The 56,276-nt window shown below is 57.3% G+C and carries 59 protein-coding genes and 1 pseudogene (2 of these 60 cut by a window edge); 39 read left to right on the top strand and 21 right to left on the bottom strand.

Annotated elements, in window-relative coordinates:
- Positions 1–914, top strand: partial view of a pyridoxamine 5'-phosphate oxidase family protein gene (locus W02_RS00265; RefSeq protein ID WP_173043659.1) — the 3' portion only. Its footprint begins 94 nt before the window's first position; the window shows 914 of its 1,008 coding nt (coding positions 95–1,008); its start codon lies off the left edge, out of view; its stop codon occupies positions 912–914.
- Between the two features lie 115 nt (positions 915–1,029).
- On the opposite strand, the gene W02_RS00270 is transcribed toward W02_RS00265, so the two are convergent.
- Both W02_RS00270 and hrpB read right to left on the bottom strand, forming a co-directional pair.
- Entirely contained in the window at positions 1,030–1,677 is a 648-nt protein-coding gene (locus W02_RS00270; protein WP_173043661.1) for a hypothetical protein, read from the bottom strand.
- A 52-nt stretch (positions 1,678–1,729) separates the two neighbouring features.
- Positions 1,730–4,243, bottom strand: a complete 2,514-nt coding sequence (hrpB, locus tag W02_RS00275) for an ATP-dependent helicase HrpB (protein WP_173043663.1) — start codon at positions 4,241–4,243, stop codon at positions 1,730–1,732.
- A gap of 61 nt (positions 4,244–4,304) precedes the next feature.
- Here hrpB and W02_RS00280 point away from each other — a divergent pair, with 61 nt between their 5' ends.
- The 4 genes from W02_RS00280 to W02_RS00295 all read left to right on the top strand — a co-directional run bounded on the left by W02_RS00280 (position 4,305) and on the right by W02_RS00295 (position 7,914).
- Positions 4,305–4,502, top strand: coding sequence for a hypothetical protein (locus W02_RS00280; RefSeq protein WP_173043665.1), 198 nt, complete (start codon positions 4,305–4,307; stop codon positions 4,500–4,502).
- Between the two features lie 108 nt (positions 4,503–4,610).
- Positions 4,611–5,291, top strand: coding sequence for an inorganic pyrophosphatase (locus W02_RS00285; RefSeq protein WP_197742094.1), 681 nt, complete (start codon positions 4,611–4,613; stop codon positions 5,289–5,291).
- 24 nt (positions 5,292–5,315) lie between these two features.
- The gene (locus W02_RS00290; RefSeq protein ID WP_173043667.1) at positions 5,316–7,055 is read left to right on the top strand and encodes a DEAD/DEAH box helicase; all 1,740 of its coding nucleotides are present in this window, start codon (positions 5,316–5,318) and stop codon (positions 7,053–7,055) included.
- Between the two features lie 484 nt (positions 7,056–7,539).
- Positions 7,540–7,914 (top strand): PleD family two-component system response regulator, encoded by a 375-nt coding sequence (locus W02_RS00295; RefSeq protein ID WP_173043669.1) that lies wholly within the window; start codon positions 7,540–7,542, stop codon positions 7,912–7,914.
- A 55-nt stretch (positions 7,915–7,969) separates the two neighbouring features.
- Here W02_RS00295 and W02_RS00300 read toward each other — a convergent pair whose 3' ends face one another.
- Positions 7,970–9,253, bottom strand: a complete 1,284-nt coding sequence (locus W02_RS00300; protein ID WP_173043672.1) for a hypothetical protein — start codon at positions 9,251–9,253, stop codon at positions 7,970–7,972.
- A gap of 180 nt (positions 9,254–9,433) precedes the next feature.
- Between W02_RS00300 and W02_RS00305 the strand changes: the two genes are divergently transcribed.
- Both W02_RS00305 and W02_RS00310 read left to right on the top strand, forming a co-directional pair.
- Complete coding sequence (locus tag W02_RS00305) at positions 9,434–10,666, top strand: TCR/Tet family MFS transporter (protein ID WP_232068607.1); 1,233 nt, start codon at positions 9,434–9,436, stop codon at positions 10,664–10,666.
- A gap of 59 nt (positions 10,667–10,725) precedes the next feature.
- Positions 10,726–12,192: an MFS transporter gene (locus W02_RS00310; RefSeq protein WP_173043674.1), complete on the top strand. Its 1,467-nt coding sequence runs from the start codon at positions 10,726–10,728 to the stop codon at positions 12,190–12,192.
- 64 nt (positions 12,193–12,256) lie between these two features.
- On the opposite strand, the gene W02_RS00315 is transcribed toward W02_RS00310, so the two are convergent.
- On the bottom strand, positions 12,257–13,216 hold the full coding sequence (locus tag W02_RS00315; RefSeq protein ID WP_173043676.1) for a tetratricopeptide repeat protein: 960 nt from the start codon (positions 13,214–13,216) through the stop codon (positions 12,257–12,259).
- Between the two features lie 205 nt (positions 13,217–13,421).
- Entirely contained in the window at positions 13,422–14,315 is an 894-nt protein-coding gene (locus W02_RS00320) for a phosphorylase (RefSeq protein WP_173043678.1), read from the bottom strand.
- Between the two features lie 155 nt (positions 14,316–14,470).
- On the opposite strand from W02_RS00320, the gene W02_RS00325 reads away from it, so the two are divergent.
- Positions 14,471–15,112 (top strand): DUF2238 domain-containing protein, encoded by a 642-nt coding sequence (locus W02_RS00325; RefSeq protein ID WP_173043680.1) that lies wholly within the window; start codon positions 14,471–14,473, stop codon positions 15,110–15,112.
- 34 nt (positions 15,113–15,146) lie between these two features.
- Positions 15,147–15,749, top strand: coding sequence for a DUF2238 domain-containing protein (locus tag W02_RS00330; RefSeq protein ID WP_232068608.1), 603 nt, complete (start codon positions 15,147–15,149; stop codon positions 15,747–15,749).
- Positions 15,750–15,751: 2 nt separating this feature from the next.
- Here W02_RS00330 and W02_RS00335 read toward each other — a convergent pair whose 3' ends face one another.
- Together W02_RS00335 and W02_RS00340 are read right to left on the bottom strand one after the other, a co-directional pair.
- Positions 15,752–15,925, bottom strand: coding sequence for a hypothetical protein (locus W02_RS00335; protein ID WP_173043683.1), 174 nt, complete (start codon positions 15,923–15,925; stop codon positions 15,752–15,754).
- A 43-nt stretch (positions 15,926–15,968) separates the two neighbouring features.
- Positions 15,969–16,826, bottom strand: coding sequence for a transglycosylase SLT domain-containing protein (locus W02_RS00340; protein ID WP_173043686.1), 858 nt, complete (start codon positions 16,824–16,826; stop codon positions 15,969–15,971).
- Between the two features lie 155 nt (positions 16,827–16,981).
- Between W02_RS00340 and W02_RS00345 the strand changes: the two genes are divergently transcribed.
- The 5 genes from W02_RS00345 to W02_RS00365 all read left to right on the top strand — a co-directional run bounded on the left by W02_RS00345 (position 16,982) and on the right by W02_RS00365 (position 22,440).
- Positions 16,982–18,826, top strand: a complete 1,845-nt coding sequence (locus W02_RS00345) for a glycoside hydrolase family 15 protein (protein WP_173043688.1) — start codon at positions 16,982–16,984, stop codon at positions 18,824–18,826.
- Between the two features lie 61 nt (positions 18,827–18,887).
- Positions 18,888–19,313 (top strand): OsmC family protein, encoded by a 426-nt coding sequence (locus tag W02_RS00350; protein WP_173043690.1) that lies wholly within the window; start codon positions 18,888–18,890, stop codon positions 19,311–19,313.
- 6 nt (positions 19,314–19,319) lie between these two features.
- Entirely contained in the window at positions 19,320–20,018 is a 699-nt protein-coding gene (locus tag W02_RS00355; protein WP_173043692.1) for an HAD family hydrolase, read from the top strand.
- 22 nt (positions 20,019–20,040) lie between these two features.
- The gene (locus W02_RS00360; RefSeq protein WP_232068609.1) at positions 20,041–20,505 is read left to right on the top strand and encodes a DUF302 domain-containing protein; all 465 of its coding nucleotides are present in this window, start codon (positions 20,041–20,043) and stop codon (positions 20,503–20,505) included.
- A gap of 24 nt (positions 20,506–20,529) precedes the next feature.
- Positions 20,530–22,440, top strand: coding sequence for an alpha amylase C-terminal domain-containing protein (locus W02_RS00365; protein WP_173043694.1), 1,911 nt, complete (start codon positions 20,530–20,532; stop codon positions 22,438–22,440).
- Between the two features lie 119 nt (positions 22,441–22,559).
- Here W02_RS00365 and W02_RS00370 read toward each other — a convergent pair whose 3' ends face one another.
- Together W02_RS00370 and W02_RS21705 are read right to left on the bottom strand one after the other, a co-directional pair.
- Positions 22,560–22,802: a hypothetical protein gene (locus tag W02_RS00370; protein ID WP_173043696.1), complete on the bottom strand. Its 243-nt coding sequence runs from the start codon at positions 22,800–22,802 to the stop codon at positions 22,560–22,562.
- A gap of 93 nt (positions 22,803–22,895) precedes the next feature.
- On the bottom strand, positions 22,896–23,024 hold the full coding sequence (locus tag W02_RS21705; protein ID WP_255458547.1) for a hypothetical protein: 129 nt from the start codon (positions 23,022–23,024) through the stop codon (positions 22,896–22,898).
- Positions 23,025–23,339: 315 nt separating this feature from the next.
- Between W02_RS21705 and W02_RS00375 the strand changes: the two genes are divergently transcribed.
- Positions 23,340–24,158 (top strand): tetratricopeptide repeat protein, encoded by an 819-nt coding sequence (locus W02_RS00375; protein WP_173043698.1) that lies wholly within the window; start codon positions 23,340–23,342, stop codon positions 24,156–24,158.
- A 72-nt stretch (positions 24,159–24,230) separates the two neighbouring features.
- Here W02_RS00375 and W02_RS00380 read toward each other — a convergent pair whose 3' ends face one another.
- From W02_RS00380 to W02_RS00390, 3 genes and pseudogenes are all read right to left on the bottom strand, one after another.
- Positions 24,231–25,307: an META domain-containing protein gene (locus W02_RS00380; RefSeq protein WP_173043700.1), complete on the bottom strand. Its 1,077-nt coding sequence runs from the start codon at positions 25,305–25,307 to the stop codon at positions 24,231–24,233.
- 121 nt (positions 25,308–25,428) lie between these two features.
- Positions 25,429–25,827, bottom strand: coding sequence for a YciI family protein (locus W02_RS00385; RefSeq protein ID WP_173043702.1), 399 nt, complete (start codon positions 25,825–25,827; stop codon positions 25,429–25,431).
- A 101-nt stretch (positions 25,828–25,928) separates the two neighbouring features.
- Positions 25,929–26,349 (bottom strand): annotated as a pseudogene (locus W02_RS00390) (YciI family protein).
- 301 nt (positions 26,350–26,650) lie between these two features.
- Between W02_RS00390 and W02_RS00395 the strand changes: the two are divergent.
- From W02_RS00395 to W02_RS00430, 8 genes are all read left to right on the top strand, one after another.
- Complete coding sequence (locus W02_RS00395; protein WP_173043704.1) at positions 26,651–27,325, top strand: YqgE/AlgH family protein; 675 nt, start codon at positions 26,651–26,653, stop codon at positions 27,323–27,325.
- A 586-nt stretch (positions 27,326–27,911) separates the two neighbouring features.
- On the top strand, positions 27,912–28,553 hold the full coding sequence (locus W02_RS00400) for a TetR/AcrR family transcriptional regulator (RefSeq protein WP_173043706.1): 642 nt from the start codon (positions 27,912–27,914) through the stop codon (positions 28,551–28,553).
- Between the two features lie 29 nt (positions 28,554–28,582).
- Positions 28,583–29,542, top strand: coding sequence for an HlyD family secretion protein (locus tag W02_RS00405; RefSeq protein ID WP_173043708.1), 960 nt, complete (start codon positions 28,583–28,585; stop codon positions 29,540–29,542).
- 3 nt (positions 29,543–29,545) lie between these two features.
- Positions 29,546–30,487 (top strand): ABC transporter ATP-binding protein, encoded by a 942-nt coding sequence (locus W02_RS00410; protein ID WP_173043710.1) that lies wholly within the window; start codon positions 29,546–29,548, stop codon positions 30,485–30,487.
- Positions 30,484–31,662, top strand: a complete 1,179-nt coding sequence (locus tag W02_RS00415) for an ABC transporter permease (protein WP_173043712.1) — start codon at positions 30,484–30,486, stop codon at positions 31,660–31,662. The genes W02_RS00410 and W02_RS00415 overlap by 4 nt, the downstream gene beginning before the upstream one ends.
- 270 nt (positions 31,663–31,932) lie before the next feature.
- On the top strand, positions 31,933–32,286 hold the full coding sequence (locus W02_RS00420) for a hypothetical protein (protein WP_173043714.1): 354 nt from the start codon (positions 31,933–31,935) through the stop codon (positions 32,284–32,286).
- 198 nt (positions 32,287–32,484) lie between these two features.
- Positions 32,485–32,751 (top strand): hypothetical protein, encoded by a 267-nt coding sequence (locus W02_RS00425; RefSeq protein ID WP_173043716.1) that lies wholly within the window; start codon positions 32,485–32,487, stop codon positions 32,749–32,751.
- Positions 32,752–32,909: 158 nt separating this feature from the next.
- A complete protein-coding gene (locus W02_RS00430; RefSeq protein ID WP_173043718.1) occupies positions 32,910–33,395 on the top strand; it encodes a universal stress protein in 486 nt (161 codons plus the stop codon).
- A gap of 279 nt (positions 33,396–33,674) precedes the next feature.
- On the opposite strand, the gene W02_RS00435 is transcribed toward W02_RS00430, so the two are convergent.
- Positions 33,675–34,538: a DUF6279 family lipoprotein gene (locus tag W02_RS00435; protein WP_173043720.1), complete on the bottom strand. Its 864-nt coding sequence runs from the start codon at positions 34,536–34,538 to the stop codon at positions 33,675–33,677.
- 811 nt (positions 34,539–35,349) lie between these two features.
- On the opposite strand from W02_RS00435, the gene W02_RS00440 reads away from it, so the two are divergent.
- The 7 genes from W02_RS00440 to W02_RS00465 all read left to right on the top strand — a co-directional run bounded on the left by W02_RS00440 (position 35,350) and on the right by W02_RS00465 (position 44,127).
- Positions 35,350–35,961 (top strand): outer membrane protein, encoded by a 612-nt coding sequence (locus W02_RS00440; protein WP_173043722.1) that lies wholly within the window; start codon positions 35,350–35,352, stop codon positions 35,959–35,961.
- A gap of 10 nt (positions 35,962–35,971) precedes the next feature.
- Entirely contained in the window at positions 35,972–36,808 is an 837-nt protein-coding gene (locus tag W02_RS00445) for a Slp family lipoprotein (protein ID WP_173043724.1), read from the top strand.
- Between the two features lie 101 nt (positions 36,809–36,909).
- A complete protein-coding gene (locus W02_RS00450) occupies positions 36,910–37,371 on the top strand; it encodes an isoprenylcysteine carboxylmethyltransferase family protein (RefSeq protein WP_173043726.1) in 462 nt (153 codons plus the stop codon).
- Positions 37,372–37,453: 82 nt separating this feature from the next.
- Positions 37,454–38,767 (top strand): NupC/NupG family nucleoside CNT transporter, encoded by a 1,314-nt coding sequence (locus W02_RS00455; RefSeq protein ID WP_173043728.1) that lies wholly within the window; start codon positions 37,454–37,456, stop codon positions 38,765–38,767.
- A gap of 423 nt (positions 38,768–39,190) precedes the next feature.
- Complete coding sequence (locus W02_RS21710; protein ID WP_255458548.1) at positions 39,191–39,313, top strand: hypothetical protein; 123 nt, start codon at positions 39,191–39,193, stop codon at positions 39,311–39,313.
- A gap of 219 nt (positions 39,314–39,532) precedes the next feature.
- A complete protein-coding gene (locus W02_RS00460) occupies positions 39,533–39,871 on the top strand; it encodes a hypothetical protein (RefSeq protein WP_173043730.1) in 339 nt (112 codons plus the stop codon).
- A 95-nt stretch (positions 39,872–39,966) separates the two neighbouring features.
- Entirely contained in the window at positions 39,967–44,127 is a 4,161-nt protein-coding gene (locus W02_RS00465) for an AsmA-like C-terminal region-containing protein (protein ID WP_173043732.1), read from the top strand.
- A gap of 54 nt (positions 44,128–44,181) precedes the next feature.
- Here W02_RS00465 and W02_RS00470 read toward each other — a convergent pair whose 3' ends face one another.
- The 3 genes from W02_RS00470 to W02_RS00480 all read right to left on the bottom strand — a co-directional run bounded on the left by W02_RS00470 (position 44,182) and on the right by W02_RS00480 (position 47,186).
- Positions 44,182–45,264, bottom strand: coding sequence for a M48 family metalloprotease (locus W02_RS00470; protein WP_232068750.1), 1,083 nt, complete (start codon positions 45,262–45,264; stop codon positions 44,182–44,184).
- The gene (locus tag W02_RS00475) at positions 45,239–46,318 is read right to left on the bottom strand and encodes a M48 family metalloprotease (protein WP_173043736.1); all 1,080 of its coding nucleotides are present in this window, start codon (positions 46,316–46,318) and stop codon (positions 45,239–45,241) included. Before W02_RS00475 ends, W02_RS00470 begins: the two co-directional genes overlap by 26 nt.
- 262 nt (positions 46,319–46,580) lie before the next feature.
- Entirely contained in the window at positions 46,581–47,186 is a 606-nt protein-coding gene (locus W02_RS00480) for a hypothetical protein (protein ID WP_173043738.1), read from the bottom strand.
- Between the two features lie 142 nt (positions 47,187–47,328).
- On the opposite strand from W02_RS00480, the gene W02_RS00485 reads away from it, so the two are divergent.
- The 3 genes from W02_RS00485 (at position 47,329) to W02_RS00495 (ending at position 49,477) form a co-directional block, all read left to right on the top strand.
- On the top strand, positions 47,329–47,808 hold the full coding sequence (locus W02_RS00485; RefSeq protein ID WP_173043740.1) for an SgcJ/EcaC family oxidoreductase: 480 nt from the start codon (positions 47,329–47,331) through the stop codon (positions 47,806–47,808).
- Positions 47,809–47,918: 110 nt separating this feature from the next.
- A complete protein-coding gene (locus tag W02_RS00490) occupies positions 47,919–48,290 on the top strand; it encodes a rhodanese-like domain-containing protein (protein WP_173043742.1) in 372 nt (123 codons plus the stop codon).
- A gap of 164 nt (positions 48,291–48,454) precedes the next feature.
- Complete coding sequence (locus tag W02_RS00495) at positions 48,455–49,477, top strand: cyclopropane-fatty-acyl-phospholipid synthase family protein (protein WP_173043744.1); 1,023 nt, start codon at positions 48,455–48,457, stop codon at positions 49,475–49,477.
- A gap of 160 nt (positions 49,478–49,637) precedes the next feature.
- On the opposite strand, the gene W02_RS00500 is transcribed toward W02_RS00495, so the two are convergent.
- Positions 49,638–50,270, bottom strand: a complete 633-nt coding sequence (locus tag W02_RS00500; protein WP_173043746.1) for a DUF4136 domain-containing protein — start codon at positions 50,268–50,270, stop codon at positions 49,638–49,640.
- 23 nt (positions 50,271–50,293) lie between these two features.
- Complete coding sequence (locus tag W02_RS00505) at positions 50,294–50,836, bottom strand: DUF4136 domain-containing protein (RefSeq protein WP_173043748.1); 543 nt, start codon at positions 50,834–50,836, stop codon at positions 50,294–50,296.
- A gap of 140 nt (positions 50,837–50,976) precedes the next feature.
- Here W02_RS00505 and W02_RS00510 point away from each other — a divergent pair, with 140 nt between their 5' ends.
- Entirely contained in the window at positions 50,977–51,321 is a 345-nt protein-coding gene (locus W02_RS00510; RefSeq protein ID WP_173043750.1) for a secondary thiamine-phosphate synthase enzyme YjbQ, read from the top strand.
- Between the two features lie 53 nt (positions 51,322–51,374).
- Here W02_RS00510 and W02_RS00515 read toward each other — a convergent pair whose 3' ends face one another.
- Together W02_RS00515 and W02_RS00520 are read right to left on the bottom strand one after the other, a co-directional pair.
- A complete protein-coding gene (locus tag W02_RS00515) occupies positions 51,375–51,878 on the bottom strand; it encodes a peptidylprolyl isomerase (RefSeq protein WP_173043752.1) in 504 nt (167 codons plus the stop codon).
- 43 nt (positions 51,879–51,921) lie between these two features.
- Positions 51,922–52,242: a hypothetical protein gene (locus W02_RS00520; RefSeq protein WP_173043754.1), complete on the bottom strand. Its 321-nt coding sequence runs from the start codon at positions 52,240–52,242 to the stop codon at positions 51,922–51,924.
- 213 nt (positions 52,243–52,455) lie between these two features.
- Between W02_RS00520 and W02_RS00525 the strand changes: the two genes are divergently transcribed.
- The 5 genes from W02_RS00525 to W02_RS00545 all read left to right on the top strand — a co-directional run bounded on the left by W02_RS00525 (position 52,456) and on the right by W02_RS00545 (position 55,859).
- Positions 52,456–52,965 (top strand): hypothetical protein, encoded by a 510-nt coding sequence (locus W02_RS00525; RefSeq protein ID WP_173043756.1) that lies wholly within the window; start codon positions 52,456–52,458, stop codon positions 52,963–52,965.
- Between the two features lie 294 nt (positions 52,966–53,259).
- The gene (gene trxA / locus W02_RS00530; RefSeq protein WP_173043758.1) at positions 53,260–53,601 is read left to right on the top strand and encodes a thioredoxin; all 342 of its coding nucleotides are present in this window, start codon (positions 53,260–53,262) and stop codon (positions 53,599–53,601) included.
- A gap of 213 nt (positions 53,602–53,814) precedes the next feature.
- Positions 53,815–54,315 carry an NUDIX domain-containing protein gene (locus W02_RS00535; protein WP_173043760.1) on the top strand — a complete coding sequence of 167 codons (501 nt, stop codon included), beginning with the start codon at positions 53,815–53,817 and terminating at the stop codon, positions 54,313–54,315.
- 38 nt (positions 54,316–54,353) lie between these two features.
- Complete coding sequence (locus tag W02_RS00540) at positions 54,354–54,797, top strand: GNAT family N-acetyltransferase (RefSeq protein ID WP_232068610.1); 444 nt, start codon at positions 54,354–54,356, stop codon at positions 54,795–54,797.
- A 747-nt stretch (positions 54,798–55,544) separates the two neighbouring features.
- Positions 55,545–55,859 (top strand): YidH family protein, encoded by a 315-nt coding sequence (locus W02_RS00545; protein ID WP_173043764.1) that lies wholly within the window; start codon positions 55,545–55,547, stop codon positions 55,857–55,859.
- Positions 55,860–55,911: 52 nt separating this feature from the next.
- Here W02_RS00545 and W02_RS00550 read toward each other — a convergent pair whose 3' ends face one another.
- Positions 55,912–56,276 carry the 3' portion of a GNA1162 family protein gene (locus W02_RS00550; RefSeq protein ID WP_173043766.1) on the bottom strand. Its footprint extends 304 nt past the window's final position, so 365 of the gene's 669 nt are visible here — the last part of the coding sequence; its start codon lies off the right edge, out of view; its stop codon occupies positions 55,912–55,914.

A 56,276-nucleotide genomic window follows, 5' to 3' on the forward strand; every position in this document is an offset into this window, starting at 1 on the left:
ATGGGGCGCGACATTGGATTGCTTCGTCGCCGATGTTGTTTGCTGCATTCGGCAACGGCAGAGATATCGCGATGACGATCGGCGGCGGAGAGGCCGGATTCGCCCGGGCAGTCGATGCCTCTCGCTTGACAGTCTCCGCATCTGCGCTCGACGATCCGAATCTTGCGGTAGAAGGCTGCGGAGCGGGGATGCTGTTCGTCTCGCCGAGCATCGGCGAGACGTTGCGAGTCGGCGGTCGTGTCGTCTCGGCCGGTGAAGGTCGAATCGACATCGTCGTCGACGAGTGCTATCTGCATTGCGCCAAGGCGATGATACGCTCGAATTTCTGGCAAGCGGTTTCCGATGTGGACGCGCCGGGCGAAGCCCTGTCCTTTCTGGCCGCAAGCCGTTTCCTTGCGCTGGCCACGGCCGATAGAGAGGGGCACGCCGACCTCAGTCCAAAAGGCGACCCCTCGGGATCATTGATACGCGTGCACCAAGGCAAAGCTTGGTATGCCGACCGCCCGGGAAATCGCCGGGCCGACAGCTTCCGCAATATTCTGGTCCAGCCCCGTGTCGCGGCAGCCGCACTTATTCCAGGCTCGACAGGCGTCGTGCTGCTATCCGGTACGGCTCGGATCAGCGCCGATCAGGCCATGCGTGATGGATTTGCAGTCGCAGGCAAAACGCCGCCGCTCGTCACCTGTATCGAACAGGTAACGCTGACCGTACGCAAGAGCGCGGCCATGGCCCGGGCGCGTCTGTGGCCCGCCGCGCCCCGTGCCCAGGGAATCGATCCGGCGGCGATGTTTGTCGCCCACATCAAGCTCAGCAAAACACGCGGTCTCCAGGCGGGATTGGTTCGCGCGGCGCTGGCGGTGCCCGGCATGATGGAAAAAGGTTTGCAGCACGACTATCGGAACAATCTCTATTGATGAATGGCCAGCGGCCACTCGAAGAGACGATCCACGCCCGCGGGCAAGAGGTCAACCTTCACACGAATCTGATGCCGGATTCTGTCTTGGATGGCGATTCTAAGATGATCACGCGCTACGTCAGCGAACGTTCGGCGCGGCTCTGATATTCTAAAAATAACCGGCTGTGACGGTCTCCCCTCAACTCCAGTCTCAACGCACCTTCCGGAGTATCCCACTGCGCATGATAATGCAGGTGGCCGATCATGACCGCCACACCCCAATAGTCCGGAAGAGGCTGATACAGATCGTTATCCCAGACAACACGGTCGTCGAGAGGTGAGCCGAATGCGGCAGACAACGCCGTCTTCAGTGCCTGATAGTATCCGATGAATTCGTTCAAGCCGTTCAGTGGACGTTGCAGGACGACGTATTCGCCTCTGATCAACGAATCGTGGCGGAATTCGTAGCCCTCGATGACGCCATGATCGGCAAGGTTGCGCACGTAGATCAATTTGTCTCGTATGTCCTCCCGGCCCGCTCCCTTCACATCCGTCTGGAGCGCGGATCGATCGTTTCCCCAATTGCGCTGCAGTCGGTTGACGAACGTCATGGCTTGGGTCGCCACCTCGGCCTGCAGGGTTGCTTCGTCAATTTCATCGAAAGGAATCGTGTAGACCTGAGGAGGAATGGGATAGGGATCGTCGGCGCCGACGGCGCCGGCCGCCAAAGGAAAACATACAACGAGCAGTATCAACAGAAGACGACGACAGCGACGAGCCATGTCTACACGGTAAGGGAAATGCCGGAGGAGGTCTATCCCGCAAAGGTGGGAGTTAGGAGCGCCGCTTGGTTTTGGCCGTCGGTTGAGCGACCAGCGGATCTTCAGGCCAGTGATGTTTTGGATACCGGCCTCGCAATTCCTTTCTGACCTCTTGATAGGTGTGGCGCCAGAAACTCGCAAGATCCTTCGTGACTTGGACCGGCCTCTTGGCCGGTGATAACAGGTGCAGAACGACTGGGATTTCTCCGCCCGCAATGCGGGGTGTTTCCCTGCATCCGAACATCTCCTGTAATCGAACCGGCAGGACCGGGAGGTCCGTGGTTTCGTAGTCGAGACGAATGCTCGATCCGCTTGGAACCGTGATATGGGTGGGAGCCAACTGGTCCAGGCGCCGCCGCTGTTCCCAATCCATCAGTCCGTGCAGGGCCGGAGAGAGATCGAGTCGTTTGACGCGGTCGAGCGTCGTGATTCCGTCCAGATAAGGGGCCAGCCATTCGTACAGAGTTTGCAACAGAGCTTCATCGGATAAATCAGGCCAGTCCGCCCCCGCTCCCTTGACTCGCCGCAAAAATTGGACGCGAGCCCGCCACTGCTTGAGTTCTGTTGTCCAATCGAGTGCAGCGATCCCCTCACGGCGGACAGCGTCCAAGAGAGCCGTCGTGATCAGCGATGAATCAGGCTGGGACAATGCCTGCTCGGACAGCACCAGCATACCCAGCCTGCGTTGTTTCGATGCCCGCACGGCTCCGGCCCGTTCATCGTACATGACCTCTTCGCGTTCGACGATCTCGCTGCCGTAGAGCGATTCTATGTCAGGGAGGGAAATCGGAGCGGCCAAATCGATTCGGGCCCAGTCGGTTCCGGCGTCGAGAGCGGCGATGACCAGGTATGGTTCCGTCGAGAGCGGATCGGGATGGGCGAACATCGCGCCGCGTCCGTTGGCTAGGACGTAGCGCCGATCGTCTCCTGCTTGTTTTCGGGCAATGCGGTCTGGATAAGCAAGCGCGAGAAGCAGGCCGAGCTGATCAGTATCATCGACCGGGTCCATACCTTGGCCGCGAAGGTTTCGGGCCATGTACCGCTGCCAGAGCTCGGCGGTGCGGATGATCCGCTGGAGAGTTCCACGATCAGCCCGGGATTCTACTTCATGCCGTCCATGCAGCAGGTCCAATCTCGCACGAAGGTCCGCTGTGCGGTGCTGGGGAAACGATCGAAGCATGTCTCGTTCGCCGAGCAGTGCCGCCACTTCACAAGCCAATCGGGGAAGCTGCATTGGAATCGATCGGAGCATCATGTGAGACAAGCGTGGATGGACGGGCAACTCGGCCATGTGCGCACCGTGTGTGGTGATGTGCCCTGCGGGATCGAGCGCTCCCAATTTGGTCAGAAGGTCCCGCGCGTGCGCGACCGACGCCGCGGGAGGAGGGGTGAGCCAGGCAAGCTGATACACGTCTTCGGCTCCCCAGAGCGCGAGGTCAAGCAGCAGAGGCGTGAGATCTGCGTCAAGTATTTCAGGAGGGCGCCGGCGAGACAGGGTCGCCTGTTCCTTTTCGGTCCACAGCCGATAACAAATGCCGGGCTCGAGACGCCCGGCTCTTCCGGCACGCTGGTCTGCAGAATCCTGCGTCACAGGGATCGTCGCGAGTCTACTCAGCCCCGACCGCGGGTCGTAGCGTGGGACGCGCAACCGCCCGGCGTCGATGACCACACGGATGCCATCGATGGTCAAGCTGGTCTCGGCGATCGATGTTGCGAGGACGACTTTTCGTGTTCCCGGTTTTGACGGCGCGATGGCAAGATCCTGAGCTTCGACGGGCAAGTCACCATGAAGCGGCGCGATGTGCACGGTCGGTGATATGGCGGATTCGCGCAGTCTCCGTTCCACCTGTCGTATTTCCGCCATGCCGGGCAGAAACACCAGCAGACTCCCCTGATCCTCTGCAAGCGAACGCCTGATGGTTTGCGTGACCAGCAGATCGGTGGGAACCGATGAGGGACCATCGAGGTATCGGATATCGACGTGAAACAAACGGCCTTCGCAGTGAATGGCGGAGGCATGACCGAGGAGTTGGCCGATCGGTCCGCAATCCAAAGTGGCCGACATCACCAGCAGGCGGAGGTCGGGCCGAAACAGGCGTTGCGTTTCCATGCAGAGCGCCAGGCCCGTGTCCGCCTGCAGGCTTCGTTCGTGGAATTCATCGAACAAGACCGCCCCGTATCCCTCCAGAGAGGGATCGTGCTGAAGCATTCGTGTGAGAATGCCCTCGGTGACCACCTCGATACGGGTTTGCGATCCGACGTTCGTGTCGAACCGCATCCGATAGCCGACTGAAGCGCCCACGGGCTCCTTCAGCATGGCCGCCATGCGCTGTGCAGCGGCGCGTGCGGCGAGACGACGGGGTTCCAGGACCAGAACTTTTCCATTCCTCCATGGCGAGTCGAGTAGCGCGAGGGGGACGCGGGTGGTTTTACCCGCTCCAGGCGGTGCGGTCAGAACGGCATTGGCGCCGGCTTGCAATGCGGCTTCAAGCGACGGCAGGACATCTTCTATTGGCAGTCCGGACATGATAGGTTCTCGACCGGTTCCCGGAGGACTGTAGCAGACATCATAGCGATAAAGGAAAGGCATGACCGAATTTCAATGGACCAAATCAAAGCCGACGGTGTCAGGCTGGTATTGGTTCCGTGGCGAAGCGCATGAAGCCGACCCGTTCATCGTGCAGGTGGACGACGCAGGTCAGTTCCAATGGCCGGACGGCGGTTACCAGGAAGTGACACTGGCGAAGGGAGAGTGGGCGGGACCGATTGCCGAACCAAGGGAATGACAGGGCTTGGGCTGCGCATTTGTCCGGATGAGAGATACAGAGGTTCATAGATGGCAGCCGGCGCAGGCGAAATAGAGTGGAGAGATGATCGCGAAGGAGGCATAGCGAATGGGACGAACGGGTGGAGATCCGATCCAGCGGTTGATGAGTTTGATGTTCAAGGCGCACCCCTGGCATGGGGTGTCGATTGGTGAGAACGCACCGGACGTGGTGACCGCGTACATCGAGATCGTTCCGACCGATACGGTGAAGTACGAAGTGGATAAAGACAGCGGCTTCCTCAAGGTGGATCGGCCGCAACGCTTTTCCAATTTCTGTCCGGTGTATTACGGTTTGGTGCCGCAGACCTATTGCGGCACCGGCGTCGCGGCGCTGTTTTCGAAGCGGGCCAAACGCAAGGGGATGGTCGGGGATGGAGATCCGCTCGACATCTGCGTGTTGACGGAAAAGACGATTCCACACAGCGATATTCTCCTCACGGCGATTCCCATCGGAGGATTCAGCATGGCGGACGGCGGCGAGGCCGATGACAAGATCATCGCGGTCATGAAGGACGATGCCGCGTACGGGGATTTCCAGGATATCAGCGACTGCCCAATTTCCGTGATCGATCGTCTCCAGCATTACTTCCTGACCTACAAGCAAGCGCCCGGGGCGGTTCAGCATAAGGTGGAAATCACCAGTGTCTACGGACGGGATGAAGCGCTCAAAGTGATCCGCACCAGCCATCACGATTACCGGGAAAAATTTCCGGAACTCGAGTCGCTTTGGCCCAAAATGAAGTCTTAAACGAAAAGGGATGATGAGACGCCCATGAAATCCGACGCGACCCATCCGCCTGCTTCCCACACCGCCACGGGGTTTTCCCCCGGCTTCGCCGCCCTGGGCCTGGAGGCCTCGTTGCTGACGACGCTGGAGTCGCTGGGGTACGAAGAACCCACGCCGATTCAGCGTGAGGCGATTCCGCCGCTCCTGGCCGGCCGCAACCTTCTCGGTCAAGCGGCAACCGGAACCGGTAAGACCGCCGCCTTTGCCCTTCCACTGCTGCAGCGGATCGCGCATGCGGGAGCAAAGCATCGCCCTTCGGCGCTTGTGCTCGTCCCGACGCGTGAATTGGCGATCCAGGTGTCGGAGGCCGTTCGACGATACGGGAAAGAACTGCGCACCTCAGTGCTGGCGGTCTACGGCGGTCAGGCCATTGGACCGCAATTTCATGCCCTCAAGCGCGGTGTGGACGTGATTGTGGCGACCCCGGGTCGCGCGCTCGATCACATTCGCCGTGACACGTTGAAACTGGGTCACGTGCAGGTTGTGGTGCTGGATGAAGCCGACGAGATGCTCGATATGGGGTTCGCCGACGATTTGGATGCCATTCTCGAACAGACCCCGCCCGCCAAGCAGACGGCGCTTTTTTCCGCCACCATGCCGCCACGGATCAAATCGATCGCTCAACGGCATCTCAAGAATTCCGTCGAAATTACGATAGCCAAAGAACCGGTCAAGGCCGGGGCGGCTCCGCGCGTTCTGCAGACCGCCTATGTCGTGACCAGAGCGTATCGAGGGGCGACGCTTGCCCGCGTGATCGATATGGCCGCGCCAAAATCGGCGCTGGTGTTCTGCCGGACCAGGCTGGAAGTCGATGAAGTGACGGCCATGCTCACCGGCCGTGGGCACCGAGCTGAGGCTATCCATGGTGGAATGAGCCAGGCGCAGCGCGATCGGGTCATGCAGGCTTTCCGCACCGGACAGACCGAGTTGCTGGTGGCCACCGATGTCGCCGCGCGCGGCTTGGACATCCCGCATGTGTCGCATGTCGTCAATTACGATCTTCCATCATCCGCAGAAGTCTACGTGCATCGCATCGGCCGGACGGGTCGCGCGGGGCGGGAGGGCGCCGCGATTACCATCTTGGATCCGCGTGAGCAGCGGCTCTTGCGCAGCATCGAGCAGCACACCAAAGCCAAAGTGACCGTCTCGCCGGTCCCTTCGGTGACCGACCTGCGGGCGAAACGTCTGCAGCGGACCGAGACGGCCGTGCGTGAGTCGTTGGAGGCCGGAGACCTGGATTCTTTCGAGCCAGTCATAGAGAGATTGTCTGCGTCCAGTGATCCGGTGAAAGTGGCAGCGGCTGCGGTCAAACTCATTTTCAGGGCACAGGGCGGAGCGCGCGCCGAAGAAGACATCCCTGCCATGCCGATCAGACCGCCGGATGCCCATCATTCATCCGGTCGTTACGTTCGGCATCCTGCCGATCGATCGCACGCCGCACGGTACGATGATCGGACTTCGAGAGGGAGATCCTCCGAGCGGCAGACCGGAACGGCACGCATCTATATTGGAGCGGGGCGGGACGCCGGCATTAGACCAGGCGATTTGGTCGGCGCAATTGCGAATGAGGCCAAGGTCAATTCCCAAATGATCGGGGCGATCGAAATCGAGGAACGGTTTTCTATTGTGGACGTACCTGAAACCGCTGCGCGGGGCATTATCGAAGTCCTGGCTCGTGCTCGAATCAAGGGCCGTAAAGTCACCGTGCGGCTCTTTCGAGAGTAGGTATTGTTTACCGCGGTATGTCAGGCGCCGCTTGACGATTCTTGCGTTTTTTAGCATGTATTCCTAGAATGGCCGCATGCGGTCAGATCCTTGTAAAGGAACACTGACGTGCTGCGGTACATGGATCATTGTCCTGTGTGCGGCCGCTTTCTGTCTCGACCTGACTGCCTTCAACACGCCACAACACGCAGCGGTGCTTCTTCATCAACCGGCGTGGATTGACGGTGAGGAATCTGATCCCAACAAGAATTCGGACGGTCTGGTCGTCCCGGACGGTCTGCTGGTCGGGCAGACTCTTTCCACTCATCACTCGACTCCGGCTGCCTATTCGGGCAGTGCTTCCGTGCCTTTCTTCAATCTATCAGTCTCGGATTTCTCGTCCCGTCCTCCACCTCTTTCGTAAGCGGAATCCCGCAGGTATCTTGGAGAGGCACCCCCACCGGGGAGCCTGATGTCCTGTGCAACCGTGAAAGAGGAGTGACTCGTGCAATCTAAAATTCTAGTTGTGGATGATGCGCTCGACAGCTGGCAGTTACTCAGCACGATTTTGCGGAACCATCACTTTCAACCGGTGTGGGCCGCCGATGGCATTCAAGCCATGAGCGAAGCAAGAAAACATCAGCCTCAGGCGATCCTGTTGGATTTGGGATTGCCGGGAGGAGATGGGTTCGTCGTGCTGGAACGATTGAAGGGGAACCGCTTCTTATCGGCCATTCCGGTGATCATTGTGACCGTGCAGGACCCCCGGATCGCCGAGCAAAAAGCGCTCGAGCACGGCGCGGCGGCCTTTCTCAGAAAACCGGTGAAAGCTGAAGAGTTGATCGCCGCAGTCCACCAGGCGATCGACGGTAAGAAGTGACGGAAGGCACGTCCGGTAATATCAACTTCCGTGAGAGTAACCGGTGGGGGTTCCGCTATCGGCGTCCGCCTCCGCCTGAACGTCCGCCTCCGCCTGAACGTCCGCCTCTCGTCGTGTGACTACCCGATGGCGCGAGCCCTGAACGAGACCTTCCCATCTGACCCGGGCGAAGAAAGTTACCCTGCGCCGGCATGTGCGGAATAGCAGGTTGAACGCTGCGTGGTGCAGCCAAAGGCCTACCTGGAAGCGGCGGCCGGGTAAAAGAAGACCATCGGTTCGGCGCCTGAGTGTTCGGCCAGTTTTGCTTGAACCCTGGTGATTCCTGAACTCCTCCGGCAAAGGGCGGTGCAACGATGCGCGGAGGCAGAAGGAGCGACCCTCGAGATTGTCCCGCGAGCGGTGAGGAGATTTGCGGAGGGGACGAATGGAGAGCGGCGATTTCCCGCAGGCGATGAAGGCGGGGACTGACTGGATGGAATCTCCCGGCTTGGAGCAGAAGGCCTCGGACCGATCGGACTCCATACCATGGATAGGTATAGACGCCAGGACCCGCATAGGCCCAATTGGTCCAGGCTTGGGCGATGAACGCATTGCCTTGTAATTGGTTGATCGTGTCCTGGCGCTGCTGATTGAGCAGTTCGGCTTCCTCGGGCGATTGAACGGCGGCAAGAGCCAGATTGGCGGCGTCGAGCTGCCGGTGCAAGGTGTCCGTTTCCGCCTGGAGCGCCGTCAATTCCGTCCTCGCATCTTCATTCGCTCGGAGCGCGGCAATCGCCCGGCTCACTTCGTCGGCATCGATCTCCGCGGTGAGGTCCGCACGGATGACGATCGTATCGCCTTCTACGATCGTCCTGATTTCCTGATCCAGCACAGTGACCACTCCTGCCGTAAAGCTTCGGATATCATCTCTCGTCACGTCCATGTTTTTGACTTCGGTGATGCGTTCCAGATACGTGGCTACTTGTTCCAATGCCTGTCGTTTGGCAGCTTCTACCGCCAGCGTGATCCCGTCCGCCCGCGTGTCGTAGTCACCCATCCGGAATTCCCCTTCGGCTTGGACAATCCTTACGTCACCAGGCAATGGAGGATGCGCAGTCGGAGAAAGAGGAGAAGGAGGTGGAGAGACCGACGCCGGAGATCCGAAATCGAGCTCGACGAGTTGGCTGCGGTAGCGCTCCGGAACCGAATGCAATTCAGTCGTGTAGGTTCTTGTCCCGCTGTCGTCCGTGTAGACGTAGATTGTGTTGGCTGCGAGAGAGGTACGGGTCGCGACGTCAGACAGAAAGATCGCCAAGATGAACCCGATGGATAATGGAACTTGTCCTCGAGGATTCATCATGGCCCTCCGCGCTCAGGCCTTTTGTCGTCGGTAAGGACATCCTACCACAGGCTCCGCCGGTTATCCCATGGCTGCCACGTCAGAAGCGGAGTGCGGCGGGCAGCGAATGGAGCCAGTTTCAAGCCACCTTACGGTGTTTTTCTGATGCGGGTCCTCGAAGCTGCCTGTTAGGATGCGAGCGTGAATAATCCACTACCTACCCCGACGCCGCGCCGGGCCGCAGTCTTCTTCATTTTTGTCACGATCATGCTGGACATGCTGTCGTTCGGCATCATCATCCCGGTATTACCCACGCTGGTCGAAGAATTCACATCGGGTGATACGAGACAGGCTGCCGAGATCTACGGGCTCATGGGTACGGCGTGGGCGATCATGCAGTTCATCTGCTCGCCGATCCAGGGTGCACTCTCTGATCGGTTCGGCCGGCGGCCGATCATTCTGTTGTCCAATGTCGGACTCGGGATCGATTACATGGTCATGGCTCTGGCACCGAATCTCGCCTGGCTGTTCGCGGGAAGGGTGATATCCGGCATCGCATCGTCCAGTTTCAGCACCGCCGGCGCGTACATAGCGGATGTCACGTCGGTCAACGACCGTGCCGCGGCATTCGGAAAAATTGGGGTGGCGTTCGGATTGGGTTTTGTTCTCGGACCGGCTATCGGCGGGCTGCTTGGCGCATCGGATCCTCGCCTACCGTTTTGGGGTGCAGGGATCACGAGCCTTCTCAATGCCTGCTACGGATACTTCGTGTTGCCGGAATCCCTGGCTCCCGAGAAGCGAATGCCGTTCTCGTGGAAGCGGGCGAACCCGGTCGGCTCGCTTATTCTCTTGCGATCTCATCACGAGCTGTTTGGGTTGGCCACGGCGAACTTTCTGACGAGTCTTGCCCATGTCGTCCTGCCCAGCGTCACGGTGCTGTATCTCGGGTACCGGTACGGGTGGGGCGCGACGACGGTCGGTCTCACGATGGCCGCTGTCGGCGTGGGGGCGATGATCGTTCAGGGCGCGCTCGTCAAGCCGATCACCGCAAGGTTGGGAGAGCGCCGGGCCCTCGCCGTAGGCCTCCTTTGTGGCGCGGTAGGATTTTGCATCTACGGTTTTGCGCCGAACGGCTTCGTCTATTGTTTCGGAATCCCGGTAATGGCGTTCTGGGGACTGACCGGTCCGTCCGCGCAATCACTCATGACCCGGCACGTGAGTCATCAAGAGCAGGGACAGTTGCAAGGCGCCATCGGCAGTCTCATGGGCATCGCCGGGCTTATCGGCCCGACGATATTCACTCAAACGTTCGCTCGCTTCATCGCTCCGGAATCCGAGTGGCAGCTGCCAGGCGCGCCGTTTCTTCTCGCATCGATGCTGCTGTTGGCGGCCATGGCGATCGCCTGGCGTGCGACAAGACCTCGTGCGATGTGAACCGCCAATCCTCCAGAGAATTCTCCCCGTAAGTTCGCCCGTGGGTGTTACGATGTCCAATGTCAACCGCCTTGCCGGCTCCTATTCTCACGAACATTCCTCAACGGATGGACCGCCTGCCCTGGTCCCGATGGCATCGGCTGGTCGTGATCGCGCTCGGCATCACCTGGATTCTGGATGGCCTCGAAGTGTCGATCGTCGCGGCGCTCGGGCCGATCCTCACGCACGCCGACACCCTGCACCTGAGCGAATCCGAAGTCGGCCTGACGGCCTCTGCCTATTTGGCCGGCTCCGTAGCAGGTGCCGTTGTGTTTTCCTACCTTACCGACAAGGAGGGGAGGAAGAAGTGGTTCATGATCACACTGGCCCTGTACCTGACGGCCACAGTGCTCACGGCGTTCTCATGGGATCTCTGGAGTTTCATGCTGTTCAGATTTCTGACCGGCGCAGGAATCGGAGGCGAATACGCGGCCATCAATTCTGCCATCGACGAATTGATTCCGGCACGTTGGCGGGGACAGACCAACCTGGTCATCAATGGCAGTTGGTGGATCGGCAGCGCCTGGGGAGCGATGCTCACGGTGCTGCTGCTGAATCCGGAGATCATTTCGGTGCAGTTGGGCTGGCGACTCTGCTTTGGTCTGGGAGCGATCTTGGGAGTGGCGATCGTCCTCGTCCGGCGGTTTATTCCAGAGAGCCCGCGCTGGCTCATGACGCATGGGCGGGTGAAGGAAGCGGAGGAGGTCGTCGGTTCGATCGAACGGCAAATTGCGCGTGAAGAAGCGTTGCGCTCATTGCCGGATGCAGAGGGGACGATTACCGTCCACGAACGTCCGCCGGTTACGATCGCGACCGTGGCCCGTGAGCTATTGAAGCAGTATCCATTGCGCACCGTGCTGGGAGTTGCGCTCTTGACCACGCAGTCGTTCATGTATAACGCGATTTCCTTCACCTATCCCTTTGTGCTGACCAAATTTTACGAGGTGCCGATTAGCCACATCGGATACTATGTCTTGCCGTTCGCACTCGGGAATTTTCTGGGCCCGTTGCTGCTCGGCCGTTTCTTCGACAGCGTCGGGAGGAAAATCATGATCAGTTCCACTTATGCCATCGCCGGGTGTCTGCTTGCGTTAACGGGGTATCTGTTCTTGCAGGGAGCCTTTACGTCCATCAGCCAGACGATGGCGTGGTCTGCAATTTTCTTCTTCGCGTCCGCAGGCGCGAGCGCGGCCTATCTGACTGTGAGTGAAATCTTTCCAATGGAGATCCGCGCGATGGCTATCGCCGTGTTTTTCGTCGTCGCGCAGGGAGCAGGCATTCTGGCTCCGTGGCTGTATGGCAAGATGATCGAGACGTCGGCTGAAAGCATCTTTTACGGCTATCTCTTAGGCGCGGGCCTGATGATCGTCGGCGCTATTGTGGAAGTCTTTCTTGGGATCAACGCGGAAGGAAAGTCCTTGGAGTCCATTGCAGCGCCCCTCTCGACTCGATCGGAGAGGGAACAAAAGGTCGCGTCCGCGTCATAAGTGCAAATCACCAAGCCGGTCCTTCCGGTTGGATGAACTCGAGCAGTGATTCGGACAACCGCAACTATCGTCCGGCTCCGTGCACATGCATCTGGCGCTGGCGATAGATGGCGATTGCACGAAGTTCCGACTCCTCGGCTTCCGTCTCTCGTCCAGCATCCCGGTAGAGCGCGGCAAGCATCGACTGGGCTGCCGCTTCCATAGCCGGGTCACGAAGATTCTGGGCGAGGAAGACGGCCTGATGGGCGGTGCGGATTGCGTCCTCCAGTCGGCCACCTTCACCGTACAGATGCGCAAGCCTCAATGTCAGCACGCCCTCGAGGGGCATGCTTCGCTCTGCCTGAGCGAGGTGCAGCCCCGCCTCGTACATCGATCGTGCCTCGTCCGGCCGCTCCACCAATGCATAGGCATTACCCAATGCCGCCACCGCCGCGAGTTCTCTGGTTCGATCGCCACTGGTCCGCGCGCGCTGTACGGTTTTTTCAAGAAGGGTGAGACCTTCATCTGAAGATCCATTGCCGGTCTGCAACAATCCGAGGTCTATTGAGGCGTCAATGGCGCCGCCGAAGTCCTTGGTTCGGTCGAAGAGGGCCATGGCCTGGGTCAACGAAGTGCGGGCGGCATCGGACTTTCCCAGTCTCGCGGCGACGCGTCCGGTCAGAAGCAGCGCCTGGGCATGCGCACGTCGGTCGGAAGCCGCAGCGAGGACGGGCAGCGCGACTTGCAGTTCGGTGTAGGCATCTTGTGGCCGACCCTGACGTTCGTAGACGTGTGCGATTTTGACCCGCGCGTTCGCTGCGCCGCGGAACTGCTTTTTCCCCAGATAAGTCTTGAGTGCCAGTTGATAATACGTGAGGGTTTCTCGGAAATGATGCTGGTGTTCGTGGACCTCGCCGATCCGGAGCAGTTCGTCGCCGGTCAGGGTATTGGCCGAAGACACCGGCTGCGCAGCCGGGAATGCCGGCGAGGCCGGAGTTGCGTATGTGAAGGATGCCAACGCTAACAACAGGACCGTGGTTTTCATGTTGCCAGAATGATCTTGTCAGAAGGGCGAATCAAGACCGGAGCGTCGGATCAAGACTCAGCGCGGACCTGACGGTGCAACGGGCACGGGGGGCTGATTCGGCGGGTTTCGGGGAAGGCAGCTTGGCAGAGCCGCGCTGAGGAGAACCGTGATCAGTAGCGAACCGACCATCCAGAGTTTCTGCTGGAATCTCATGAGCGTCCCGTCAGGACATGTGCGGAAGTGCCGCAAACTGAAGCGCGGTCATCGGACCGTGCTTCCGCAGCAACTCCAGTTGATCCGTGTCGCGTACGAACATTTCACCGGCGAAACTGAGTGCATTGATCGGAATGCCCTCGAAATAGTCCTGAGATCGTGGCACCAGCAAAAGCCAGCGTCTGGTCATGAGCAGATTGTACGGCGCCACAGTGTCGGAATTCCCCGGCCGCATCGGGAAACCGACCGCCCGCAGCAACGCCCGGTAGCAGGCGAGCAACGTCGCGCCGGCCTTTTTCTCCGGGTCCAGCCAATCGCTTTCGACCGGTGCATAGGCGTGGAGAAACGGCAGCGTGGGGACCAGACCTATTTCTCCCGGAATTCGCAGCGAATGAAAGAGCGTTTCGATCGGCAGCCGCGGCCCGGTTGAAGCCGGAAGTGGAATAAGCTGGAGATGCTTGTGCCGGCCCGCCGTGCCTGCCGCCGATCCGGCATCGTAAAAAATCAGACCATCGATTTCTGCTAATGCAATCAGCAGCGCCTCACAGTCCCTGTGCGTAAGCGGTGACTCATGCGCCTCAAAGGAGCGCGTGGCAATCACGACTTGATGTGCAACCAGGCTGACCTTATTGAGAAAGGCGACATGCGTCGGTGACAGTTCTGCCACGAAGAGATCAGGGTCCGGCATTGTCATCGGGTGTGAAGATTGGCGGGTCGTGTGGTCGGACTTCGCTCCGACATGATCCGTCATGACCCGCACGACGAACGAGACGCCTGCCTGCTCGATCACTTCCGTTTTCGTTGGAATAGATTGCAGCGCTCCCTTGCGGGAAGCATCGGCCGAGCGCGCAACGAGCGAAGGCCAAAGCCGGCCGGATTCGAGCAAGCGGTCGTGACCGTCCATCCCTATAGATTAGCGGGATTGCCGTGAACAAGGAAAGAGGAAAATTCACCTGCCGAACGGTCTGATACGGTTGCAAGGAGTGACACCGGCCGGTAAAGTGTATTTCGCTGTTCGATGAAGCGGTTCAGCTTTCTCTCGCGTATTCGGAGGCTTGTATGGCGTTGCGCGGAAATGTGCTGTTGGCCGGTCTGATGGTTTGGTACGTGGCCCTTTCATTTTGGGTGGCGTATGAGCCGGTGGATCGCCAATTCTGGGTCATGGCGAGCATCCTGCCGGCCGTTCTGGTGCTGATTTTGGCCGTCACGCATCGGCGGATCCGATTCTCGACGGCTTCGTACGTGTTGATCACGTTGTTTCTGACGTTGCACGCAGTCGGCGTCCATTATACCTATGCCCAAGTCCCGGCGGGTGTATGGCTCGAGCAGGTTCTTCCTGGACGGAACCATTACGATCGCCTCGTCCATTTCTGCTTCGGATTTCTTTTGACCTATCCCATCGAGGAATTGTTCCGTCTGACGGGTTCACTGCGTGGCTGGCTTCTCTATTATCTGCCTGTGATGACGATTCTTGGATTGAGCGGCCTGTGGGAAATCATCGAAGCCTGGGTTGCAAGCTCCGTGCATCCAGAATTGGGTATGACGTATCTCGGCTCTCAGGGAGATATCTGGGACGCGCAGAAGGATATGGCATCGGCGTTGTACGGATCGCTTGCCTGTATGGCTCTTCTGCTGCTCATCCGCTTTGGGTGGGGACCGCTCAGGCGGCAGACCCAAGCGCTTGCCGATTCGCCGCAGTGAACCTCGTGATGGGCGCGCGTTGAAGAAGCCCCGGGTGCTTCTCGCACTTGCGGTCTGGTACGCCGTCGCCTGGACGGCGTTGGCGATCGAGCCGGTCGACCGCCGTGACTGGCTGCTAGAAAATATTCTGGCTCTCACCGCCATTGCGGCGCTGGCCGTCACCTACCGGTGGTTTCAATTTTCCACGCCGTCATATGTACTGATCACGGTGTTTCTCACGCTTCACGCAGTCGGAGCGCACTATACGTATGCTGAGGTGCCGTTCGGGTTCTGGTTGAAGGACACGTTCGGTTTGAGCCGAAACCCGTTCGACAGGCTCGTACATTTTTCCTATGGGCTATTCCTCGTCTATCCGTTCAGGGAAGTGCTTGTGCGGCTCGCCGGGATCGGAGGCTTCTGGGCATTCTATCTGCCGGTCAGCGGGATGTTAGCGCAGGGCGGGCTCTTTGAAGTTATTGAGGCGATCGTGGCGAAGATCGTGAGTCCCGAACTGGGCACGGCGTATCTGGGTATGCAGGGGGATGAATGGGATGCGCAAATGGATATGTTGTCTGCGCTGCTCGGCGCCATGGTGACTATGAGCGTTCTGTCTGTAGCGGGTGGGCGGAGCAAGACGGCGGGCAAACGAGATCGGTAAATCTACCCGAATAGTTGAGGAATCGGAGGCCGCACAGGCGGTGTCGGAGGCATCGGCTGGGGGTCCGGCAACGGAGGCTGCGGGGGCGGAAACGGATCCGGTGCCGGGGGTATGGGACCGGGATCCGGATCGGGGTTCGGACGCGGTACGGCCAGAATCGCATCGGATGTGTTCATAGTTTTACCCTACCATGCGATGCTCCCTTATGCATCCGCCTTGTCAAGACGCCGCGGCCAGTTTCGCGAATTGGCGTTTCATGTCGTTGACACGTTGCAAATACTTCGCGACGTCATGACTCCCGCACTGCTGGTTCGGTCCAAGCCTGAATCCGCGAGCCGCATAGCTGTTTCCGATTGACGGTCCGCAGAGATGGATTACGGTTGCCAGATCGTGCTTGTGAGGCGGGGTGGCAGGGGCCAAACGCCGATGGCGCAAGGCTCCGGCCACTCCACGGTCCAGCAATGCCGACGTCAGTTCGATGGCATGGCTCGGCAATACGCGTGTATACAGGCTGTTGAACCAGCACGACTGCATATCGTGCCACGGGCCGTCTTCGACGACGACGTGGTTATGGACACAGTAGCGCTTGCCCTCTTGAAAGGCCGCATCGGTAATCTGATACATCCCGACCGCACTTGACGCCGGTTGATAGACCGTGAAGGGATTCCAGGCCGGGCGCCACCGCCAGTACGTCCGAGCGACCGGGTTGCCGTCGCCTTCGACCTGTGCCAGCGCGGCAAGCAGTTCCGGTGGGATTGTTTTGGTCGAATGCTTGCGGAACAGTGATCCGTATTCCCGCCACGTCTGCGACGGGCTCTTGTCCAATGCGCGATCCAACGGAAACAACATTTCCGTCGGTTTGTTTATCGCATGGTAGGTCCAGTTGACTGTCAACCAGACGAAGAGAATGATCAGACCTGCAGAGAGCCATCGAATGGAGACCGGGGCCGAGGCCAGCGATGTTCTAAGAGCCTGGAGCCAGAGTCGGACAAAACGCCAGATGGATCTCCCCGTGATGCGGCGTCCGCGCTGCTGTCGTCTGGATCGTTCAGCTCGACTCAGCAATCTGGGGGCCATGACCATACACTATAGCGCAAACGCTTCGTGTCCGATCCGTTGAAGCATTCCGTAGTGAAATTTCTGTTGAACTTTGTCACGGCGCTCGTTCAGGATGGGCGGAATGTATTGCATCCCGCACCATTTTCTTATCAAGAACTAAACAGGCTCAACCTATGACATACCTTCCCATCGAGGATCACGGTATCATCGGCAACATGCGCACGGCCGCACTGGTCGGCATCAATGGGTCGATCGATTGGCTGTGCGTGCCATTCTTCGATTCACCGAGCGTCTTCGGCGCAATCTTGGACGATCGTCAAGGGGGCAGTTTCGATATCACGCCCAGCGACGACAATGTCCAGACAAAACAGTTTTATTGGCCGGAGACCAATGTGCTGGTGACACGCTTCTTATCGCCGGACGGTGTCGGCGAATTGGAAGACTTCATGCCCGCGGGATTGCCGTCCGATTCACCGAGGCAGGATCAACTGTTTCGGCGCGTCAGGGCGAGACGGGGAAAGCTGGCCTTCACGATACATTGCCGCCCGGCATTCGATTACGCCAGAATTCCTCACCGGACGATGATCACGAAGCATGGTGCGGTATTCGAGACGAAGGCATTGAGTTTGTCGTTGGCGAGCACGGTTCCCTTGGTCGCCGTGGATGAAGGAGGTGTGACGGCCTCGTTCGTGCTCCGGGAGGGTGAAGAAGCCGTCTTCGTCTTGTGCCCCTTGCCGCAGGGAGAGGAATGCCGGGCCGTTCCCTCGAAGGGCGAGACACAGGACGTGTTCGAACAGACCGTCGAATTTTGGCATCGTTGGCTTGCGAAATGCACCTATGTCGGCCGTTGGCGTGAAATGGTGTACCGGTCGGCTCTCACGCTGAAGCTGATGACGTTCGGACCGAGCGGTGCCATCGTCGCCTCGCCCACCTGCAGTCTCCCCGAGGCGATCGGGGGAACGAGAAACTGGGATTACCGCTATACATGGATCCGCGACGCCGCCTTCACCCTCTACGGGTTTCTGCGGATCGGGTTCACCGAAGAGGCGCATGCATTCATGCAGTGGATGGATGCGAGAGCCGGTGAAGTCGAAACCGACGGCACGCTGCAGATCGTATACGGCGTCGATGGGCGGCACGATCTGACGGAACACACGCTCGATCACCTCGAGGGGTATCGTGGTTCCCGTCCGGTGCGGATCGGGAACGGAGCCTACAATCAACTGCAATTGGATATTTTCGGCGAGTTGCTCGATTCATTGTATTTGTACAACAAGCATGTGATGCCCATCGGCATCGACGCCTGGGTCAGAATCCGCAAGCGTCTCAACTGGCTGTGTGAGAACTGGCAGCTTCCCGACGAAGGCATCTGGGAGGTGCGCGGCGGCCGCCGGCAGTTTGTCTTTTCAAAACTCATGTGTTGGGTGGCCATGGATCGCGGTGTCCGGTTGGCCGATAAGCGATCGTTCCCGTCCGATCGAGAACGCTGGCAGCGGGTGCGGGACCAGATCTACGAAGAAATCATGGCCAAGGGGTACAGCCAGAAGCGGCAAGCCTTCGTGCAGCACTATGATACCGATACATTGGACGCCTCCAATCTGATCATGCCGCTGGTGTTTTTCATGGCCCCCAACGATCCGCGCATGCTGAATACGCTCGACGCCATCAATCGTTCGCCGCAGGCGGGTGGGCTGGTGTCCGATGGACTGGTGTACCGATACGATACGGCGACCGGCGAGGACGGGTTGTGCGGCGGGGAAGGCACGTTCACGATGTGCTCGTTCTGGCTCGTCGAGGCGCTGACTCGGGCCGGCCACGTCGATCACGGAAAATTGGCCGAGGCCCGATTGCTCTTCGAACGGATGTTGGGACATTCCAACCATCTCGGCCTCTATTCGGAAGAAATCGGTCCGCGCGGCGAAGCGCTCGGCAATTTTCCGCAAGCGTTTACCCATTTGGCACTGATCAGCGCCGCTTTCAACCTCGACCGGACGCTCGGTCGAAAAGAGCACGGGTGAACTTGCACAAGCCGCTCTCAGGTCTCATGCTCATGATATTCGTCAACCACAAGGAGGTCACATGCAACGCAAAGGTTCGGCCGTCTGGCAGGGCGATCTGAAATCAGGCAAGGGCACCGTCTCGACGGATAGCGGGGTACTGTCGCAGACGCAATATTCCTTCTCGACCAGGTTTGAAAGCGGAAAGGGCACGAATCCCGAGGAATTGATCGCCGCGGCCCATGCCGGCTGTTTCACGATGGCGCTGTCGGCGCAGTTGGGCAATGCGGGTCTGACGCCGGAAAAACTCGAAACGACGGCCACCGTGACGTTCGATAAACTGGAAGCGGGCTGGACGGTGACCGGTATTCTGTTGGATGTCAAAGGTAAGGTGCCGAAGGCCGACCAGGCCGCGTGGGAGAAGGCGACGCAGGCGGCCAAGACGGGCTGCCCGATTTCCCGCCTGCTCAATACCACGATCAACATGCAAGCGAAGCTCGAAAGCTGAGGCGGCATGGCTCGGGCCAGAGCCTCCGCCTCCATCGCCTTTCTGTTTGATCTCGACGGCACATTGATCGACAGTGTCTATCAGCACGTCTTGGCCTGGCGTGAGGCGACGCAGGCGACGGGGATCGAGCTGCCTGTCTGGCGTATTCATCGCCAGATCGGCATGAGCGGCGGCCTCATGCTCAATGCCTTGTTGCGGGAGACCGGCCGTCCGGTGTCACGCCGAGATGCGGAGCGCATTCAGCGAGTCCATGCGGAGACCTATGCGTCGCAGGCGGCGTCCCTTCGCGTTCTTCCCGGCGCACAGGAACTGCTGGACACGCTGGCAATGCACCGTATCCCCCACGCCATCGCGACGAGCGGACGCACCATCAGCGCCGTCCACACGCTGAAGCTGCTCAAGCTTCACAAGACGGTTCCGGTCATTACGCGGGATGACGTGCGGTATGCGAAGCCGGACCCTGATCTTTTCGTCGCGGCCGGCAAGCGGCTCAACATGCCGATGAGCCGTTGCGTGATCGTCGGAGACAGCGTGTGGGATCTGCTGGCGGCGCGCCGCGCGTTTGCAATTTCCGTCGGGCTGCTCTCGGGAGGCTACGGGCGTGAAGAGCTGGAGCGGGCCGGCGCGTATCGCGTCTATGAGGATCCAGCGGGTCTGCTTGCGCATTTGGATGAGGTCGGCGTCAGACTTCACGAACGCGTCTAAACATTGATGGAGAACTCACAACATGCGCGATGCCACCGCGTTGTCGACCTGGTTGCTGTCCTGTGTCTTCGCCGCCGGCTTTGCCGGTCCCGCGATGGTGCAAGCTGCTGACAATCTGATCACGACGGCCAGCCGCTATTCCGTTCCCGAGACGATCGACCGGATCGAAAAGGCTGTGACGGCCAAAGGGATGACGGTCTTTGCCCGCATCGACCACGGTCTGGAAGCCACGCAAGTTGGACTCGACATGAAACCGACCGTGTTGCTCATTTTCGGCAATCCGAAAAGCGGCACTGCGCTGATGGTGGCGAGGCCTACTGCGGCAATTGATTTGCCGATGAAGGCGCTCGTATGGGAGGATCGGAACGGAAAAGTATGGCTCACCTATAACTCGCCTGCATTGCTTCGTGAGCGTCACGGCGTGGCGGAGAATCTGACATCCACGCTCGATCCGGTGGGCAAACTGCTGGAACAATCCTTGGAATAGACCAGAAGATCGGACGATCACCTCATGCCCGCGTCCCTTGAGCGCATTTCCTCCGAGACACCGATGGGCGCCCATTTGCTTGCCAACGGTGCCACGTTTCGAGTCTGGGCGCCGCATGCGCGCGCCGTCTATGTGGTTGGAGATTTCAACAACGGCGTGAGAAGCGATGCCGGTCTGCTGAACCGCGACGAGCATGGACATTGGCGGGGTTTTATTCCCGGTGTACGGGACCGGCAAGCGTATATGTATTACATCGTCGGTCAAGGCAGCGAAGGACTGAAGCGCGATCCCTTCGCTCGAGAGCTCGAAACCCCGTTTCCGGCGCGGTGCATAGTCCGGGCTACCAATTTCCCCTGGCATGACGCAGGCTATGTGCCGCGCCCTTTTCACGAGTGGGTCATCTATCAGCTCCACGTCGGGACGTTCTTTACTCCGAACCTGCCGCAAAGGGGAGGAACCTTCCTGGATGTTGCTCGCAAAATTCCCTATCTCGCCGGCTTGGGCATCACGGCGTTGCAGCTCCTTCCGATTCAGGAATTCCAGACCGCATTCAGCCTTGGATACAACGGGACGGATTATTTTTCGCCCGAGATGGATTTTGGCGTGTTGGATGCCGATCTTCCGGCATATCTCTCCGCGATAAACGGATTGCTTGACGCGAACGGCCGGCGCCGCTATGAGGCAGGGGATCTTCGAGGTGAGATGAACCAGCTCAAGGCGCTTGTGGATCTCGCCCATGTATACGGTTTGGCGGTCATGCTTGACGTGGTGTACAACCATGCGGGAGGTGGGTTCGACGAGGGAAGTCTGTACTTCCTCGATCGCCAGGATCCGTCTGGGGGACGGCAAAACTCTCTCTATTTTATGGACAGGGGGCATGCAGGGGGGCTTGTATTCGATTACGCCAAGCCCGAGGTTCGGGATTTCTTGATACAGAATGCGAAATTCTTTCTTGACGAATATCGGGTAGACGGATTTCGTTATGATCAGGTGAGCGTCATCGATCACGACGGCGCTCCGCATGGTTGGCGGTTTTGCCAGGATCTGACATCTACACTGCACGCCCATCGTCCTGCCGCGTTGCATCATGCCGAGTATTGGAACGTAAACCCGTACGTGGTGAGATCTCCGCCGGAAGGCGGCGGCTTTGACACGACTTTGACCGACGGTCTGCGTCTCGCGATCCGGGACGTCATCGGCAACGCCAGTGCGCCCGACGAACGTGCCCTGAACATGACGAGTCTTGGCGCGAGTCTCTGGCCCTCCGGATTCGATCAGCAGTGGCGCTTCGTGCAGGGACCGGAGAATCACGACCTCGTCTATGACGGGCGAGAGATGCGCATCGCCCGGATTGGAGATCCGGGAAATCCGCGTTCATGGTACGCGCGCAGCCGCGCACGGGTTGCGACCGGGCTGAGTCTGACGGCGCCCGGTGTCCCCATGCTGTTCATGGGACAGGAGTTTCTGGAGGATAAGCAATGGTCGGATGATTTCGAGTCGCATCGTAACTTGCTGTTGTACTGGGGCGGGCTCGATGCCGGAGATAAGCAGATGCTCGATCATGTCCGGTTCGTCCGTGAACTATTGGCGCTGCGGCGATCGCTTCCCGGCCTGACCGGTAATGGGTTTCGGATCGTGCATGCACACGACAACAATCGCGTCCTCGTATTTCATCGGTGGGTGGATGGACGTGGGGATGATGTCATGGTGACCGTGCATTTGGGGCCGTTTCACCGATACGGGTATCGAATCGGGTTTCCCGGGTCCGGTGCGTGGCGAGAGGTGTTCAACAGCGACGTGTACGAGAACTGGGTCAATTCGGATGTGGCCGGCAATGGCGGACAGGTCGTGGCCGGTCAAGATCCGTTGCACGGATTCGTGGCTTCAGCGGCCGTTGTCCTGCCGGCCAATAGCCTTCTCATATTCGCGCGATAGGGCAGGACTTCAGGGTCAAAGCCGGTTACGAGAAGGAATGCTATGTCTGTTCCTCTGGATGTCATCGTCCACGGGTTCGGCGTAAAAACGTGCCGGGAGGGGACGAGACCGGAGGCGATCTATTTGGTTCGTTCGTGATGCGGCTTCGAGGATTTTTTGTGCTCCGGTAGACGGATGATATATTTGCCTTCGCCCTCAAAAGTCACCAGCACATCTCCTCGCCTGCTCAGCCGATCGATTTCGAAAAACACCTGGTTCCAGCTGAGTTCAGGAAGGTTCTGTGCCAGGGTGTCGAGGTCGCACTTGTGAGCGTGTCTTACGGCACCGAGGATGCGGTCGGTCACTGGTGCGTACGCAGTCATGATTGGACCTCCTTTCGATATCCGGACGTGTTTTCGCGCAAACCGTACACGTATTCCTCTGATCCGATGGACGGATGAGACCGATCTCTGTTCCTACGGCACGACGGTGAGCAGCAGCGCGTCGCTCCCTCGAATGAGAGTGGGAATCAGCACGAAGATGAGAGCGAGCAACACGATCAGCGTCGTGACGTGGACGAGATGCCGGGGATTCACCGATTCCATGGGTTCTCTCGAGTGCGTGCCGCCACCCGGGCGATTGATATTTCTTGGGACGTTAGTCTGGCGTAGAAGTGATGGAGAGTGCGGAGAACTCCGCGCAACAGGACGGACAAGCGTGCGGAGATATCCGCAACCACTGTCACTGAACGTCAGAGCATTATGCTAAGCCGATGGAGAATGGTCGTCAACCCTCAACTTCCTGGCCTCAGATGCCTGTTAGCGGGAATCCGAAACCCCGGATGATCATAGAACCTTCCATGTGTGCATGAATACGAACGCGGGACCATTCATCTCTGACGCTCAAGACCGGCAGACTCAATGATCCGTCGGATACGAAACAGATTCCTGGCAGCGGTATGTCTCGTGCTGCTGACGGCCTGCGAAGGCAGAGAGTCTGTTCCACAGTGTGGTCCGGGAAGTGCGGAGAATCAGCAAGGTGTCCAATCGTTCAGCGCACTGATCCTCAGGAAGCGCGATCACACTTCCGCCTACCTCGCGCGAGCGAAATGTCTGTATTTCATCGGGTCGTACGAACCGGCTCTTCAAGACCTGAACGAAGTCATCCGGCGTAGGCCCAGACAAGCCGAAGCATATCTGTATAGGGCCAAAATCGAAAAGATGCTCAAGCGGACCTTGCAGGCTCTTGAGGACTACAGTACGTCGATCCGGCTAGAGCCGACGGCCGAAGCCTACTACGACCGTGGTGTCTTATACCTCAAAGAATTCACGAACAAGGACGGCGAAGCGCTGGAGGACTTCAACGGCGCCGTCGGTCTCGATCCAAAGCACATTCCGGCGTACAAAGCGCGGGCTGAGATCCTCAGAAAATACGGCCAGTATCTCAGTGCTCTGCAGGATGCTGAAACGATATTACGCCTCGATCCTTCCTCTCCCCGTGCGTATTGTGGCGTCGGCATCGCGCACTACGCTCTCGGTCAAGAGTCTGAGGGCAAAAAGTTTTTGAATATGTGTTTCGAGAAGGATCCTAGCCCACGGATACGGGACCATTACGAAAACGAAGCCCGCAAGGCTCAACATGCCAGGCAGCCGCGGAGAGGGGGAGGAGGCATTATGTCCGAAGATCAGGAGGTGCCGACACAAGATTTGCAGACAGGACCTCAAGGACATACCGAATAAGGGTGCCCCTCTGACGAGCGGATGATCGTCTGATAGAAGGACGCAGGTCCTCGCTCGAGGCATTGGGTTATTTCAGCGTAGCGCACGCGCCTCAAACCTCGCGAGTTGTTTGCCCTCGGCATCGAACAGTTCCAAATGTTCCCCGATCACGGTCCACGCTGCAGTCCGTCCGAGCGCCTCGATGAAGTGCTCTTCCTGCTCCATTCCAGCCCGGCAGGCCATTTTAGTCCCCGCAACCTGGCTGAACGAAACCAAGCGCCTGTCGAGGCGATACTCACCCATGAGCCTGTTGCACCCCCCTGATCCGGCTAGGCGGTGCTGTTCCTGGTGGAGAACCATGGCCGGTTCCCTTTGCTGCTCGGGCACGATCACCGGCATGCCTGCGAGCCTGGTGAGTTTCCAGTAGGTATTCTCGAGAGTGGATGTCGCCAGCCGTGCACCACAGGTCTCTCCCGGCCACAGGCCAAGAAATCGGTCGACAATCAGCATTGGATGGGGTGTGGCTCCATCCGCCCCGGACTTCGTTACGACGCGGCCCTCTACGGTGGCGAGAAGTTCATCGTTCGGTTGTTTCCTGAATTTGACGTAGGTCTGTTCCAGAGACGCATTGTCCGCCTGTTGCATGACCGGCCAGCGCCGTCCCGTCAGGCATTCGGAGAATGATCCGGCATCTGCCACATATCGGTACATACCGCGCAGCGCCAGGTGTGACTCGGGAGACTCAACGTCGTTTGCTCGCGTGAGCGTATAGTTGAGACCTGTCGCGATGTCATGCCCGTCGATACCGAGCTTGCGAAGGTTGTTTGGATCAATGATGCGGAACTGATCCGGTGAAACGGATTCATCGTACAAAACGAGCCGTTGGCCATCCGGTGAAACAATCCAGCTGCCGATACTGTCGAAGCGGCTGTTTCGCTCCAGGTAGGTCAGGCTCAGGAAGAACGCATGGTCGGGATGTAAGGTCAGTTGGTAACGAATGCCTGGACAGTCTGCACAGGGAAAGTCTCCCGAAAAGGTCGCGGGAAGTCGTCCCAAGACGGGCGTACGTTCTTGAGGGTTCGATGCAGGGACTGCAGTCGTTCGCGGACCTGTACAACCGAGGACCGACAACAATATGAACGTCATGATCCACACACGATGTCCTACCATTGCAGTCTTTCTCCGTTTGAAATCCTGATGACAGATGTCCACTATTCGCGTGAATGTGAGCACGAGTCTACTCTATGTTGGGGGCCGTTGATCACAAGCTACGGCCCCGTCAACGACCGTCTCACGATCTTGTCTGCGAGCCCGCCAGCTTGGGGGAGTCGGCGACCCGTTTCTCCAAGTCCAGAACGGGACGGATGACGATGCTGCCTATCCGGGCCGATGGAAATTTCGAGGCAACACGGATGGCTTCGTTGAAATCTCTGGTCTCAATGAGAAAAAACCCGCCGAACTGTTCCTTCGTCTCGGCAAAGGGACCGTCCGTCGTCAGCGTCTTCCCGTTGCGGACTCGCACAGCCGTTGCGGCTTCGGTTGGGTCAAGTGCCTCAGAGGAGATAAGCGTGCCTTCTGTGCGAAGCGATTCACAGTACATCATCGTCTCTTTGATGATCGCGTCCTCCTCATGCTTAGGCAGTTCCTCAAACGTCTTCTGGTCGTGACAACACATGAGAAAGTATTTCATCGCTTGTGCCTCCTAAACGTTGTAAACAAGTTGTTCGCTCACATAATGGTCATACTTGTCGGCTATACTTTGTTCGTGCGTGTACGGAGCCACCTTTCCGGCTAGCGTGCACGATTTGCCCGTCCCTGCAATTCCTCAAATTTGGACGCGACCTTCTGGACGTCCTCCGGAAAATCGCTCAATTCCTGCACCTGCCGGATTTCAATGATCTCATTGTCAGAGGCGGGGCAGTGCGACGCCCATTGGATCGCTTCGTCCTTCGATTTCACTTGAATCATCCAATAGCCTCCGAGAATCTCTTTCGTTTCGACATAGGGGCCGTCGGTCACGCTCGACTTCCCGTCTTTGAAAGAAACTCGCGCGCCCATCGACAGCGGGTGTAGACCGTCGAGCGAAAGCAACGCCGGCCTTCTGAAGATCTACATTATATTTCATCATCGCAGCCACACGATCGGCCGGGGGCACGGCTCCCGGTTCAGCCTTTTCATATCCCTTGGGGATCATCAACATCATGAAACGCATCTATCAGTCTCCTTTCAATGACCATACGGAAAACATTACAAAATCCGACGCTTCATCAACTTCCACCCTGTAGTCGTAGGAACCCGGCGGATTCGACATGGGAGCATGTAGCGCTAAGCACCTATCTATCTTCAGTAAAGTCAAGCCGTCCGGTCAGCCGCTCATGAGGTGCGCCTCCGATCTCAGGCATTGTAGACGTGGTTCAGTGGGCTGATGATCGGCCGCATAAGGAGTTGACAGCGGCAGAAGCGAGTCGTAGCCTGTCGCCAAGCCGTCACTTCACTTCCACCGGCTGAAGTGTATGATGTTCGTACCGTCGATGCTCGCGGCTAGATCTTCTGACACGAGAGACCTTTTCAATCCTAAAACGGTCCTCATCGGTATTCTGCTCTGCGGGTTCTCTTACATTGTGACCGGGGACCCTGTACAGGCGGAAGGGGAGTTTTCACCGTCTGCGATCAAAAAGGGTGTGCTGCTGGTCGCGAGTCCTTCGCTGAAAGATCCCAATTTCCACGAGGCCGTGGTGCTGATCGTGGAGCATGGCCCTGGAGGGACACTCGGACTTATCGTGAATCGCTCTCTCAAGGTGTTCTTATCCGAGGCGTTGCCGGATATGACCATTCTGAGAGGAACCAGCTATCGGCTGTTTGCGGGGGGGCCCGTCAACATGGCGAGCCTGCTCCTACTGTTTCGATTGAAGGAGCCCTCAGCCGAGGCGCGACTGGTGTTCGATGGCGTCTATGTCGGCACGGCGAATGTCCTGGAACGTTTCGTAAAACAGCCACTGCCGGACGACGCCTTCCGGGCGTTTGCCGGATATGCGGGCTGGGCTCCGCAGCAGTTGAAGGCGGAGATGCTCCAAGGATCCTGGGCGATTCTTCCCCCTGACGCTCGCGCGGTCTTCGATCACGACCCGGCTACACTCTGGCAGGACTGCATCAGGAAGCTTCAGACCCCACGGACTATTTCCAACTGATCGAGCGATACAGTCGAAGCAACGACGCTCTTTTCAGTCCATAGACCAGCGATGTCTGCTTGTGTTGTGCCCGGGGGTAGGCCCATGATGTTTCCACGCGATACACGAAGCCGCTTCATTCGTCGCTCTTGATATCTGTCCATAGGCCCATGTGAGAACCCGCAACCAGTCTGTCAAATCCGGGAAAAACCGGAATTCGGAGAAACCGCTCGGAAATATGCCAGCTTGCGATGAGAGTCAATCGTCATTGACTCCCAAGTAATTTGGCAAAAGGCGGTATAAACAGGAACTTTATCGAATCGATTTGTCAGAACTGCACTGGGGGGTCATTCATACATCGATAAGGTGATAAATCGCCGCTTAGCAGGCCATGATTCCCCTAGTGCAGCACGTCACTAATGCAGACCTTTTCGGGTCAATCCAAGTGCAGCCAGTCATTTGGGTGACCCGTGAAAATCGATAGTCAAAAGGTGTTTGGCGCACTACTTGTCTGAGATTGGCACCATGCGTCACCCCCGGGTGTCACATCCGGCACAATCGCCATGGCTTGACCGGAAACTAATAGTACTTGTATAGTTTCCATAGTATGCAGCGCGCATCCCGAAAATCCGCCCATCAGACAGTCGATGTTGCCGGTAGCAAGCCGTTTATCCAGCGCATCGTCACTGCGGCGCGGCAGCACTTCCTGTCGAACGGTTTCCGAAGCGTAACAATGGACGACCTCGCTCATGAACTCGGCATGAGCAAGAAGACACTGTACGCGTCATTTCCAAGCAAGACTGCCCTGCTTGACGCGGTACTTGCAGACAAGTTCCGTGCCGTCGAAGCGGACCTCGAAGAGATTACCTCCACATGTGCTTCAGATGTGCTTGGTGCCCTCCACCGCCTTCTTGCCTGCATGCAACGGCACACCGAGGAACTTCGCCCGCCCTTCGTCCGTGATATGCGGAAAGAGGGGCCCGTGCGGTTCAAGGAGATCGAACGGCGCCGTCGTGATCTGATCGAACGGCATTTTGGCAAATTGCTCGGCGAAGGACGAAAGGCGGGCATTATCCGGAAAGATCTTTCCGTCCCCCTGATCATGGAAATTCTATTGGGGGCGGTTCAAGCGATCATGAACCCGGTCAAAATTGAAGAACTCGGTCTCACACCGAAAACGGGATTTTCGACCATCATCACGGTGATTCTCGAAGGTATCGTGACCGAACCCGTCAGGGCGAAACTCTAATGGGATTGAAGGCTGGAGAGAGCCTCGATATGTCTGCCCTTCTCAGTCGGGGCATCGCGATAGCGCTGTGCCTGGTGCTCGGCTGTGCTGCAGAGGATCCGAATCGTGTACAAGGCTATGTGGAGGGAGAATTCATGTATATCGCTTCGCCGTTCGCCGGGGCGCTGGAATCTCTTCACGTACAGCGAGGCGCACAGGTGAAGGCGGGCGATCCGCTCTTTCGTCTCGACAGCGCCGCAGAAAAGGCCGCAAGAGACGAAGCAGAGCGGCGTCTTGTGCAAGCTCATGCCAATCTGGCGGACGTGAAAAAGGGTATGCGCCCATCCGAAATCGAGTCCCTGGCGGCGCAACTCCAGCAGGCGCGTTCCGCGCTGAAACTATCTGACCGAGAGTTTGCGCGGCACAAAGAACTCATGCGTATTCCTGGTGCAACAGCGGAGTTGGATTTCGACCGCGCGCGTTCCGCGCGGGACCAGAATCGTCAGCGGGTGGCTCAATTGGAGGCTGACCTGAAGACGGCTCAACTCGGTTCCCGTATCGACCAAGTGTCTGCCGCCGAAGCCGAAGTCCGGGCACGTGAATCCGCGTTGGCGAAGGCCGAGTGGGATTATTCACAAAAGCACCAGAGTGCGCCCAAGGCGGCGCTCGTGTTCGATACGCTGTATCGCGAAGGCGAATGGGTCGCCGCGGGGAGGCCGGTGGTTGCGCTATTGCCTCCTCAGAACATCAAAGTTCGGGCGTTCGTGCCGGAGACTCGTGTAGGGACGATTCATCCCGGCGACCCGGTTCGGGTAAGCGTGGACGGCGTGCGAGAACCATTCATCGGTACGGTCAGCTATATTTCGCCGAAGGCGGAGTACACTCCTCCGGTCATTTATAGCCAGGAGAGCCGGAGCAAGCTGGTCTTCATGATCGAAGCGGTGTTCGAACCGCAAGTCGCATCGAATTTGAACCCGGGTCAGCCCGTCGACGTCCGCTTGGGATCATGATCTATGCCCAATACTTCAAGCCGGCCGGATCTCGCCATCGACGTACGCGGGATGACCAAGCGGTTCGGAGAACGCACCGTGGTCGACCATATCGACTTGCGAGTAGGAACCGGAGAAATTTACGGCTTTCTCGGCCCCAACGGCAGTGGAAAGACAACGTTCATCCGGATGCTCTGTGGGCTGTTGCGAGCCGATGCGGGCAGCGGGACATGTCTTGGCTACGATGTGATCACCGAAAGCGAAGCGATCAAAAGCGAAGTGGGGTACATGACTCAACGCTTCAGCTTTTACGAGGATCTGAGCATTGCGGAAAACCTGGACTTCGTGGCGCGCATGTTCTCGGTGAAGAATCGGCGCGAAGCGGTCCAACGCAGCCTCGAACGGCTTGGACTCGTCGAACGACAGCACCAACTCGCCGGAGAACTGTCGGGAGGATGGAAGCAACGGCTCGCATTGGCCGCCTGCCTGATCCATCAGCCGAAACTGCTGCTGTTGGATGAACCGACCGCGGGAGTCGATCCCAAAGCACGCCGCGAGTTTTGGGAGCAAATCCACGATCTGGCCGCCGAAGGCCTCACGTTTCTCATCACGACCCATTACATGGATGAGGCCGAACGCTGCCACCGGCTCGCCTATATTGCCGCGGGTCAGCTACTGACCGCCGGGACCGTCTCCGAAGTCATTGCGCATGCCGGTCTGACTACATGGTCGGTCACGGGCAATGAGCTGCACCGCCTTACGGTGCAGCTTCGTGACCGTCCCGGTGTCAGTCAGGCGGTGGCGTTTGGAAGCATGCTGCATGTCAGCGGTGACGATGACGCGGCGCTGGAAGCCGCCATTGCGCCATTCCGGACGGATGAATACGAGTGGCGACGGATCAGCTCCGGGCTCGAAGACGTGTTCATTCATCTCATGGAATCGGCGCCGGAACGGGTATCCCGATGACCGGAGAGCAAATCAAAACGTCCGTGCATCCCGTGAAGAAGGCGATCAGGTTTTCTTCCGCTCGGTTATGGGCGATGGTCGTCAAAGAGTTCGTCCAGATGCGACGGGATCGTCTCACGTTCGGGATGATGATTGGGATACCGCTGCTTCAGCTCGTTCTCTTCGGGTATGCGATCAATTCCGATCCGAAGCATTTGCCGACCGCAGTGTTGCTGGCCGATAACGGTCCGCAGGGGCGCACGGTCCTCCATGCGATTCGAAACAGCGACTATTTCGAGTTCGTCAGACAAGTGACGACCGAATTGGAAGCTCGTGATGCGCTCGCCCGTGGAGAAGTCCAGTTCGTCGTCAATATTCCGGAACGGTTCACGCACGATTTGCTCCGCGGAGCCAGGCCGGTTCTGCTCGTGGAGGCTGATGCCACGGATCCGGCTGCCACCAGCAACGCCATCGGCTCGATGCGTCAGCTCGTGAATCAGGCGCTTCAACGCGACCTTGCAGGTCCGTTGGCCTTTCTGTCCGGCTCAGACGGGCCGATCGATCTCCGTGTGCATGCCCAGTACAATCCCGAGGCGATTACCTATTACAATATCGTGCCCGGTCTGATGGGCGTCGTGCTTACGATGACCATGGTCATGATTACCGGATTGGCCATCACCCGTGAACGGGAGCGCGGCACGATGGAAAACCTGTTGTCCATGCCGACGCGCTCCCTTGAGGTGATGATTGGAAAGATCATTCCCTACATCCTGGTCGGATATGTTCAGGTCGGATTGATTCTGACGGCCGCCTATTTTCTATTTCACGTCCCCATGCTCGGCAACCTCGGGTTACTTCTCGTTGTCGCGCTGATCTTCATTGCCGCCAATCTGGCGATGGGCATCACGTTTTCGACCGTGGCGGAAAACCAGTTGCAAGCCATGCAGATGTCCTTCTTTTTCTTCCTGCCGTCATTGTTGCTGTCCGGGTTCATGTTTCCATTTCGCGGCATGCCGCAATGGGCGCAGGCACTGGGTGAAGTCCTCCCATTGACGCATTTCCTCCGAATTGTGCGCGGGATCCTTCTCAAGGGAAACGGATTTCAGGACGTGGTCTTGCAGTTGTGGCAGATCGCGTTATTCGCCGCCGTGGCGTTGGTTATAGGGGTCATGCGGTACCGGCGGACGCTGGATTGAAGGACAAGGCCCGTCTCGCCTCGAGTGCCGCAAGCCTACCTCCCGAACCGATCCTTCCGACCTCACCGGGCGAAACCTTCCGGAATTCCCCGGCAGCCATGTCTTGTGCCGTGGTACGTTGGGTCAGTTCCGGCTGTCCTTTCCCGTTCAGCCTAAAGGGTGTCTCGGTCATTCAGACAAGGAGCCTAAGAGCGGGGTTTTGTCGTCGGAACGTTAACGGCTTCGTTTTTAGAGAGGAACGCTACATTGCGCGCGATACGGAGGTTGCCTATGCGTGCATTCTTGGTCGCTCCGCTTGTGTTTCTTCTTCCCGGTTGTATCTGGATCAGCACGGAATTTCCGCCGATCAATCCAGAGGTGAAGAAATTGCGCGAGGTATCCGACTGTGTGCCGATTATTTTCGGCTTCGGATTCGGAACGGCCTCTTATGAAGAGGCCATGAAAAAACCCTCTGCGGCCATCGGTCATCAGCCGGGAACCAATAGCCTAAAGCTGACGAAGGTTCGTGGCTACGGCACGGGAGACTATCAGTTTCTGATGTTTGGCGCGAAGTGCGTTGAGGTGACAGGGGAGTCGGATGGGAGCGGAGCGGATCCGATACCGCTTATGCCACCTCGGTTCTAAAAACGGACTCCAGAACGAACCTCACGTTCGGCAAAAAAGTAAGCTGGCCCACTGCCCGGATTCGCATCCGGTTGCCGTTCGGTGTTTGCTGTGTTAAGGCATGCATAATCAGGCTAAGGTGATCAATAGTGCCGCATGTATGGTGATCACCAAGTCAGAGCTGTCTGCCGTTGGCGGCCGTAACGGGAGATCATAACCATGACGCCATTACACCCGAGTCTCTCAGCGTTCGTGCTGGCCGGCCTGATTCTCGCGGCCTGCGATCGGCAGGGGCCTCCGCCGAAGCCGATCGGATCGGCCACGAACAAGCACGTGGAGGAAGCGCCTGCTGCACCGTCGCGGCGGGATGTCGAAACGCTGATTGAGAAGATGAACACTCCGATGGATGATGCTCGGCAAGCGGAAAACATGCTCAAAGAGTCAGCGGATCGAACCAAGCGTCAAGCGGAGCATGCCAATCCATAGCGGCTTTCCCAATGACGCTGATCTTGTCGGCCCGGGCATGCCCTTCGTCTGATCGACGCCCCGGATTCCATCCGTCGTGCCACCCCTTGGAATTATACGGTTCATGGCGCTAGCATACGGGCTGCAGGCGTTCGATATGCATTGCTAAGGAGGTCACTGTGCGAATTCTTCTGGCCGTCGACGAATCCGAGAATTCCCATCGTGCGGTGAGTTACGTCGGGTCCCTTCTTCATCGAACCCCGGATGTCACCGTGACCATTTTTCACGTGCTCAAACCGATGCCTCGTGAGCTGCTCGAACATGGAGGATCGGAAAATCCTGCTGAAGAATTACAACTCGGCCGGCAGTTGCGTCAGGACCAGCAAGCCTGGATTCAGAAAGAAGGGGAGTCAGAGTCCCAGGTCCTGAACAGGGCATGCGAAACGTTGACGCAAGGCGGTTTCGATCGAAGCCGGGTGACGTTGAAGACGGGGCATGAAGATGATATCGCCAGAAACATCCTCGAAGAGGCACGAAACGGAAAGCATGAGACTATCGTGGTGGGGCGGCATGGAACGTCACGGATGAAACGCCTGTTCGGTGGCGGCGTGACCGATCAATTACTGCGGGATGCGAAGGGATTTGCCATCTGGGTCATAGAGTGAGAAGGCAGGTTTATTTATCGGCATCGCTGACCGTGCTCATATATGGGAGAGCTGGTGACCGGCCCGGACTTATGGGCTTCAGCCTACGGAGGGATTTTCGCTGCAATCAGACTCTCGGGTGCAAAACGGAACAGTCTTTTCGTGCAACTCCTTGGCGTAATAAGCGATCAGATCACATTCGTCTTCGGACAGCTCGCCGGTCTGTAATACCAGACCAAGCAGTCGTTCAGAGTACCGCACAAAATCCTGTACTTCGGCTCGTACCGACATATATTCCTTTCAGGCCCGGCTCAGTGCATGAATCGTCAGAGCAAGGTCGTTGAGTTTGGCGATCGCGTGGTGCCGCTGCTCAGACGTGGCCACGCGATCGATGGCAAGGATCAGGCCGGCGGTCTGCTGGCGCAGTTGTTCAATTTGCAGGAGAAATGTCGGGTCGGCGTACTTCTCCTGATCGACCAACCATTCTGATAGACGTTCCTGTATGCGAGGATCGCTTCTCTGTTCAACGATCGCAACCAGCTGGCTGTTGCGACTCGATTGATGCGCATACCAAGCCGGCAGGGTGTCAGGCAAATCCATCGACAGGCGGATGATAATCTGTTCCTGTTCTCTTGTGAGGGAGCCCAGCCAGTCTTTTGCGATGGAGACTAGTTTTTCAGCACGCTTGACTTGCCGTGCCTGTGCACCATCGCGGAGAAGCGCTTCTTCACGAGACAGTCGTTGGTGCAGCGATCTCCGCAGACGGGGAATCTGTTGATCGTTGACCAGTCGGATGAATTCACCGCCGTCGCCTGCGAAACGGGTAAAGAGGTCTGTTTTGAGTTGGTCGAATTGAGCAAATCCCCATGCGATGTCGTCTCGCGTCAGTCCACGCCGGATGCGATCCTCCACTTGAAGCAAGAGGGATTCGTAACGAGGCAGGGCTTCGTGCCGATGGCGGTCCAAAATAGATTCGAGTCGTGAAGAGACAAATTTCTTTTGCGATTTTGACAGATCGAAATATCCGTCCAGCTGCTGAGTGAGAAGCCAGCCCGCATGGTTATACAGCAGCGAGGTCGCACAACCGGTGAGGCCGAGGAAGACAAGCGCGATGAGAATGAAATTCCAGACCTTGATAGACCGACGCATCATCATGGTGATCATGGCTAATTCAGAAGAACAGGCGAGCAACTGCCCACGTTAAATACCCTACCATACGGCTAGGCGAGGGAATAGGTGCACGAATGCTTTTTTGAGTTTCAGATTCCTCAGGTCCGCATGGCAGTCAGGGCTTCGACAAAAGCGACACAGTTCACAGGCGCATGCAGACGTTTTGTTCCCTCGAAATAGTCACGAGGCACCCCCATGAATGGCGTTTGGCTGCGTTTGTTGCGGCGTAGAGATTGCAGAGTTCTGATCTGAAGGATAGCGGCCTATCAGTGAAGCGTTGTTCTAGCAGGATGTTGAAAAAGTCGCTCATGTTACCCGCCCGCCCGGACGTGGCAAGACACGCCTTCACCAGGCTGCGTTCTCGCGGGGCACTTTCGCCTCACCATCTCAGCGGCGTTCACAGTCGTGCCGTGCCTTATTCGGCACGGCGTGAACCTCAGAGGCTCAGCGTACGGCCCGGGTAAGAGCGGCTTGAGCCGCTCGGGGCGGGCGGGTGAGACCTGGGAAAACGACTGTCCCCACAGTCGGTGGGCGGGCGGGTGAGAATGGATACGCTTCGCCTCAAGACACTGGGCGCTCACCGGCTCGCGCCCGTCCGCAACCGTGACGCTCATTATTCTTCGCGTCGCAGACCTCGCTGCGGCTTTGCCCGCGGAACGGCGCGTCGCGGGATAACGATTGCAAAGCAATCGATAGGTGGGAGGGTGGAAATGGAATCGCCGGGGCTGGATGGGTGAGAACAATGGCCTTTTTGAACATCCTGTGAGGAGCAAATCGGTAAAGAGCGCTGCGGAGACGGATACCGATGCCAGTTCTGCTTTTGATCACCGTTCTGATTGCGGGTTGGCCCTCGCTGGTGTCTGCCGAGTGGTATGTCGCAGGTCAATTTGGAGGCAATTTTGCCGACCAAGTGCAGGCCGTGCGCGGGACCGGGGCATTGCAGGGGTTGAGTGCTCCCGATTTCGACCTCAAGAACAGTTACGCCTATGGAGGAAAGATCGGCTATTACGCCGGTCACTTTATTCTCGGCGGTGAATTGGATGTGCTCTACAGCAACCCTCACATCAAGAACCTCGATAATATTCCGGGTGTGCATCTGGGCGTGACGAACATTGGGCTGAACGTGCTGCTTCGGTATCCCGGAGCGACGTATCAACCGTACATCGGCGCAGGACCGGCTGTGATTGTCAGCCGGTTGAGTCAGTCCGCCACTACCCAGTCGGATTCGGACACGACGGTAGGAGTGAACCTGTTAGCCGGAGTCCGCGCGTTCGTGACGTCGAATGTGGCGGTGTTCACTGAATATAAATATACGATGGCCACGCTCCGTCTTACAGATGCGTTTGGTCATGACAGCGGATTTCACGGCGACTACCGTGTTCAGCAATGGGTCGTCGGGTTGTCGTACCATTTCTGAAAAAGGGCACATGCGAACGCATGTCTTCCAGTCGGTTTCGATTCTGATCACCGCGGCCATGCTCACGGCCTGCGCGCAGTCGGCTCATCAACTCGAGCGAAAGGGCATCGGGAGCGAAGGACTGATGGAAGGGTCACCCGCTTCAGAGAGCAGGGTCGATGCGGATGCTTCAGAGCAAGCATCGCTGTTCGCCCAATTGAGGGCGGCGCCCACCGAGTTCCTTGGACGAACCGTGACGATCTCAGGGATTGTCTTGAACGCAAAACGGCTGGAAGGGTTTACGGAACTGGAAATTCTACAACTGCCAGCCGATGCGGGAGTGCCTTCGGCAGGGGATCGTCGCCGGTCTCTGGGACGGTTTCTCGCCAGACAATCATCATTCCTCGACCCCGCCACTCTTGGTGGCGATCCTCTCGTGACTGTCACAGGTGTCGTGGAAGGGGAACTTCAACGTCCGCTGAATGAAGGTGCCGACAACTATCTCTATCCGATTGTAACGGTAAGAGAACTCAAAGTGTGGCCGAGGGGTCTGTCGAGATCATCGGCTCCGTTCTCGGCCCAGAGATATCCGCGTCCGTACCAAGATCTGTATGCGGAGCCTGAGCCTTCATCCTTTGGGTGGCTCGGCTCATTCTTGCAGGGATTGGTTCAGTCCTTGTCGTTCGGCGGGTATGGCGGAGGCTATGGCGGGTACGGAGGTTATAACGGCTATGGCGGATATCGCGGCTACCGGGACTATTACTATCATGGAGGGCCGTATGGGTTCTCACCACTGCCAGCACCGCCCGCATCTCCGCCGCCTTCACCCCCAGCCGATGCTCCTCCACAATTCCAGAAACCTCACTGATCGCGTTCAGAAACCTCACCCGGTTTGAACGGGGAAAGTGCCTCATGTTTATGTAGACCTGCGGTTGATGAAGCAACAAGCTTGGCGTAGGCTTGCCTCCCATGTCGGGCTTGGCATTAAAGGTTCCACCTGTTCTGCTCGTCTTTGTCGTGGCCGGTCTCATGTGGTTTGCGAAGACCATCTGGCCTGAACTCAATTTTAAGTTTCCTGGCCGTACACTGCTGTCGGTCGGCGTCACCCTCATCGGCGCGGCTGTGATCGTGTCGGCGTACGTGTCATTTCAGAGAGTGGGAACCACCGTCAATCCAATGAAGCCTGAATCATCATCCGCTTTGGTACGTTCTGGTATCTACGCATGGAGCCGCAATCCGATGTATGTAGGCTTTCTTCTGATTCTCATTGCCTGGGCCCTACTGTTGTCCAATGCGACGGCATTCGTGTTTTTGCCCGGATTTCTTCTTTACATGAATCGTTTTCAAATAGAGCCTGAAGAAAGAGCACTCTTTTCAACATTCGGGCAGCACTTCACCGCTTACGCCGCACGTGTTCGCCGTTGGATATAGTGCGACGTGTCTCCCCGCTTGACGCCAGCCTGTTCCCGGCGTAGCCTCCCGCCGTCGTTCCAGCTATGACGGAGGCGCATCGATGGAAGACTGGCCGTACCGACTGTTGGCATTTGTTGGGTTTTTTGTGATTGCGTTCGTTTCCTGGCTGACGGGCCGGCGTGGCCGATTGAATTGGAGGACCATTGCCGGAAGCGTGGCACTTGCTTGGGGGCTTGGGCTTGTCACGTTCTGGTTCCCAGGATCACGCTGGATTCTCAGCGTGGTCAACGACGTCGTTGTGGCGATGTTGGCCGCTTCTCAAAAGGGGTCGCTGTTTCTGCTCGGACCTCTTGCTCTGGGGCCCGGTCAGACGCTGCTCGATGGAACGGCCTCCATAGGATTCATCCTCGCTGCGCAGGCACTGCCTGCGGTGGTGTTCTTTGCGTCTGTCATGTCGGGACTTTATTATCTCGGAGTCATGCAGGCTGTTGTGAGAGTGTTTGCCAGATTATTTTATCGGACGATGGGGTTATCCGGAGCGGAAGCGCTCTCCGGAGCGGCCAACATCTTTGTCGGCATCGAGGCCGGTTTGATCGTCCAGCCTTTTCTTGCCGCCATGACCGGCTCTGAACTCGTGTTCGTATTGACCTGCATGATGGCGACGGTGGCCAGCACCGTTATGGGTATTTATGTCGGGGCGCTGCACCATGTCGTGCCGCAGATTGCCGGCCATTTAATCTCTGCATCGGTCATTGCCATTCCCTGCGCCGTACTGGCCAGCAAACTCGCCTTCCCGGAAACCGAACACCCGGCAACACTCGGCGGCATTCCGATCGAGGCTGGGGCCACCAGGGCGGACCGATCGGAAATGAGTGCTGCCGATGCTCCGTCCAACCTCATAGTGTCATTGATCGAGGGTGCAGGGCAGGGGGTAAGAATGGCGGTGGGGATTGCGACACTGCTAATCGTGTTCCTCGGATTGGAAGCCCTGCTGGATCTCGCTCTCGGTCAACTGCCTTTTTGGGGAGGAACGCCGCTCTCGGTCGCGCGAGTCTTTGCCTGGCTGACCTGGCCCTTCACGATTCTTTTGGGCCTTCGTCCGGACGAATGGAGTGCCGGGGCGGACCTGTTGGGTTCTCGCTTCGTGGAGACGGAAGTGTCGGCCTATTTCAGGCTTGCCGCCCTCCAGTCGGCTTCCCCGCCGGCATTTTCCACACGGTCGCTGACGACCATGACCTATGCACTGTGCGGGTTCGTGCATTTTGCAAGCATGGGGATTTTTGTGGGCGGCATTGCCGCTCTGGTGCCAGGCCGGGCTAAGGATTTATCGATCTTGGGCTTTCGCGCTCTGTGGACGGCGTTCCTCACCACTTTAATGACTGGATGCATAGCCGGAGTCTTAGCGGCTTTCTAGCATCTTCTCCAGTTATCCCCATCAAAGAGTATGGGGGTCCAGTTGAGTGCAAAAGGCAATTTGCAGAAGAACTCACGGAGCGAATAGAAATTTGCTTCAAACCCGATACTCTTCCGGTCTAAATACCTCCTTAATGACTTTTGGCAGTTTCCAGTTGGCGCAATACAACCCAGTCCGTATCAGGCCCTGGCTTACACAGGAGCTACAGTTCCGCCATGCGGCGGGCCTCAGAGAAAAAACTGTGCGGGGTGGAATTCCTTTCCTAGCGACCACGCCACATTTCTCTTTGCCATTGTGATCGGGTTGCTGTTTGTGTCGCGGCCTTTGGGCATCCTGCCCTTGCGCACGCTCTCATGATCGGTTCGTTTCCACGGGTTGCATTATCTGTCGGATATTCTTGGCGGCGCGGTATTGGGAGGAGGAGTGGCCTATCTCCTGTGTTCGAACGAGAAGGCGTTGAAATACGTCGGAAGGCTGACGAGTAAATGGGAATGCGCCATGCCGGGAGTGTTTTATGCCGCCATGTTCATTCTGACGACCAGATGACATACCTCTTTTATGATGCTCATGAAGGCGCCAAATTCATCTACGAACTGATCCATGGAGTCGGGTCGAAACTCCTACAGTAGAACCTGGCGCAACAATCTGCCGGTCAGTTGCCTATGTGGTCGAGCGGGTTGCACTCGCGCTCAGTCGCATGAGAGTCACCACTAATCATTCCCCCGGTCCTTGACCTGTTCCGTTCCTGAGCGTAGATTTTCCGCCATGAAGAGAGATCAGTGGCTGTATGGACTTGCCCTCGTGTCCGGCATCCTGGTCTGGATCGTGGTGGCTTCGATCTCCGGTAAAGGCGAAGCCTGGGATTCGGAGACGTATTTCACGGTAGGTATTCCTGTTCTTTGTCTGGTGGCTGGGGCGCTAGCCTATGTCGAACCGGAACGGGCCTGGCGTTGGGGGCTCATTCCTCAGATCGGACAGGGCGTGTCCATGCTGGCGAGCCAGGAGATCGGCAATCTGTTTCCGCTTGGACTCGTAGCATTGGGGATATTCGCCATTCCGGCCGTCGTGACGGCCAAACTCGCCGCTGTGCTTTCACAGCGATAGACGGACGCCCGCGCGAGCGCGCTTTCCTTCTTTCTTCGTTGTTCCCGCCTTGGTAAGCTGCCAACTCCGGATTAACCGCAACGGCAACTGACTCCATGACCGTACCATTCCGACCGCGATTTTCGGTGTTCGAAATGCTGGGGATCGTCTGTCTCCTCGTGCTCGCGCTTCTACTGACTGTCGTGGCGTATCTGCAGACCCCTCATGCATTTCGTCATGTTCTGGTTCCGCTTGTGCAGCGCATCACGGGAGCGGCGATCGATGCGCGGAGCGGGGCCTTATATCTCCGGGGTCAACTGGAGATGGGCGGGTTTGCCTTTGTGGACGCTGATTCGGGCTTGGCATTGACAGCGGAGCGTGTCCATCTTCGCCTATCGCCATGGACCCTGATCAAGGAGCCGTTACCCGTGATCGAGGAATTGCAGATACAGGGCGCGGAGGTCCGGATGAGGCTGGATCAGAGATCAGGAAAGGAATCGGGCGACGTTCAAAAATCAGAACCGGTGACAAGCCGACCGTTCCATTTTCCCGTTGTGATTGAAAGGGCCAGATTAGATGATTCGACGGTGATCATTGAAACGAATAGCCGACGGCTGAGCGGTCGCATCGTCTCTGCATTGGAGCACATTGGTCCCGGCCGGACCGGTTCTATCTCGGTACGAGCCGGTCTCCTCATCGAGCAGGAAAACAGCCAGGACTTGTCCGGTACGATCGATTTGGGAATGTCCGTGGACGTGACGAGCGATGGATCGTTCAGATGGGAAGGGACCAACAAGGCATTCGTCCGCAAAGGCCCGGGAGGGCTGGAGCCAACAGGTACCGACGTTTTTGGAATTCGGCAGGCTCTGGCAGGACACTATCAAGGGAGTATCTCGCGCCTGAACGGTTCTTCCGAGCTTGCGCTGACGAGAGGAAAAATCCCGCTCGGCACCGCCAGCCTGGCATGGAATGTCGACGGGTCCGCCAGGGCAACCATAGCCGATGGATCGCTCACATTGAGCGAAGTCACGCCTGATGCGTTGAATCTCTGGCTGGCTGAACATGAGGGACTGCAGTTACAGGCAGATTCGATTGGCGCGGAGTTCATTGGACGCCTGGAAGGCGCGAAGACTTCCGTTCGCGGTCAGGCCAAAGGAATTGCGGTTCGTCTGCTATCGACGGACGGAAAGACCGGTCCACCCGTCGATGTCGTGTTCCAGGAGGATGGCTGGTTCGACTCTGCGACGGACGATCTCGGCATCCAGCTACTCTCGCTGACCATCAGCGAAGGAGCCAGAATCGTCGCGACAGGCGAATTGGATCGCCCGACGGTCCTCAATCTCGCGCCCCGCGACCACGAGGTCACAATGGAAGGCCAGGAGGATCGGTCCGTCTGGTCTGTGAAGTTAATCTCTTCCAGGATTCAGGATCTTCGCCCGTGGGCGACGCTGTTTGGGCCTGATCCGTTCAAAGGCGTGACGGCTGGGACAGTGCAAGGCGCGATGTCGATTTCGATGCGAGAACATGGCATGACCATGGATGCCTCCGGGCAACTGCGATCGACGGGAGTTCTGGTGCAGAGTGAAGCCAAAGGGGGAGTGATTGGGCCGCTCGAAATGCTCGCCGATGTGAAGGCGAAGCTGACCGGACTGTCCGTCGTAGATCTACAATCGATCCGCGTGACGACTCACCTCAACAATCAAACTGTGGCCGTCTTGCAGGCGACCGGAGGGTGGCAGTTATCCGCTGAAACGGGACTGAGTGGTTTGGACGGCTCGCTGGACCTGACCGGATTACCGGGTGAGGCGCTGAACCCGCTTGTGGGTCTCTGGAGTCGGGTGAAGGTCGGCCGTGCGCGGATCGACGGCCATGCGGCGCTCAAAATGAATCGCGTGCGTGCGAGTTGGGAGGTAAGGTTACAGAACAAAGGCCTTCATCTTCTATTGCCCGACAGTGATGGAAACGTCCCTCCGTTAGATCTGACCGTTTCACATAGCGGAGAATTTGTGAGGGATGAGCGGACCGTCCGTCTGAATCAATTGCTTATCAACGTATTCGAAGAGAAGCGCTCGGTGGCGGCGCTGTCCTTGGACCATCCGCTGACCATGCATCTGCTCGCGACAAAAGCCGGTCATGCCAATGGGCCAACGGATCCGATCACACTAGGATTGCGGATCAACCGGCTGTCCATCGGATACTTGCGTCCCTGGATCGAGCTGGGTGGAGGACAACCCATTCGATGGCTCCGGACCGGCGTGATAGATGCCGATCTCAAGGCGCGGTTCATCGACGTTGATGATATTGCCCTTGCCGGAAGGTTGGACCTGGATCGAATATCGTTCGCGAATGTCGATCATGCAGTCCCGCCCATGGTGTTCAGTACGGACATCCGCGGCTCCATTGCACGACGGTCAAAAGTTACGGTGGAGTCGTGGACGGCGCGAGTGCGCGGGGAGAATCAAGTACTCGGCCACACCCGTCTGTCCGGAACCGCCGATTCTGGCGGCTCAAGCGATGTCGTTTTGGAAATCGCATCCCAGAATATGGCTGAATTATTGGAACGATTGGGGTTGTTGACTGAACGCCAGTACGGTCTGATCTCCGGTGGTCACCTTGCCGGCAATGTTCGGGTCGTCACCGCCGGCCCCGGTCGACCGTTTACTGCACAGGGAACGCTGCGCGGCACCGACTTGAGCATCCGGATGGGCGGGGACCAACGTATGACACGGTCGCTCAACGTAACAGCCGACGTGGAAGTCGATCCGGGAAGACATGTCGCGGAGATCAAACGGGGTGAGATCGACGTCCATGCCGGTGAACGTGACGCGGGACGGTTTTCCATTAGCGGGCGTTGGCCGGTGAATGCAGAAGAAGATAACGCACAGACCGGAAGTATCGAGGTGGCGGTCCAGGAATGGGACGGAGGAGCTGTCGCGGACTTTTTCAACCTCTTGCCCGGCCGCGCGTCCGGTCCGTTGCTCGTCACCGGGGCGGTCAAGATAAGTCGCACGACGGGAGGCAAGAGCCTGACGGTGCAGGGATCGGAGACAATCGGTCCGATCACCGTGGAGGTCGCAAGCGGGAAGCGAACCTCTGCCACCATGATGATCAAGCACAATGTGGGGTTTCATGGCGACGAGATCCGGGTGTCGGACCTGTCGCTCGATGCGAAGCGTCTCGATGGCCTCCCGGACAAAGCCACCATGAGTGGAAGTATTCGAAAAGGGGCGAACCGTGGTGCGCACCTGCGCGGTCATGTCGAATCACTCGATGTCGACTGGTATACGGGACTTTTGACTGAACGCGAGGATCGCGGTCACCCGCGGACTGCTGAGCGGTCGAAGAGGACGCACGAAGATCCAGACATGACCGATGCGCTGGATGTGGACATTGATCTTGCCGTAGGCACCATTCTGTACCGGAATCTGGAGATCGGTTCAGGCAGATTGGCCGTCAAGAGCGATGATACGGGACTGCATGCGATGTTGGATCCGACTGGGATTGCCGGAGGATCTGTTCAGGGCACCGTGACTCTTGTCGAGAAGCACGGCTTGCAGGATATCGGATGGGACGTGAAAGGTAACGCCCTTGATCTCGGCGTGCTCATCAAGGCCATCCTTTCCGAGCAGGAGCCACGGATTATAGGACGGGGCAGGTTCACGACCATTGGCCATGGCCAGGGACAAGGGGAACGACTGAGGAAAAGCCTGACCGGCACGGCCACGGTGGACGTCGAGGACGGGAAATTCGTCCATTCGCCCGCCCTTGAATTCCTCGCCGAAAAGACCAACATCAGTGATTTCAAAGGACTGGGATTTCGCACCATACACGGAGAGTTTAGAGCCGAGAACGGATGGATATATCTTGATCAGCTGAAGGCTGACGGCCCGTCCGTGGCGGTCCAAGCTGCCGGCAAGATTGGATTGGACGGCCGCGTCGACGCGTTCTTGGAGCCTCAAGTCGGGCCCCAGTTCTCCGAACACGTCAAGATCCCGTGTCTCGATCAGTTCACCAAGACAGCTGAAGGGTTTACCCGATTACCGGTGGCGGTTTCAGTCAAAGGCACGTTGGCCAAACCCTCTTTTGGAGCGGACGTGACATCCGCCAATCTGGTTGCACGGCAGACAAGCGCGGTCATCGGTACCGTTGCCGATGTCCTGACAGGCTGTCGCGGTGGTCAAGCTGCCCAAAAGGCCACAGAAAATGCGTTCAAGGCGGCAACCGATTCGGGCAAACAACTCTTCGATAAGATGCTCGGCGGGAAAAAAGAGCCGTGATTGCCGCCTCGACCCATAGTGTCAGGGCACCGACCCGGCCGAGTCAGCATGTGATCACTCTTTCAGATTGGACCGGTCTAACAAATCAGCGAGTCGTGCATTGGGATCACCGTACATGCCCTCGCGCGTGACCTGAACGATGGCCCGATGGAAGGGCTGGTTGGTTTGGGTGAGAATTTCAAGGCGTTTAGTCGCAATTTCCTCTTGCAACTGGGCGGTGAGCGTCTCCGACTCTTTTCTGGCACGCTCGACGGCGGCCGGATCTCCTTGTTCCTCGGCGAGTTTGATCTGTTGTTTGGACGTCTCGATTGCTGTGAACCGCGGATCGGCGAAGGCGCGCATCTCATGATCGAACCGTTGAACCCATCGTGATTCTTTCGACACCCTCGTCAGATCGACCCATGCTGTCATGGCAAACGTGACTTTGCGAACCGGCGACCGAAGCGGCCGGAGTGTCGCCGGATGGGTGCCGCGGTGTGTTGCGGCGGCGCCTTCCTTTGCTCGTGCGATACGCCCGAGCGAATGAGGATGGATCACGAAATAGAGGCCCGTCATGCTGCGCGGGACCTCAGTCGAGAGCCTCACGAGGGTTTCGACGCCCGTGTCGATGTCGAATCCTGCTTCATGGAGATAGGCTAATGCAAAGGCATCGGCCCGTTCCTCGTCCGACTGAGAAAAGACGGGAGACTGAGACCACGTGCGCGCCCACGATCCCCGGCCCTCAAAGCAGTGGGCCATTTCATGAGCGATGACAAATGCCAATTCGTCGTCATCGGAGAGAAATCTCACCATTCCCTCGAACAGTGCGATCGCATCGCCCGTACACCCGGCATCGATCCTGTCGCCTGCCACGCCCGCGTACATGAGAACGGGGATAATTGAAGGGCGGCTCAAACGGTCCTGCAGAGCCAGTCCAATGAAGTTCAATCGGTCCCGCTGTTCTTGGCGCCATGGCCGCAGCTTCTCGAGCAGCTCGTTGCGGGCTTGCTGCTCTTCAGGGGTGAGGAGCGGAGCGCAACCGATGATGCCGGCCACGACACATAGCGCATGGATGATGGTGAGGATCGCCAGCCGCATACGCCGGGACAGGCCGGCGAGGAAGGGAAAGCGCTCACCGGCGGGCATCGGTGACATCATCACTGCCGGATATCATCTGCAAGGTGTTGAACGTTTCGTCCAGCAAGGCGATGAGTCGCGCGGTCGGATCTTCCGGCGGAGGCTCGAGAGAAAGACGCAGTAGGCTTCGCTTGATCGCATTTGTCGAAGCCAGATCGACCACGCGTTCTCGGTCGGCAATCTCCCGCTCCAGTCGCATCACCGATGCCTGCACCTCGGCTGCAAGGGTCTCGGCGGCAAATCGGTCTTCAAGCCGTCCGTCGTTCTGCAGGCGGGCGAGCTCTTGTTCGATCGCTCGCCGGCGTTTTGCAAGAAACGTCTGATGGCCGTCACGCATCCATCTAAGAAATTTCGACTGTGCAGTGACGCCGGCGTGATCGAACCAAGCCGCCTCAGTGTGTAGTCTCGAAGAAGGAGGTATGCCGTTGCCTTCGTGGGCGGGATGGTTCTCCTTCTTCGAGCCGGCAACGACTTTTTTCGCTTGGACAAGGCGTTCGAAGGTTCCCGGGTGTGTGGAGAAATAACTTTTCCTATTGGTGTAGGGCAGTGCAGCGGCCTTGCGCTCCCACATCGTCACAGCCGCCTCCAGATTGAATCCTGCGAGGTCGAGAAATCTGAGTGCGTCGAGATCGGCTTCCCGTTCCTCTTCCTGATCAAACAGTTTGCTCCCCCAGAACGCCGCCATGTGAGAAAAGGGTTCGGCTTGTCGGGCACGGCGCTTATTCACATGCTCCCGCAGGCAATGTCCCAACTCGTGACCGATCACCGCGGCCAACTCATTGTCATCGGAAAGAAAGCGCACCATACCTTGCAGTACGCCCATTCTGTCGCCGTCGCAATAGGCGTTGATCTCGTTGCTCATGACCAGCGAGACCGGCACATAGCGTGGGATATGAGCAGGATCCTGCAAGGCCATGCTCAAGATGGATACTCGATAGAGTTGCTCGTTCGCAAGGGACTGCTGTCTCGCGTCGAGTTCGGCCAATATCTGAAGCTGGTTGCTGGACTGTGCCGGCGGTCTCTGAGCGCAGGACAGCATCGCGAAGGGCAGCACAATCAGGAGTAGCGCCATCATGATGGTTCAGGGAACGACGCCGGGCCTAACCCGTCGAGCGTCGGGCTCATGGAACCATGTATCTTCCTGCTTATCCAGGAAAGTCTGAAAAGGATGTGTCACAGATTTCTTCGAAGTTCCGGCCGATGTCGTCGGAATCCATCTCCGCGCACAATTTATGAGCACCGCACATCCGTTAGCATCGACTTGTGCTGTTGAAGAGATCCATCACGGAGTGGGCTGGAGACGCACGAATGTGGCCAGAGAAATTGAATGTCCTCGTTCAGTAGGTGGCTCCCCCGAGATCGGGGTCCGGTGCCATCTGGCCTTCCGAGAATTTCAGCGCCGTTCCGCGATGTTCGAAAAAAATGATTCCCCGATCGGTCATGCCCTCATAGGTCAGTACGATCTCGCTTTCCTCGCCCTGCCAGTTTAACTGTTGTAATGCCCCCTTGGTCGTCTGACCTGGCGTACGGTCCAAGGGACCATAGCGGGATTGGAGATAGGAGACGACCTGATCGTGTGTGCCTTTGCCGTGGTAGCGGACGACGACTCTCGCAAACTGACCGTTAAATGTGAGCAGCCGCATTGAGTCAATGTTCGCGTTCCCGAGTGGAGGAGCGCCCTGCTTGAGCTCATACCCTTTGATCGTGGGGGTATCCTCTACGAGTTGAAAATCGGCGGACTCGGAAAATGCTGCGCCCCAGGGAATGCCCTCAAAGCCTTTTGGATCGTTGAGCATAGGAACGGCGCCGACCGGCACAAGCGGTCCGAATAGGCCTAATACGATGATTGTCAGAAGACCGGCGAGGCGGGTCATGGGAGGAACGTCGGTCCCACGCTTCGGGCCCGACGACGGTGTGGCGATGGCGGTATGAAGGTCACGCATCGAACCCTCGTTGGGGATTATCATACCGCTCATCTTGGAAAAGAGAAAGAGCGTGGCCGAACCAACTTGCGTAAGCTGGTGTGATGTGTGACAAACAACCGACCGTTCATCAAATGGGTGAGTCGAGACTCTAAGGATGTCTATGAGTGAATCCGGCCATGCGAGCGATGAGTCGATTCACCGCCTGTATGATCGTCTCATCGAAGGGTGGAACGCGGGTAGCGGGGAGGCCTTTGCTTCAGTGTTTGCCGATGACGGAGATTTGATCGGCTTCGACGGGTCACACTTCAAGGGACGGGACCAGATAGGTTCATTCCATCAGCGATTGCTCGATACCCACATGAAGGGCTCGCGCCTCGTCGGCCGCATCATGAGCGTGCGATTTGTGAGTCCCCACGCGGCCGTGCTTCATGCGATCGGCAGCACCATCATGCCCGGCGCCTCGCGGCCGTCGCCATCGAGAGACTCGATTCAAACGATGGTGGTGATTCATCGCGATGGTGAATGGCGTTTGGCGGCTTTTCAAAATACGAGAGTTCGCCCTTTGGGCCATCATTGGGGAGGAACGGCGATCTGGATGGTAACGGATTGGCTGTGGAAAATCTTCGGACGGAAGGTTTGAAGCATCGTCGCGGAATGTTTCTTGCTGACGATATTTTCCGCTTGGGCACGGTTCCGGCCCATTTTATAATCGACCATCGGGGACCATAAACACGAAACACGGAGGGCACAATGGGAACACAGATTGAAATCAAAGACCCGGCTCGAGCCAAGAGTTTTTTTGAGGCGAAGATGTCATTTACAACAGGCCCGACCGAATTGGAGCGTATGATCAAAAATAATGAGGTCAATGTCGTCGATGTTCGGGCGGAAGAGGATTATGCCAAGGGACACGTTCCGGGCGCGGTCAATCTGCCTAAGGATCAGTGGTCCACCGAAAAGGGATTGCGAAGAGACAAAACCAACGTCCTGTATTGTTACTCGATAGTTTGCCATCTCGCGGCCACCGCCGCGGTGGAATTCGCGGGCAAGGGCTATCCGGTGATGGAACTCGATGGCGGATGGCGTTGGTGGCAAGACGATGGATACGACATCGAAAAATAATTAGAGTGGGATCAGACGTTGGGCCGAACGAGTCTGGGGTGTGGCCGATTGCTCGGGATGTCCTGTACGACATGCCCATACCCATTGCCCTGGTCCGATCTGGTTCATCAAATGTGGAAACCCTTCCGTGAACGGGTAGCGGCTAGTACGCAGGAGATGTCTTCATGACCAACCCGAAACATGCAGCGGAGCCCACGCCGGAATTGTTTTTTCAAACGGCCAATGCCTATCAGCGATCGCAAGCCATAAAAGCGGCCATCGATCTGGATTTGTTTACGGCAATCGGGGAAGGGAAGAATACGACAGATTCCCTGGCAGCCCATTGCGGGGCGGCAGCTCGGGGCGTGCGCATTCTCAGCGACTATCTCACCATCCAGGGTTTTCTGATCAAGAACGGAGATCGGTACCAACTTACGCAGGACTCCTCGGTATTTCTCGATAAAAAGTCACCGGCATATATTGGAGCGTCTCTGGGTTTCCTGCACGCGCCGAAGTTCACCGATGCCTTCCACCACCTGACGGCTTCCGTCAAACAAGGGCGGACCGCGGCGGGGGGAGACGGGACTGTTGAGCCGGAGAACCCCGTCTGGGTCGATTTCGCCAAATCAATGATTCCACTGATGATCAAACCGGCTCAAGGGATTGCCGATTTCGTCGGCAAGACTCAACCAGGAGTCAAACGGGTCCTCGATATAGCCGCCGGGCACGGCATATTTGGAATCGAAATCGCCAAACGCTGCCTGAGTGCGGAGATCGTAGCGCTCGATTGGCCGGCGGTGCTGGCTGTTGCCCAAGATCTTGCCCGACAAGCCGGCGTGCAGGAACGGTACCGGACGATCGCAGGAGATGCTTTTCAGCAGGATTTTGGACAGGGCTACGATCTGGTGTTGCTCACGAATTTCCTCCATCACTTTTCCATGGACACCTGCGAATCCCTCTTGCGCAAGATCAAACGGTGTCTCACCCCAGATGGGCGGGTGCTGACGCTTGAATTCATCCCAAACGACGATCGAATTACCCCGCCCATGGTGGCCGAATTCAGTCTCATTATGCTGGCCACGACGCCAGGGGGGGATGCCTACACGCTCAAAGAATACGATCGAATGTTCAAGGCCTCGGGATTTTCAAGGACTGATCAGCATGTGGTACCGGGGTCCATGGAGCAGGTGCTCGTATCCTATGTATGAGATGAGACTGTTGCGCTGTATTGAGTCACTCTGAAGTACCCAAGGCCGAGCCCGTTCGTTTAGTCCTTAGTCTGACCCGCCGTCAATCTGACCGTCACCCATCCGGACGAGAAGTCGTACTGCCTGAGGGAGCACCATCTCAATGAAATTCGGGAAGGTCTTACGGCCGGATCTGAGAGGATGGTAATGTCGATTGAGCGGGGAGTGACCGAGCAGATTTGGCCCGTTGCGGCGGAAAGTGGGTGAACATTTCATGGACGATGGTGCGAATACGTTCGTCTCGCTGCTCAGAGGTCAAGCCTGGGTCGACCGTGCCGTCGGCTGTCGCGCGCCAGACCAAAATATTGGATGAGACGTCCACGACATCGACAAGCAGAGTGCCGCTGAGAGATGCCGGAGATGCCGGCGTCGATGTTGGTGCATGTCCTCCGGCATAACGGCTGTCCGCGGAGCGTGTAAACGGGATTCCTGACATTCCGGGAGAATAATATTGGCTGGACATGTCCGGGACAAGGTCGTTCAGTCCGACATGGTAGGCCACGTAGAAGTCGGGTTTTCCGGTCGCAGGAGATGTATATCCCTTTAGCCGCAGTTGTCCACCGACCGCGATCCGAATGCGCATGTCTACGTCAGAATTATCTAGACGTGAATCGCCAGTTCGTTCTTGAGGGCCGGGCAGCCATTCATATGTGCGATAGGTCGTGAAATCAGTGTTCCGATCGTAATCATACCCCACCTTGGCTGACGTGCAGGCTCCGGTGAGAGATGCGATGAGCAGGAAGAGGAACGGCATCAACGGTGAGACCCTCGTCGGTGTCATTTCTTCGGTGGGAAATGCTCAAGCATGCCGTGAATGATGTAGTGAATACGCTTGTCGCGCTCCTCCGGGGTCATACCTGGACTCACCTCCGCCAGGGCAGACCCCTGCCAGACCAATTGTTTTGAGCCGGCATCGACAATGTCGATGAGCAACGTCCCTTCTTTGTATGCCTGGATGTCGTTGATCGTCGTGTAGGTACCATGAGACATGTCTCCGATATAATTTTGAGTCGATGCTCCCTTCATCATGTCCTTCAGGCCTGCATGATAGGCGACATAGAAGTCCGGTTCCCCGTTGATGGGAATGCTGAAGCCTTTGGCGCGAAGCTCATCGGCAACGGCTGTGCGAATGCGAGTGTCCAGCAGGGTATTGTCGATGCGGGCATCTCCGGAAACCTGTTGTTGTTCCGGTCCCCATTCAAACGTGCGATACCCACGGAAGTTGGCGGTATGATCATAGTCATATCCGATCTTCGGAGCCCCACAAGCCGTGACCGCGAAGATCAGCGGGCAGATACATGTCGCGAGCGCTTTATGCATAGCGTCTATAGCGGATGGTAGCAGAAGGCATCGCACTAATGAAGGTGCAATGTCAATAATCGCATGTCCAGAGCGGGGTCGCCGCCGCCGGGGGAATCGTAAGGCGGAGGTCGAATGCCGATAGCGTGAGGGGCAAAGCCATGACTCAAACATTGCATCTGCGTACAGAGCACCTAAAGGAAGGCCTGTGCTCGGTATTCGTCACTCATACTACTGCCGCGTTGACCACGGGAGAGATTGGAGAAGGGACAGAGTGTGATTTTCTCGAGATCATGGAGAAAATCATACCTTCGATTCAGTTTCGTCATGCGCACGATCCAGTACATGCATGGTCACACATGGCAGCCTCGATCATCGGTCCGTCGCTCACCATTCCAGTGCGCGGAGGAATGCTGGTTCTGGGTACATGGCAATCCGTGATGCTTGTCGAACTCGATGGCCCTCGCGAGCGACAGGTATACGCAACGCTTACCGCGGATAGGTGAACTGAAAGCCGCAGCATCCGGCATCAGATGCTGCGGCTTTCTAGCAGCATGAATTAGGAGGGGTCCTCTACTTTGAGAATCTTGAGTTTCACCACGATAGCCTTGCCGGCCAATGGATGATTATAGTCCATGACCGCCGAGCCTCCGGACAGGTGGGTCACGGTTGCAGATTGTCCAGCTTTGTCTTGCAAGATGTCACCTTCTTTTGTTCCGTCCGGAAGATCCACCTTGGGTATCGTTTTCTGCTTGCCGGCGTCATAGGGGCCGAACCCGTCCTCGGCAGTCAGTTCAATTTGTTTCTCCTCTCCCGTCTTCATGCCCGTCACTGCGCGTTCGAGCGACGGCAGCAGTTGGTGCTTCCCCTGCACGAACCGCCCCACGTCTTTCACCTCGAAGGCCGTGTTGCCTGGCACCGTAATATGATAAATCAGCGTGACGTTCGATCCCTCGGTGATCGGATGAGATTCCTGCGCCAGTGCGGGCTGGATAATTCCCCCGATGATCAAGGTACCGAAGAGCGAAAGCATCATTCCCAGTTTCACAATTGACGGCGGCATAGTTCCTCCTTTCGATTCCTGATCGGATTTGTTTCACCAAGCATCAGGGTTTCACATCATCGTGAATCTGGTCAGCCGCGGATGGAGACGATTCGGACAGTTTTGTCATTTTTATGATTCTGTCGCTCAGGTCGATTTCAATACTGACCTGATCTCCTCTCGCGACTTGAATCTGTAAGATTTTCGGATCGCTCACCGGAAGGGTCCAGGTGGTGCCTTCTCTTGTCTTGAAGGTAATGGTTCTCTCACTTTGGTCGACACCCACAATCGTACTGGCGTTGAAGGTCGTATCCGCAGTGCTGATTGAAGGAACAGATACAATCAGCATCCAGAGAAATGCCCCCGTCAAAATTCGAAAAATCATGGCTCACCTCCTAGCGAGTGGTCGAGGGTTGTCCTACGAGACATGGTCGTTACTTAGTCCGCAAGTATTGTTCCGCCTCGCATCGGCCAGTGTCTGTGGCGAAATGCCAGAGGTTACAATACGTTGTGAGATATTGGCGCGGGCAGAAAGAAAGTGGAGGAAATCTAAGAGAGGGCATGGTGTCCGTTCGATTTATGTGTATACAAATAAAATTTGGAATATCGCGTACATAGCCTGAACAGACATTCTGTCTTTGAAGAATTAAATTTCCGTTGCGGTAACCAAGTAAAAGGTTTGGAAGTCACTGAAAATGCAGTCTTTTTATTAATTCCATTCTTGGTATCAAATATGCTGATAGTCATGCATATGATTTTCATGAGAGCCATTGTCACGCAATGTGCGGGGGTTATCGTATTCAGCTTATTCACAGGTTGTAGTTTGGTTGGCATGGAAGACTCAGTTCAGGTGAGTGCCGCCTCTTCTAGGAAATCCGATGACGAAGGCGAAAAAAATCTCGCTGCTATTAAAGCGATTGTCGCCGCCGAGCAAAAACGAGGGGTGGATAGTTCGGGCCCGGAATATGTGAACTCACACTTCACACGCCCAAATGCTTGGCCGCCGGACTGGACCAAACCGTACTCCGCGCCGACCAGACTTTCTGACGATGAATTGGAGCGTTCGACGAATTCTCGAACCAAACGCAAGACTTCGGGGACGCCTTAACATGCCGGAAGACGGACTGCCTTAGGGCGATCCATAGGTATGCGAAAACTCGTCTGCCACCCGAGTCACCCCTGCATCACATGCCTCTCGTGCGCGTGCACGTTGGAGAGATTCCATAGGGCATTTGCCTCACTTGATTAGCCTAGACTGCGACTTTTCCCCGGCCCCCGAGGTTCTTTTGGAGCATTGTGAGCCAGCCGGCTGGCTGGTTGAATGCAAGAATGCCGGGAGGTGATGTGCCGTGTTGTTTCGGTCAAGGCCAGATAACATCCTGATTCAGCGAAGGAGGGAATCATGGCGACGACGATCAATACTCCCAAGAAACTGACTGCTGACAATTTCGATACAGAGGTTCTGCACAACTCGAAACCTGTGTTGGTCGATTTCTGGGCCGAGTGGTGCGGCCCCTGCCGGGTGATGGGTTACGTGTTGGAAGAGTTCGCGCAAGAAATCGGCGAAGGCGTCGTCATCGCAAAACTGAATGTTGATGAACATGCCGATATCGCGGCCGGCTACCAAGTGCAGTCGATCCCCACGATGCTCTTATTCAAGGACGGACTGGTCGTGGATCGTATCGTGGGAGCTGTGCCGAAGAAGGTCGTGGCTCAGCGACTCGCTGCCATCAAACCGGCTTGAAGATCAGCGGCCTGCGCCGCACGCGCAGGCTGCTCCTATCATTCTGCGATCAGGTTACGATCGCACGTCCCCCATTCGCCATCGGTCCCTCTTATTACGCAGGCTCAATATTCTTCCTTTACATCCCATCCATTTTACGGTTTATTGCGACCGATCTTGGTGGACCGAGACCGGCTTGAGAACGGCCCATGAGTTCAAGGTGGAGAGGCAGCAATGCCAAAAAAACTCAGTGCGGGAATTCTTCTCTTTCGCATGCAGAATGACCGGCTACAAGTGTTGCTGGTTCATCCTGGCGGTCCATTTTGGTCCAAAAAGGACGAGGGCGCCTGGTCCATTCCAAAAGGAGAGTACGGAGAAGGAGAAGACCCTCTGGCGGTCGCCAAGCGTGAATTTCAGGAAGAAACCGGATCTGACCTGCAGGGCGAACCGATTCCCTTGTCTAAGCTACAACAGCCTGGAGGCAAGGTGATCTCGGCCTGGGCGGTGTCCGGCGATCTGGACCCGGCAAACGTCAAGAGCAATATGTTCACTCTCGAATGGCCTCCGCGTAGCGGCCGCCTGCAGGAATTTCCCGAGATCGATCGGGCGATGTGGTTCGACCTTCCGACCGCCAAGAGCAAGCTGTTGGCGGGCCAACAGCCATTTCTTGACCAGCTCCAGCGATTGGTGTCATCCGCTGGATCTCTTGCGAATTCGGCACCCTGCGACCAATGACCGCCATCCGAATTGTCCATGCTCAGCCCGAGGATGCGATGCTGGTTGCGGACATGGTCGGATCCCTTCTGAATGAGATTATGGAGGCGGTCAAAGAAAAAGCATTTGCATTTGACCGGCAAAAAACAGCGGAGAGAGCCGACCGATGGATTCAAGATGGCAGGTACACTGTGCTGCTTGCCAGGTCGGCTGATCAAGCCGGTGCCGTGGCATTTCTCACTCTTTGTGAGAGGTACGCCCTGTATACGGACGGGGCATTCGGTATCATTCCGGAATTCTATGTGTGCCCTGCCTATCGATCTCGAGGAGTCGGCAGCGCGCTGCTCGCCGAGGCTGTACGCATCGGTGAGGATAAGGGATGGCGCCGTCTTGAAGTGACCACACCGCCTCTGCCCCAGTTCGATCGGACGTTGTCTTTCTATAGCAGACAGGGATTCACCATCTCCGGCGGGCAGAAGCTCAAGCTCACCCTAGGGTCATAATGAGAGACATCTTGAATTGAATACGATCCCGAACAGCCCCGCCGTTCAGCGATCTCTTCAAACGCAGTCATAGACCCTCACGCTCATCCTTGCCATCAAACAAATCGGAAGTATTTGTTTGGGAAGCAGGTATTCTCACTGCTTGTCTCTTCGATGACCTGTTCCTTCCTTCACAGCGAGCACTCACGTTCTACTTTTTGGGATTGTTTTGGATCTTTCCCTGCGCTCTGGCGAACGTTCGGAAGAGGGGCCTGCTGACTCGGTAGGTTGGCCCGTCGGACATGGTCTCGCGTCGTGAGGCGAAGGCTGAGCAGAGCAGGAGACGATTTGGAGGAAGGAAGAGAATTGGTCTCAGGGGAATTGACGGCGGTTCGTTCTTCGTCGTGCAAGCTGCTCGCGGATTATCGATCCGATAATGAAGAAGGGAAAAGCGAGAAACAACAAATACCATGATGTCCACAGCATCGGGTCCTGCATAGTGTCTCCTTTGTCGCAAAGTTCTACGCAATCGTCATACCCTGATCTGCAGCCGACCGCACGCCGAGAATCCTTCAAGATCTGCAACCATTGTGATCAGGTACCCGCCACATCTTGTGTCACCTTCCGGGGTCTCGAGTGCAACTGCTGTACTCTTGTCGTCAAAACGACACGAATTGTGCCTGAATCCCACAGGATATATTTGCCTACTTGCCCCTGTAGGCAGAATGCTCCGGTTGATTGCTTGGTATTCCGAGGCTGGATACAGGCGTGGGGTTGAGACTGCGTGAACAATCCTCTATTGTTTCGTCCGTGGAGAGGGCGCATGCACCTGAAAGCCAAGTAGGTGACCAGCTGGCAAAGCTGCGGACTCAACTGGCAAATGAACGTACCTTGCTGGCCTATGTCAGGACCGCAGTGGGATTTATCGTCATCGGAGTTCCCGCCGTCTGGTTGATCGATCATCCGCATGCGAGCATCGCCGGCTGGGTATCGATCGGAGCTGGTATGGCTATATTGCTGGGAGGAATTTGGCGATTTGTTCGCGTCAAAGATCGTATAGGCAAAGAGCAGAAAGAGGCATGAGCCAGCCCCGCATGAAGCCAAAATGCATCCGGTCGGCCAGGGCGACGTGGATTTATTGGAACTGTTCGTGGTCTTTTCCGAATTGCGGATGGTATGGGCCCGCAGGCAAGCCCTGTCCGGGACGTCCGGCGGCGAATGCGTTAGCCTGGATCGCCAACGGACGATAATCCACCGTACTGGCTGTCAGCGCCGCACTCAGTGCCGCGCTCGCCAATGCCCCGATCAAGCCGCCGCCACCGGCGCCGCCGCTGCCTTGAGCGAGGCGTTCTTCATGTTTCCAGAGCAACGTGCCCGTTGCGGTATCGACCAGGCGGTATTGCGCCCCTACGGTAATGCTTGATGCCAGGACAACGTACGAAGTCGTCCAGTCGATGATGGTGACATACAGCACGGCATCTGCGCCGAAGAGTGCCTTGA

The sequence above is a fragment of the Nitrospira sp. KM1 genome (assembly GCF_011405515.1).
Lineage (GTDB): Bacteria > Nitrospirota > Nitrospiria > Nitrospirales > Nitrospiraceae > Nitrospira_C.

Bases quoted from the DNA above. Each gene is read 5' to 3' on its own strand.
- W02_RS00270 (WP_173043661.1), bottom strand. From the start codon at position 1,677: ATGGCTCGTCGCTGTCGTCGTCTTCTGTTGATACTGCTCGTTGTATGT.
- hrpB (WP_173043663.1), bottom strand. From the start codon at position 4,243: ATGTCCGGACTGCCAATAGAAGATGTCCTGCCGTCGCTTGAAGCCGCA.
- W02_RS00280 (WP_173043665.1), top strand. From the start codon at position 4,305: ATGACCGAATTTCAATGGACCAAATCAAAGCCGACGGTGTCAGGCTGG.
- W02_RS00285 (WP_197742094.1), top strand. From the start codon at position 4,611: ATGGGACGAACGGGTGGAGATCCGATCCAGCGGTTGATGAGTTTGATG.
- W02_RS00290 (WP_173043667.1), top strand. From the start codon at position 5,316: ATGAAATCCGACGCGACCCATCCGCCTGCTTCCCACACCGCCACGGGG.
- W02_RS00300 (WP_173043672.1), bottom strand. From the start codon at position 9,253: ATGATGAATCCTCGAGGACAAGTTCCATTATCCATCGGGTTCATCTTG.
- W02_RS00310 (WP_173043674.1), top strand. From the start codon at position 10,726: ATGTCAACCGCCTTGCCGGCTCCTATTCTCACGAACATTCCTCAACGG.
- W02_RS00315 (WP_173043676.1), bottom strand. From the start codon at position 13,216: ATGAAAACCACGGTCCTGTTGTTAGCGTTGGCATCCTTCACATACGCA.
- W02_RS00320 (WP_173043678.1), bottom strand. From the start codon at position 14,315: ATGGACGGTCACGACCGCTTGCTCGAATCCGGCCGGCTTTGGCCTTCG.
- W02_RS00325 (WP_173043680.1), top strand. From the start codon at position 14,471: ATGGCGTTGCGCGGAAATGTGCTGTTGGCCGGTCTGATGGTTTGGTAC.
- W02_RS00335 (WP_173043683.1), bottom strand. From the start codon at position 15,925: ATGAACACATCCGATGCGATTCTGGCCGTACCGCGTCCGAACCCCGAT.
- W02_RS00340 (WP_173043686.1), bottom strand. From the start codon at position 16,826: ATGGCCCCCAGATTGCTGAGTCGAGCTGAACGATCCAGACGACAGCAG.
- W02_RS00345 (WP_173043688.1), top strand. From the start codon at position 16,982: ATGACATACCTTCCCATCGAGGATCACGGTATCATCGGCAACATGCGC.
- W02_RS00350 (WP_173043690.1), top strand. From the start codon at position 18,888: ATGCAACGCAAAGGTTCGGCCGTCTGGCAGGGCGATCTGAAATCAGGC.
- W02_RS00355 (WP_173043692.1), top strand. From the start codon at position 19,320: ATGGCTCGGGCCAGAGCCTCCGCCTCCATCGCCTTTCTGTTTGATCTC.
- W02_RS00360 (WP_232068609.1), top strand. From the start codon at position 20,041: ATGCGCGATGCCACCGCGTTGTCGACCTGGTTGCTGTCCTGTGTCTTC.
- W02_RS00365 (WP_173043694.1), top strand. From the start codon at position 20,530: ATGCCCGCGTCCCTTGAGCGCATTTCCTCCGAGACACCGATGGGCGCC.
- W02_RS00370 (WP_173043696.1), bottom strand. From the start codon at position 22,802: ATGACTGCGTACGCACCAGTGACCGACCGCATCCTCGGTGCCGTAAGA.
- W02_RS21705 (WP_255458547.1), bottom strand. From the start codon at position 23,024: ATGGAATCGGTGAATCCCCGGCATCTCGTCCACGTCACGACGCTGATC.
- W02_RS00375 (WP_173043698.1), top strand. From the start codon at position 23,340: ATGATCCGTCGGATACGAAACAGATTCCTGGCAGCGGTATGTCTCGTG.
- W02_RS00380 (WP_173043700.1), bottom strand. From the start codon at position 25,307: ATGGTAGGACATCGTGTGTGGATCATGACGTTCATATTGTTGTCGGTC.
- W02_RS00385 (WP_173043702.1), bottom strand. From the start codon at position 25,827: ATGAAATACTTTCTCATGTGTTGTCACGACCAGAAGACGTTTGAGGAA.
- W02_RS00395 (WP_173043704.1), top strand. From the start codon at position 26,651: ATGATGTTCGTACCGTCGATGCTCGCGGCTAGATCTTCTGACACGAGA.
- W02_RS00400 (WP_173043706.1), top strand. From the start codon at position 27,912: ATGCAGCGCGCATCCCGAAAATCCGCCCATCAGACAGTCGATGTTGCC.
- W02_RS00405 (WP_173043708.1), top strand. From the start codon at position 28,583: ATGTCTGCCCTTCTCAGTCGGGGCATCGCGATAGCGCTGTGCCTGGTG.
- W02_RS00410 (WP_173043710.1), top strand. From the start codon at position 29,546: ATGCCCAATACTTCAAGCCGGCCGGATCTCGCCATCGACGTACGCGGG.
- W02_RS00415 (WP_173043712.1), top strand. From the start codon at position 30,484: ATGACCGGAGAGCAAATCAAAACGTCCGTGCATCCCGTGAAGAAGGCG.
- W02_RS00420 (WP_173043714.1), top strand. From the start codon at position 31,933: ATGCGTGCATTCTTGGTCGCTCCGCTTGTGTTTCTTCTTCCCGGTTGT.
- W02_RS00425 (WP_173043716.1), top strand. From the start codon at position 32,485: ATGACGCCATTACACCCGAGTCTCTCAGCGTTCGTGCTGGCCGGCCTG.
- W02_RS00435 (WP_173043720.1), bottom strand. From the start codon at position 34,538: ATGATCACCATGATGATGCGTCGGTCTATCAAGGTCTGGAATTTCATT.
- W02_RS00440 (WP_173043722.1), top strand. From the start codon at position 35,350: ATGCCAGTTCTGCTTTTGATCACCGTTCTGATTGCGGGTTGGCCCTCG.
- W02_RS00445 (WP_173043724.1), top strand. From the start codon at position 35,972: ATGCGAACGCATGTCTTCCAGTCGGTTTCGATTCTGATCACCGCGGCC.
- W02_RS00450 (WP_173043726.1), top strand. From the start codon at position 36,910: ATGTCGGGCTTGGCATTAAAGGTTCCACCTGTTCTGCTCGTCTTTGTC.
- W02_RS00455 (WP_173043728.1), top strand. From the start codon at position 37,454: ATGGAAGACTGGCCGTACCGACTGTTGGCATTTGTTGGGTTTTTTGTG.
- W02_RS00460 (WP_173043730.1), top strand. From the start codon at position 39,533: ATGAAGAGAGATCAGTGGCTGTATGGACTTGCCCTCGTGTCCGGCATC.
- W02_RS00465 (WP_173043732.1), top strand. From the start codon at position 39,967: ATGACCGTACCATTCCGACCGCGATTTTCGGTGTTCGAAATGCTGGGG.
- W02_RS00470 (WP_232068750.1), bottom strand. From the start codon at position 45,264: ATGATGTCACCGATGCCCGCCGGTGAGCGCTTTCCCTTCCTCGCCGGC.
- W02_RS00475 (WP_173043736.1), bottom strand. From the start codon at position 46,318: ATGATGGCGCTACTCCTGATTGTGCTGCCCTTCGCGATGCTGTCCTGC.
- W02_RS00480 (WP_173043738.1), bottom strand. From the start codon at position 47,186: ATGCGTGACCTTCATACCGCCATCGCCACACCGTCGTCGGGCCCGAAG.
- W02_RS00485 (WP_173043740.1), top strand. From the start codon at position 47,329: ATGAGTGAATCCGGCCATGCGAGCGATGAGTCGATTCACCGCCTGTAT.
- W02_RS00490 (WP_173043742.1), top strand. From the start codon at position 47,919: ATGGGAACACAGATTGAAATCAAAGACCCGGCTCGAGCCAAGAGTTTT.
- W02_RS00495 (WP_173043744.1), top strand. From the start codon at position 48,455: ATGACCAACCCGAAACATGCAGCGGAGCCCACGCCGGAATTGTTTTTT.
- W02_RS00500 (WP_173043746.1), bottom strand. From the start codon at position 50,270: ATGCCGTTCCTCTTCCTGCTCATCGCATCTCTCACCGGAGCCTGCACG.
- W02_RS00505 (WP_173043748.1), bottom strand. From the start codon at position 50,836: ATGCATAAAGCGCTCGCGACATGTATCTGCCCGCTGATCTTCGCGGTC.
- W02_RS00510 (WP_173043750.1), top strand. From the start codon at position 50,977: ATGACTCAAACATTGCATCTGCGTACAGAGCACCTAAAGGAAGGCCTG.
- W02_RS00515 (WP_173043752.1), bottom strand. From the start codon at position 51,878: ATGCCGCCGTCAATTGTGAAACTGGGAATGATGCTTTCGCTCTTCGGT.
- W02_RS00520 (WP_173043754.1), bottom strand. From the start codon at position 52,242: ATGATTTTTCGAATTTTGACGGGGGCATTTCTCTGGATGCTGATTGTA.
- trxA (WP_173043758.1), top strand. From the start codon at position 53,260: ATGGCGACGACGATCAATACTCCCAAGAAACTGACTGCTGACAATTTC.
- W02_RS00535 (WP_173043760.1), top strand. From the start codon at position 53,815: ATGCCAAAAAAACTCAGTGCGGGAATTCTTCTCTTTCGCATGCAGAAT.
- W02_RS00540 (WP_232068610.1), top strand. From the start codon at position 54,354: ATGCTGGTTGCGGACATGGTCGGATCCCTTCTGAATGAGATTATGGAG.